Source organism: Neisseria basseii, assembly GCF_962707005.1.
Classification (GTDB): domain Bacteria; phylum Pseudomonadota; class Gammaproteobacteria; order Burkholderiales; family Neisseriaceae; genus Neisseria; species Neisseria bergeri.
This window is the reverse complement of record NZ_CAUIXH010000006.1, coordinates 1-57671: the sequence shown is the minus strand read 5'-3', so window position 1 is coordinate 57671 and position 57671 is coordinate 1. Positions and strand designations below refer to the sequence as shown.

The window sequence follows — 57671 nt, the reverse complement described above, 5'->3', positions numbered from 1 at the left end:
TAAGGCGCGTTGAGGTTTGGAAAGACGTTCAAATCCCGCACACCCGATATTTTGGTTAAAAGATAAATTGGTAAGACCAATTATTATGCGTTTGCACACTTTACGTAATCTTATGTAATCGGTCAAGCATTTTATCGATAATGGCTATTAATGCGGGTTAAGGATGGTGATGATGCGGCGGAGGGAGTGTGGGAAAGGGGCGTGTAAAAAAAAGCCGCCCGAAAGGCTTCAGACGGCATTTTCAGCATTTTTCCAGCGGCACGAATACCGCGCCGTCCCCGTCCACGCGGAGGATTGAAGCATAGTCGTTATGCCAGTCGCCCAAAACGATGCGGGTAAAGCCGTTTTCGTGATGGATATGCTCGCGGTGGGTGTGCCCGTGTATCAGCCTTTCCGCGTTAAAGGCGCGAACCTGCCGCGTGGTAAAGGCGGCATTGACATCCATAATATCGGCGGGCTTGACCTGTTTTTCCATTTTGCTGACACGCCTGATTTTGGCGGCAAGGCGTGTGCGCCACTTCAGAGGCAGCATCAGGAACAGTTTTTGCAGCCGCTTCCGATGCACGATTTTGCGGAAACGTTGGTATGCCCTGTCATCCGTACACAGAGTGTCGCCGTGGCAGATGAGGGTTTTGCAGCCGAACAAGTCCAAAACCGAGTAATCCGGCAGTAGCGTCATGCCCGCACGCCGGCAAAAATCCTGACCGATTAGGAAGTCGCGGTTACCCCTGACAAAGAACACGGCAACGCCTTTGTCGGACAATTTCCTGATTTCACGCGCAACCGAAGTATTCAACTCGGAAACTTCGTCATCGCCCACCCAGAAATCAAACAAATCGCCCAAAATATAAACCGCCCGCGCCTGTCCGGCGGCGGAAGAACGTAAAAAACGCAGCAACAGCGCGGTCAGTTCGGGATGCTTTTCGCTCAAATGCAGGTCGGAAATGAAATAGGAGGGTCGCATAGGCAGGTTTCCAATCGGGCGGATGTCGTGGCGGATTATAACGCGCCCGGCGGCGGGGCAATACGGCAAATGCCGCGCCAAGCATCGGGCGTTGGCGGAACCGGGGTTCGGGCGCGTTAAAAATGCCGTCTGAAGGCTTCAGACGGCATCGCGCGGGGCGGATGCGGTAAGGTTTTGCCGGAAAGATATGGGGTGGTGTGGCGGGATTTCCGTTAAAATACGCTTCTTTTTTATTTTTTCCGACCATTATGCGCCTGACCCACATCAAACTTTCCGGCTTCAAATCTTTTACCGACCCGACCACGATTCATGTGCCGGGGCAGCTTGTTGCGGTTATCGGGCCCAACGGCTGCGGCAAGTCGAATGTGATTGACGCGGTGCGCTGGGTGTTGGGCGAGGCTTCGGCGAAGCAGCTTCGCGGCGAGAGTATGCAGGACGTGATTTTTAACGGTGCGGCAACGCGCCGTCCTGCACCGAGGGCTTCGGTGGAGCTGGTGTTTGACAACAGCGACCACAGTTTGCAGGGTGCGTGGGGGCAGTATGCCGAGGTGAGCATCAAGCGGCAGCTGATGCGGCAGGGCGAATCGACTTATTTCATCAACAATCAGACCGTGCGCCGCCGCGATATTACCGATTTGTTCTTGGGTACGGGCGTGGGCGCGCGCGGTTATGCCGTTATCGAGCAGGGGATGATTTCGCGCATCATCGAAGCGCGGCCGGAGGAGTTGCGCGCCTATATCGAAGAGGCGGCGGGCGTGTCCAAATATAAGGAACGCCGCAAGGAGACGGAAGGCCGTCTGAAAGATACGCGCGAGCATTTGCAGCGTTTGGGCGATTTGCAGAACGAGTTGGCGCGTCAGGTGGAAAAGCTGGAGAAACAGGCGGAAACCGCCGAACGCTACAAATCTCTGACCGCGCAGTTGAACCGGCAACAGGATTTGCTCGATTACGCCCAATGGCAGCAATCGCTTGCCGCCGCCGATAAGGCGACCGCGCAGCATCAGTCTTTGCAGGCGCAGCAGGACGAAACCGCCGCGCAGGTTCAGGCGTTAAACGACGAAGTACACGCCTTGCAGGCCGCCGAACAGGCGCAGCAGCAGGCGGTACACGAATTGGGCAACAAACGCGGCGTGTTGCGCGAGCAGATTGCCCGTTTGGAAGAACAAATCCGCCACCGGCAAAACCTGCACCAACGCATCGAACGCGACAAGCAGGCGGCGCAGGCGCAGATGCAGCGCATCCATCAGGAGCAGCAGCAAATCCGTGTGCAGCTTGAAGAAAACGAGTTGCAGGTCGAAGAAAAGCAAACCGAGTTGGCGGAATGGGCGATGCAGGTTGCCGAACACGAGGAGCGTCTGCCCGAATTGGAAGAAGCCCAAGCCACGCTCAACGCCGCCTTCCAAACCCGGCAGGACGAGGCAAACCGCATCCGCCGCGAACTGGCGTTGAAGCAGCAGCAGCTTGCCCATACCGGACAAACGATTGCCAAGCACGAAGAGCGCAAAGGCCGTCTGAAACAGGAAAACCAAGCCCTGAACCTGCCCGATGAGGCCGAAACCGCCGCCGCGCAGGAAGCCGCTGCCTTGTTGCAAGGCCGGCAAGAGCATTACGAAGAACAAATCATCGCCGCCGAAGAAGCCTTGCACGCCGCACGCGAGGTGTTTCAGACGGCATCAAACCGCTTCCAAAGCCTGAAGCAGCAACACATCACCTTGCAGGCGCAGCAGCAGGCGTTGTCGCAAATCCTGTCGCAACAGCAGGAAGCCGCCGACTTCTGGCAGGCAACCGACCACGCCGCCGCGCCGCAACTGTGGCAACACATCACCGCGCCCGCCGAGTGGCAGCACGCCTTGTCCGTCATCCTTGCCGAACGCCTGCACGCCCGCAGCGTGCCGTCTGGTTTCGTTCCGCCCGCGCCGTTGCCGCAGGGGCAGGCGGCATGGCTTTCAGACGGCCTCTCCGGCGGCATCAAAAAATCTCTGCCCGTACAGGCATTACTGAACCAAATCCAAGCGCAGCCGCCGTTTCAGACGGCATTGCACCACTGGCTCGACGGCGTATTGTGCGCGCCCGATTTGAGCTACGCCCTCGCGCATCAAAACGATTTGGGCGCGCATCAAATCTGGCTCACGCCCGAAGGCCATCAGGTCGACAAAGTCAGCGTCCTGCTCTATGCCAAACCCGCGCAGGAAAGCCTGATTGCCCAAAAAGCACGCCTCGACGGCATTGCTTCCGAACTGGAAAACCTCGCCCCCGAACTCTCCGCCGCCGAAGCCGCGTTCAAACAGGCGGAGGCTGCTGTGCGCTCGTCTGAAACGCAGCACAAAAACCTGATGCAGCAGCAACAACAGCACACGCGCCAATACAGCCAAGCGCAGCAACGTGCCGCCGAACTTCTGGCACGCACCAACCAAGGGCAAATCCGCCGCGAACACATCGAGCGCGAACTGGCGCAGTTGGCGGAAGAACAGACCGTGTTGCAACACACGTCCGACGGGCTTTCAGACGACATCGCTACTTTGCAGGAAGCCGCCGCCGAACTCGAACACCAACAGCAAACCACCGCACACAACCGCCAAGAACAGCAAGGCCGTCTGAAACAGGCTCAGCTTGCCTTGTTGGAAGCCAACCGCCAATACGGGTTGGCCGAAGTCGCCGTCCACAAACTCAACCAGCAAAAACAAAACTACCAGCAGCAAATCGCCCGGCTCGAACAGCAAACCCTAGACTGGCAGGAACGCCAGCAAGAGCTTGCCCTCGCCTATGAGACCGAGTTCCAAAACGACGAGCAGCACATCAAGCTTGAAGAATTAAGCGAAGCCGTACAGACTTTGGACGAAGAATATATCGTCGTACAAGAAAAACTCGCGCAGATTCAGGAGCAGGGCAGGGAGCAATACGCTAAAGTGCAAACCCTGCAAACCAAGCTGCCGCAGCTTCAGGCAGCCACCCAAACCGCCCTGTTGCAACAACAGGAAGCCCTAATCAACGCCAAACGCTACCATCAAAACCTGACCGAACGTGCCGCCGATTTGGACGCGCTCGAAGCGTTGGCGAAAGAATCGCCGAAAGTATTGAACAGCAGCATCGGCAGCCTTTCGCAACAAATCGAAGCCCTCGGCGCGGTCAACCTCGCCGCCCTGCAAGAACTCGAAGAAGCGCGCGAACGCGACGGCTACTACCGCAGCCAGAGCGAAGACGTGCAGGCAGCCATTACTCTTTTGGAAGAAGCCATCGCCCAAATCGACGACAAAACCAAAGCGCGTTTCAAAGAAACCTTCGATGCCGTCAACAGCAAAGTCCAAACCTTCTTCCCGACCCTGTTCGGCGGCGGCGAAGCCACCCTCAAAATGATAGGCGACGACCTCCTGACCGCCGGCGTGTCCATCATGGCGCGTCCGCCCGGCAAGAAAAACAGCACCATCCACCTCCTTTCCGGCGGCGAAAAAGCCCTTACCGCCATGAGCCTCGTGTTCGCCCTGTTCAGCCTCAACCCCGCCCCCTTCTGCCTTTTGGACGAGGTCGACGCCCCGCTGGACGACGCCAACACCTCGCGTTTCTGCAACCTGGTCAAAGAAATGTCGGCGCAAACCCAGTTCCTCTACATCTCCCACAACCGCCTGACCATGGAAATGGCAGAGCAGCTCGTCGGCGTAACCATGCAGGAAAAAGGCGTATCGCGCGTTGTAGCCGTGGACATCAAACAGGCGTTGGAAATGGCGGAAGCTGTTTAAACGGGTTGCAGAACGGCTGAATCTTGCCGTTTTTAATGATGTGTTGCGGTACGGGTTTTCAGACGGTATAGTGAATTAAATTTAAACCGGTACTGCGTTGGCTCGCCTTAGCTCAAAGAGAACGATTCTCTAAGGTGCTGAAGCACCAAGTGAATCGGTTCCGTACTATCTGTACTGTCTGCGGCTCGCCGCCTTGTTCTGATTTTTGTTAATTCACTATATTTCAAACAGAACGGATTAAAATCAAATCCAAATCCATAAAAAATGCCGTCTGAACAGCGTTCAGACGGCATTTCGATGTGTACCGCCACGTCAAATCAGTGGTGATGGCCGCAGCCACATTCTTTTTTCATATCGATTACCATACGGCCGGTGATTTTGCCTTCGCGCATTTCTTGGAAAATGGCGGGAGCTTCATCCAAAGCACGCAGTTGGACTTTGGGTACAACCAAACCTTCCGCGCCGAATTGGAAGGCTTCTTCCAAATCTTTGCGCGTGCCGACCAGCGAGCCGACCACTTCGATGCCGTCCAAAACCAAACGCGGGATGGACAAATCCATCGATTCCGGCGGCAGACCGACGGCAACCACACGTCCGCCCGCACGGACGCAATCCACGGCAGAGTTGAATGCGGCAGCAGATACGGCGGTTACGACCGCAGCGTGTGCGCCGCCGGTTTTTTCCTGAATCACTTTGGCAGCGTCTTCTTTGGCAGCGTTGACAACCAAATCCGCGCCGGTTTCTTTGGCAAACGCCAGCTTGTCGTCGTTGATGTCGATGGCGACAACGTGCGCGCCGAATACTTTTTTCGCGTATTGGACACCCAAGTTGCCCAAACCGCCCGCGCCGTAGATGGCAATCCACTGTCCCGGACGCACGCCGGACACTTTCACGGCTTTGTAGCAGGTAACGCCGGCACAGGTAATGCTGGACGCTTGGGCGGGGTCGAGTCCGTCGGGGACTTTGACCGCATAATCCGCATTGACGATGCAGTGGGTCGCCATACCGCCGTCGGCGGTGTAGCCCGCGTTCAATACGGAACGGCACAGGGTTTCGCGGCCGGTGTTGCAGTATTCGCACGAGCCGCAGCTTTGGAACAGCCAGGCGATGCTGACGCGGTCGCCGACTTTCAGATTTTTCACACCGTCGGCAACTTCTTTAACCAAACCGATGCCTTCGTGTCCCAATACGCGGCCCGGTTTGTCGCCGTAGTCGCCTGCCGCAACGTGCAGGTCGGTGTGGCACACGCCGCAATATTCGACTTCGACCAACGCCTCGCCGTATTCCAACGGGCGAACCTCGCGTTCGACTACTTCCACATCGCCTGCTACATTTTTATTCACAACAACTGCCTGCATTTTCATGATTGCGCTCCTTAGTTACGGTAAAAAAACCTGTAAACGGAATGTTGTCCGATATAAGGGTAAGCATACGCTTCCGCATCTTGCGGGTCAAATAGTATGTTGTTGAAAAATATAGATTATATGTTATATTATAACAGCTCGGAAAGGCGCAGCATCGGGGGCGGTTGCCGGATGCGGGGGCGGCAGGTTTCAAGTTTGAAAAACCGGATGGGCAAACCCGCAAAAATGCCGTCTGAACACAGCTTCAGACGGCATTTTTGCGGGTTTGCGGGTTCGGCGGAGGATTAGTCGAAGTCCGGGCAGTCCTGCCCGCTGCCGGCGGCGGAAAGCGTGCCGCCGTCGTTGAGCGTAACGATGCAGGTTTCGCCTTCGTTGGTCGCCGGATCGGGGACGGCCTGAAGGGTGAAGTGGTCGGGGTTGACTTTGCTTAAGGTAATGTTGAAATATTTGTTTTGTTTCAGTTTTTTTGGGTCATAGTTGTCAAACGTCCCTTTTTGGCGGTAGTAACGCTCCAAGTTTTGCGCGTTCATCAGCAGGGTGGATTTGACTTCCGACAGGCGGATGCGCCGGGTGTAGGCTTTATAAGAAGGGTAGGCGATGAGCGTCAGGATGCTGAGGATGGCGACGGCAATCAGCAGCTCGAGCAGCGTGAAGCCTTTTTGAACGTTTTTCATAGCAATGTGTTTCCATTTGTTTATCGGTCGGCGGCATTATAACGCCGTATCGGAAATGGCGGAATATGTAAACGGATTGAAATTTTCGGGAAAGCAGATTGTATAAACCATTTAAAACAAATGGTTATTTTTATTGTCGGCAGTTTGCCTCCTTGGATGGGGCAGGGACTTGCGGTAGAATCCGCTTCCGATTTATGGGATTGGCGCATACAGAGAATTGAAAATATGGCAAAAATGATGAAATGGGCGGCTGTTGCGGCAGTCGCGGCGGCAGCGGTTTGGGGCGGATGGTCTTATCTGAAGCCCGAACCGCAGGCTTCTTATATTACGGAAACGGTCAGGCGCGGCGACATCATCCGGACGGTTTCTGCGACAGGTGAGATTTCGCCGTCGAATCTGGTGTCGGTCGGCGCGCAGGCATCGGGGCAGATTAAGAAACTTTATGTCCGGCTCGGACAACAGGTCAAAAAGGGCGATTTGATTGCGGAAATCAATTCGACCACGCAGACCAACACGCTCAATATGGAAAAATCCAAATTGGAAACGTATCAGGCGAAGCTGGCATCGGCACAGATTGCATTGGGCAGCGCGGAGAAGAAATATAAGCGTCAGGCGGCGTTGTGGAAGGATGATGCGACCTCTAAAGAAGATTTGGAAAGCGCGCAGGATGCGCTTGCCGCCGCCAAAGCCAATGTTGCCGAGCTGAAGGCTTTAATCAGACAGAGCAAAATTTCCATCAATACCGCCGAGTCGGAATTGGGCTACACGCGCATTACCGCGACGATGGACGGCACGGTGGTGGCGATTCCCGTGGAAGAAGGGCAAACCGTGAACGCGGCGCAGTCTACGCCGACGATTGTCCAATTGGCGAATCTGGATATGATGTTGAACAAAATGCAGATTGCCGAGGGCGATATTACCAAGGTGAAGGCGGGGCAGGATATTTCGTTTACGATTTTGTCCGAACCGGATACGCCGATTAAGGCGAAGCTCGACAGCGTCGACCCCGGGCTGACCACGATGTCGTCGGGCGGCTACAACAGCAGTACGGATACGGCTTCCAATGCAGTCTATTATTATGCCCGTTCGTTTGTGCCCAATCCGGACGGCAAACTCGCCACGGGGATGACGACGCAGAATACGGTTGAAATCGACGGCGTGAAAAATGTGCTGATTATTCCGTCGCTGACCGTGAAAAATCGTGGCGGCAAGGCGTTTGTGCGCGTGTTGGGTGCAGACGGCAAAGCAGTGGAGCGCGAAATCCGAACCGGTATGAAAGACAGTATGAATACCGAAGTGAAAAGCGGTTTGAAAGAGGGGGACAAAGTGGTCATCTCCGAAATGACGGCGGACGAACAGCAGGAAAGCAGCGTGCGCGTGATGGGCGGCCCGCCGCGCTGATAAACGAATATGCCGTCTGAACACGGAAACGGTTTCAGACGGCATTTATCATACTGATTGACGGAACATTATGAGCTTGATCGAATGTAGAAACATCAACCGCTATTTCGGCAGCGGCGAGAACCGCGTCCATATTTTGAAAGACATCAGCCTGTCGATAGAGAAGGGCGATTTTGTCGCCATCATCGGGCAGTCCGGTTCGGGCAAGTCCACGCTGATGAACATACTCGGTTGTTTGGATACCGCCGGTTCCGGTTCGTACCGAATCGACGGCATCGAAACTGCCAAAATGCAGCCTGACGAACTGGCGGCATTGCGCCGCGAACGCTTCGGTTTCATCTTCCAACGCTACAACCTCTTAAGCTCGCTGACCGCAAGGGACAACGTCGCGCTGCCAGCCGTGTATATGGGTATGGGCGGCAAAGAGCGTTCCGCGCGGGCGGAGAAGTTGTTGCAGGATTTGGGTTTGGCAAGCAAAGAGGGCAACAAGCCCGGCGAACTCTCGGGCGGACAGCAGCAGCGCGTCTCCATCGCCCGCGCCCTGATGAACGGCGGAGAAATCATCTTCGCCGACGAGCCGACCGGCGCGCTCGATACCGCCAGCGGCAAAAACGTGATGGAAATCATCCATAAGCTGCACGAAGCCGGGCATACCGTCATTATGGTCACGCACGACCCCGGCATCGCCGCCAACGCCAACCGCGTCATCGAAATCCGGGACGGCGAAATCATTTCCGACACCTCGAAAAATCCCGAAATCCCCACAAGCAAGGTCGGGAGGATTCAGGAAAAAGCCTCGTGGTCGTTTTATTACGACCAGTTTGTCGAAGCCTTCAGAATGTCGGTGCAAGCAGTATTGGCGCACAAAATGCGTTCGCTTCTGACCATGCTCGGCATCATCATCGGTATCGCTTCGGTTGTCTCCGTCGTCGCATTGGGCAACGGTTCGCAGAAAAAAATCCTTGAAGACATCAGTTCGATGGGGACGAACACCGTCAGCATCTTCCCCGGGCGCGGTTTCGGCGACAGGCGCAGCGGCAAAATCAAAACCCTGACCATAGACGACGCGAAAATCATCGGCAAACAAAGCTATGTTGCTTCCGCCACGCCCATGACTTCGAGCGGCGGCACGCTGACTTACCGCAATACCGACCTGACCGCCTCGCTTTACGGCGTGGGCGAACAATATTTCGACGTGCGCGGGCTGAAGCTGGAAACGGGGCGGCTGTTTGACGAAAACGATGTGAAAGAAGACGCGCAGGTCGTCGTTATCGACCAAAATGTCAAAGACAAACTCTTTGCGGATTCGGATCCGTTGGGTAAAACCATTTTGTTCAGGAAACGCCCCTTGACCGTCATCGGTGTGATGAAAAAAGACGAAAACGCTTTCGGCAATTCCGACGTATTGATGCTGTGGTCGCCCTATACGACGGTGATGCACCAAATCACAGGCGAGAGCCACACCAACTCCATCACCGTCAAAATCAAAGACGATGCCAACACACAGGTTGCCGAAAAAGGGCTGACCGAGCTACTCAAAGCACGGCACGGCACGGAAGATTTCTTTATGAACAACAGCGACAGCATCAGGCAGATGGTTGAAAGCACCACCGGTACGATGAAGCTGCTGATTTCCTCCATCGCCCTGATTTCATTGGTAGTCGGCGGCATCGGCGTGATGAACATTATGCTGGTGTCCGTTACCGAGCGCACCAAAGAAATCGGCATACGGATGGCAATCGGTGCGCGGCGCGGCAATATCTTGCAGCAGTTTTTGATTGAGGCGGTGTTAATCTGCATCATCGGAGGCTTGGTCGGCGTAGGTTTGTCCGCCGCCGTCAGCCTCGTGTTCAATCATTTTGTAACCGATTTCCCGATGGACATTTCGGCGGCATCCGTTATCGGGGCGGTCGCCTGTTCGACCGGAATCGGCATCGCGTTCGGCTTTATGCCCGCCAACAAGGCGGCCAAACTCAATCCGATAGACGCATTGGCGCAGGATTGAGGTTGGCACAAAGATGCCGTCTGAAGCTGCCGCAACAGGCTTCAGACGGCATTTGAAAAAGGCTTGGAACACGGGTCCAAGCCTTTTGTTTTGCGGATGGGTTATTGATTTTTGCGGATGATTTCCTCCAGTTGGGGCATCGGGCTGTAGCCGCTTTGGGTGCGCCCGTTGGGGAAGACGAGGGTTGGTGTGCCGTTGAAGCCGAACTGTTCGCCCAAGGAAGTGGTTTCCGCGACGGGGTTGTCGCAGATGCTGCCGCCGGCCGGGAATTTGCCCTTACGCATCCATTCCGTCCACGCTTTGGCGCGGTCGGGCTGGCACCATAAGATTTGCGCCTTGCGTGCGGCATCGGGGTGCAGGCCGGCAATGGGCATCATAAAGCTGTAAACCGTCACGTCGGTCATTTTTTCAAACTCGTGTTCCAAGCGTTTGCAGAACGGACAGTCCGGGTCGGAGAAGACGGCGACTTTCAGCTTGCCGTTGCCGCGTACTTCTTTGATGGCTTTGTCCAAAGGCAGGGAAGCGAAGTCGATTTTGTTCAAATCTGCCATACGCTGTTCGGTGAGGTTTTTCCGGTTGTTGATGTCAAGAAGTTCGCCGGAAAATAGATAATCGGCGTTTGCATCGGTGTAGATAATCTGCCTTCCGCTGATGACGACTTCGTAAATGCCTCTGACCGGTGTTTCGCTGACGCTGATGACTTTCAGGTCTTGGGATTCGTAAATTTTTTCGAGGCGTGCTTTCAAGGCTTCGCCGACTTTTCCTTGTACGGGGGCGGCGGACTCGGCTTTGACGGCGGGTTCGGCGTTGGCGTTGGAAACTGGCGTTTGCCCGCAAGCCAGCAGCGGGAGGACGGTAAAGGGGGTTAAGATTTTGATTAACTTGGTTTTCATATAAAGATGATTGCGCGTGTTGGAAAAGAGGGCATTGTATCAAACCTCTGTTGCGCCTGCATTGCGCCGAGGCTCAATTTATCGTCTGAAAATAGCTTCCGGCTGTTAAAATACGCAAAAAAATGATTTGCCTGCTTGTATAATCTACCACCGCATCGCTGTAAACAGATGGCTGAGCGGACTTTAGTGCTGCTTGAGGTCGTCTGAAAGATTTGCTGCGGGCAACTGAAAGATTTTACCGACACTTTGAGAAAAATGATGAACCAACAAGAATACGCTGAATATCTGTTTAAGCTGCTGGGCGAAGAGCCGCAGGCAGCAGATAAATATAATGGCTGGGAAGATTATTTCTACGGTTTGTTTCAAGGTTTTATGCCCGACGGAGAAGGCGTGGCTGCGGTGTTTGAACCTTTGGAAAAGGGACAGGAATTGCTGGCGCGCATCATGCCTGTGTATCAAAACACTGCCGAACACAACCAAGAAATCCTCGACGGCGGCTATATTTCCGGCTATTTCTGCCCGCCTGTGCAAGATGAGGCAGAAGTGAGAGAGACGGGTGAGCGTTTGTTGGAAGGGTTGCGCGAATTTGCCCGCTTTGTTGAAGACGAAGAGCTGATTGCAGCCTTGGCAGCGATTAAACAGATACGTTTGGGTGAGCCTGCGGAAGAGTTTGACGATACTCGGGATTTGTTGGGAGAGGTATTTGGCGAATGGCAGACGGGTAATACAGATGACAACAGTCCCGAACAAGTGTTGGACGAAGCCTATTATTCTATAAATTGCGATTATTACCTGTCCGCCTATCTGCAATATCCGCTTTACCGTAACAAGCCTGACAGTGATTTTCTCCGCCCTTATTTCGATTTGTGGAAACAGGGTTATGGCTTTACTTTAGGTAAAGACTGTTTGTATTTGTGCAAATAGCTTCCGTTTTTTCAGACGACCTCAAACATTTTTTACACACCATGATCTACCACCGTATCGCCGTAAACGTGCCGCTTTCAGACGGCCTTTTGACTTATTCGTATTCCGAGCCGCTTCCTCCGGGAACGCGGGTGCTTGTGCCTTTTCGCAATAAAACTGTTGTCGGGATGGTGTGGGAAACGGATATCGCGCCCGATATGGATACGGCGCGGATTTTGAGCGTTCAGACGGCCTTTTCGGACGAACCACCGCTGCCTGAAAGCTGGCGTGATTTGCTCTCGTTTACGTCGCGTTATTACCACTATCCGACGGGGCAGGCGGTGTTTGCCGCGCTGCCGCAGGGTTTGAAGGAAACGCGCGCGGTGGAAATGCCGCAGCCGCCCTTGTTTTATGCGTTGAACGAAGCGGGCAGGGCGCAAACGCCGCCGCCGGCACGGTTCAACAAAAAAGCGGCTTTGTGGGACGCGCTGCTGTCGGGCGGAATGATGATGGCGGCGTTGAAGCAGGTGAACGCGCAGGCGGCGAAATTGATTGAGGATTGGGCTGAACAAGGCTGGATTGAAACGACGGAAGCGGCGAAACCTGTATTGAGGTCGTACCACGGGCAGGCTTCGCACTCTGAATTTGTGTTGAATGCCGACCAACGGCAGGCTTCCGATGCCATTCAGACGGCATTGGGACGCTTCCGGCCGTTTCTGCTGTACGGCATCACTGGTAGCGGCAAGACCGAAGTGTATTTTGATGCGATGGCGAAAGTGTTGGCGCAGGGGCGGCAGGTGTTGTTTCTGTTGCCCGAAATCAACCTCACGCCGCAGCTTTTGAAGCGGGTGGAAAACCGTTTTGCCGACGTACCGACTGCCGTGTTGCACAGCCGGATGGCGGCAGGCAGGCGCACGCAGGATTATCTGCGCGCGATGTCGGGGCAGGCGAAGCTGGTCATCGGCACGCGGCTGGCGGTGTTCACGCCGATGGATGATGTCGGGCTGATTGTGGTCGATGAGGAACACGACGGCTCGTTCAAACAAGACAACGAATTGCGCTACCACGCCCGCGATTTGGCGGTGTGGCGGGCGAAGCAGGGCGGCTGCCCCGTCGTGTTGGGCAGTGCTACGCCCAGTTTGGAGAGTTGGCACAAGGCGCAAAGCGGCGCGTACCGCCTGCTGCAACTGACCGAACGCGCCCATACCGCCGCGCAACTGCCGCAAGTGGACATTCTCAACGTAGGCCGTCTGAAACTCGACAACGGTTTCTCGCCGCAAGCCTTGCAGCTTTTGAAACAGAACTTTGAAGCGGGCGGTATGTCGCTGGTGTACCTCAACCGTCGCGGTTTCGCGCCCGCGCTGTTTTGCGGCGACTGCGGCCATACCTTCGGCTGCCCGAACTGCTCCGCCAAAATGGTGCTGCACCAACGCGCCCACCAACTGCGCTGCCACCACTGCGACCACCGCGAACCCGTCCCGTTCAAATGCCCCGACTGCGGCAACCAAGATCTGACCGCCGTCGGACACGGCACGCAGCGCGTCGAAGAAACCCTGCGCGCCTTCCTGCCCAAGGCAGCCGTCGTCCGCGTCGACAGGGACAGCACCGCGCATAAAAACGACTGGGTGGATTTGTACCGCCGCATCGCCGACAACGAAATCGACATTCTGGTCGGTACGCAGATGCTCGCCAAAGGCCATGATTTTGCGCGGCTCAACCTCGTTATCGTATTGAACGCCGACGGCAGCCTGTACAGCGCGGATTTCCGCGCACCGGAAAGGCTGTTTGCCGAGCTGATGCAGGTGTCAGGCAGGGCGGGGCGCGCCGACAAACCCGGCAAGGTGTTGATACAGACCCAACTGCCCGAACATCCTGTCTTCGCCGCCGTCAAAGCGCAAGACTATGCCGTGTTTGCCGAAAACGAATTAAACGAACGGCAAATGTTCGCCATGCCGCCCTTTGGTTTCCAGATCGCCATCCGCGCCGACGCGCCGCGTGTTGCCGATGCGATGGAATTTCTCAATGCAGCCAAAGAAACCCTCGCCCCGCTTTTGCCAGAAAGCGTCTCCCAGTTCGGCGCCGCCCCTATGCTGATGGTGCGCCTCGCCGAACGCGAACGCGCGCAAATCTTCCTCGAATCCCCATCCCGACAGGATTTGCACCGCGCCGTGAGTTTGTGGGTGCAGGTGTTGCAGCAAAACCGCGACGGCAAAATCAGATGGTCGGTGGATGTCGATCCGCAGGAGGCTTGATTATTGGCAATCCGATGCCGTCTGAAATTTTCAGACGGCCTTTTGTTTTATTCCGGATCATCCGTAAACGCATTTGCCCGAAAGATTGGTACGAATGTCAGCAGGTAAAGCACAAACACGGCGACGGTCAGAATCGCGGGGACAGTGATAAAGAATATCGGATTTACGTTCATTAAAACAGCGCGCGAGACGGCGGCGGCGAAAAGGATGGGGACGGCAATGCGGCAGAGCTTAGGGTAGTCGAGCTTGGTAAAGCCGCTGTGCCACAGTCCGGCGGTCAGCCACACCATCATCACGCCGCCCATCATGCCGCCGAGGGTAATCAGGTGCAGAGGCGCGGAGGCGGGCAGGTTTTGCAGTTTCGCCGCGCCTGTCCACAGATAGCCTGCGGCGGCAAAGAGTTGGAGCAGGTAATAAGTGCGGACGTAGTGTTTGCGCAGGAGTTCGTGATGGTGCAGTTCGCGCAGCTTGGCAAGCAGGATGAAGCCGACGGCGAGCGCGGTAAAACCGGCGGTTTGCGCGGGCAGCCAAAGTTCGGCGGCGGCGTGCAGCAACAGGAAGGTGATGGCGATGTTTTTATAGACAACGTTGGGGATGAATACAGGGTCTTTCAGACGGCATTTTTTGAGGGCTTCCGCGCCCAAAAGGACGCTGACGCGCACGGATACGAACATGACCGCTGCCATGTTCAAATGCACTTGCGCGCGCAACAGGTTTAAATCGCCGGTTGCAGCGTATGCCGTCTGAAAAACGGTAAATGCGGCAAGCAACGTCAAAAGAGCGAAGTTGTCAGTGTTGCGGTCGAGCCAAATCAGCCAGGCGCAGAACAGCAGCAACACCAGCCAATAGGCGGCAACGAAAAATGCGGCAAGTTGCGGTAAAAATGGCAATAAAACAGCCGTAACAAGCAACAACACCGCCATCAAAGTAGCGGCAGGTTTCAGGTTGCCCGAAAAACCCGTCCAGTCCAACAAAGCGGCAGTCAAAAAACCGCCGTATGCCGCCGGCAGCATAAGTTCCAAGAAAATTTGGCGGTGCAGGACGATGGCACCGGGGTTGATGAAAAACACCAACGCACCGAGTATGGCAAGTACCGCCGCACCGACGAAAAACGGCCGCATGGGGTGGGTGAAAAATTTATTCATAATAATGAATCCCCTGAAACTCCATTACCACCACGGCTTCTTCAAAAGCCGAATTGCGTTCGGACAGCGGCGTGGGCAGGGTTATCACGTTTTGCACGTTCATGCCCTTAGCGGAAAGCAGCATAATTTCATGGCTCAGGCGCGCGGCTTCGAAGCGGTCGTGCGTTACCAGCATACACGCCATGCCCTGCCGCTCGATTTTTTCCACCAGCATGGCGACCAAAATATCGCGCAAATCGCGGTCCAAACCGACAAATGGCTCGTCCAGCAAGGCAAGGTCGCAGCCACACAGCAGCAGGCGTAAAAATGCCACCCGTTTCGCCATGCCGCCGGACAACTCGGTCGGATATTTGTTCAAATCACCCGAAGTCAGCCCGACTTTCGTCGCCAGTGCGATGATTTCTCCTTCATCGGGTTTGTCCATAAAAATCGCGATATTCTGCATCGCGGTCAGGTTTTCAGGCAGGCGGTTTTCCTGAAACAGAAAACCCGTTTTGCGGAAAGTATTGCGTATCGTGCCCGATTTCGGCGTTTCCAAGCCCGCAATCAGCCGCAAAGCCGTCGTCTTGCCGCAGCCGCTCGGCCCGAACAAGGCCTTCACTTCGCCATGTTGCAGGTTCAAACTGAAATCGCGCACGATGGGGTCGCGGAGAATTTCAAAACGCACGTTTTCAAGACAGAGCATCACCTTCTCCACGGCATAAACAAAATTTCCAAAGGCTTGGTAATCAAGTATTCAAACAGCGACACAAACACGATAACCAACACCACATAAGCCATCACCGTCGAAGTCTCCAGCATCGCCCTCGCATCCGCAATCCGCGCGCCCACGCCTTCGCTCGCGCCCAAGAGTTCCGCCATAATCACCACCTTCACACCCATCGCCACCGCTACGCCGACGCTGGAAATCACATAGCCCGTCAGATGCGGGATATACAGATAACGGATTTTTTTCAGACGGCCTAATTTATAAGCGTCAAACAACTCCTCATGCTGCTTGTTCACGCTCGCCATCCCGACCGCCGCACTCGCAAACGTCAGCGGCGCAACCAACACAATGATGGTAAACAACACGCTCGGATTGCCGAAACCGAACCAAAACAACGCCATCACCACCCAAATAATCGGCGGCATCGCCAACAAAATTGTAATCACAGGCTTGAGCAACGCCATCGCCGTTTTAAAACTGCCCGCCACCAGCCCCGCTGCCAATCCCGCTACCAAAGCAATCGAAATGCCCACCACCGACCGCCACAGCGAAATCCCGATTTCGTTTTCCTGAAAATATTTCAATAAATTCAAGGACTTTTGAAAAACCTCCACCGGAGCAGGCAGCATAAACTCACCGAACACGGCGCTGCCCCACGCCCACAACGCCACCACCACCATCGCCACGCCCAGACCGGCAAAGCCGCTCCAAAGGTAGTCGATGATGTAAAACAGCGCAGGCTGCGGTTTGCGGATTTTGTCGGTTTTAATCATGGTTTGGGTGTTGGTTCATAGTGATGGTTTGGAGATGATAGGCTGTCTGAAAAGTTGGGTGGACAATCGGACAAACACCATAAGTTCTTTTCAGACGACTTTCTTATGCTCCTGCTCCTTATGCAGATAACTACCTTTGGTGGTGATATAGAACGTGTTTTGCAGTTTGCGTATGGGGAAATTCTTTAGGTTTTAATTTAAACACACTGTATTTACAGTTAAACCAATTCATCTATACCGATAGATTTTAAGTATTGATATGTCCCATCATAAAACTCTTTTTGACGCGTGTTATCACTTTCACTGCCTTTGGGAATCCAGATTACCATGCCCTGCCTCGCTCTGGTCAATAAAACTCGATAAGCATTTTTAGTAAACTGTTTATCCTCTTCTTTATTGATATTTTGCCATTTGTACCCTTTAAAGTATTGGTAGCACCACTGGTTATCCTGATAATAGAAATTTTCTCCCCAAGCTAGACATACCCAATCAAACTCAAGTCCTTGAACGTCAAACTCTGTTGCCACATCTTCTAAAAAATAAGAGGAACGCACATCATCTTTGGGATTTAAAAACCAATTGGCCACGTCGATTTCATTTTTGACATGCACTCCTAATGCTTTCAGACGACGCGCCCCAGATGAAGCCACCAAGCCATAACGCTCACTTCCTTTGGCTTGTGCCTTTACCCATGCTTTAGCCTTTTGCAAATCTCTTGTAAGTACAATAGGATAATTGCTTTTAATTTCTCTCCAAAGTGACTTGGCTTGTTCATCCATGTCTAATAACGCGTGTACCCATGCCGAAACTTTTTCTGACCGAAACGAACGCACTGAAGTAGCCAGATGTAACTGGTTTTGCTCAACGCCTGTCGTAGATAACCAGTTTTTTATTGCAGCATCTTGTAAATAATTGTCTTGATTGACAATTAAATTAGAATAATGCACCTGCCAATCTGTGTAAGAAGATTTCAAAGCTTGCATCCAGGCAACAAGACCTGCTTCCCCTGTGTTGATTTCTTGACCTCCTCCAATCAAGCAAACTATCACACACCAATCTTGATGGCGATTCATTACCTCAATCAAAAATTCTGGTTCAGACTGATTAAAATCTGGCCGTCCGCGTTTTTGACGCATAAATTTACAAGTTTGATGTTTATTCCACGCTCGTTGTGCTTCATCAAATACCACAACTTTTTCAGTTGGTGCCTGTGAATTTTTCAAATATTCATCTCTAAAATGATGAATATTTTGAATGAATGCTTTGATTGCCTTTAATGCATTTTCTTTTTTGATTTTATTTTTAATGACACTATCTCTTGCTAAAGCCTCTTGCAAAACTTGTACCAACGGGCCATTTCCTGATAAGAAAACAGCGTGCTCATCTTCTGCTACTTTTAAACGCTGATTAGCAATATTGAGCCCAGCCAATGTCTTCCCTGCACCTGGAACACCAGTAACAAAACAAATAGCTTTTTTACTCCCTTGTTTGGCTTGCTCAATAATGTTACTAATGCAATTAGCCGTAGCTGATAAATTTTTTGCACCAGCATCTGAACGCGTGATTTCTGCAACATCATGATTTTGATAAAGTGCTTGTGCTGCTTCAATAATGGTAGGCGTTGGTTTGTATGGAGATTGCTCCCAAGCTAAAACATCCATCAGACTACTTGAATCATGAGGTTTTAAAAACTCATTTAAATTCTGCGCATTCAATAAAATTGCCTGATCTAGATTTTGTGCTGTCTGAAAATTATTTTCAAAAATTGGCGCTTTCTCTGCAATCAATATAGGAATTAAATTTACATAATGACTACCTTCATGAAAATTTCGTAAATCAAGTGCATAGTCAATCACTTGGTCAATGGCATGCTTATCATATTGTTCGCTGCCAATTTTAAACTCTAGCAAAAAAATCTTATCTCCAAGAATTACAATATTATCAACACGCTTCCCCATTCTTGGAATTGAAAATTCAAAATAAATATAACCAGTTAGTTCTGCTAATTGTGACTTTAAAATGGTAATTTGCCGTTCCCATGCATTTTGTTGCGATTTTTCTAGTGTTTGATAGCCATGATGTTTAGCTAATGTACCAAGAATATTTAAATCATCTTCCTGGATAAAATCAGCAATACTTTTACCATAATAAGCTCTTAACATAATTTATCTACCTAATATTAATTGTGTTTCTTATAAAAATAGTTCTTCAATATAATGCTTCTACCTATCCCGTTTTCCCAATAACTCTGGCTGGTAAATTTCCACCAGCGAGCAGGCTTTGCAGCGTTTGCCGTAGTTGGACGGCGGGGTTTGGCTGCTATTTTAGAAGTTCGCGCACGGCAGCGATGGTGGCGTGTGTTTGGGTGTGTAGGCCGTCTGAAAAAAGTAGGTCGGATACTCGTATCCGACAGCCCTTTTAGCCGAAATGCCGGATTCAAGAATCCGACCTACGCTGCTGATAATGTCCTGATAGTCCGTCTGAAAATGATAAGGCAGATTTCATGGCCACTCCATTATTTTCAGACGGCCTTTCTCCCATTTTAAGCCAAGAAGAACCCGTTATCCGGCAGCTTGCCGCCCAAGAGTTTCGGGTTGAACTGCATCAGGATTTCGTAAAATTTCAAAATCTCGTTCTTCACTTCGCTGCCTTTGGTTACCGTCAGCCGCGCGCCGTCCAAGCCCATGACTAGGGCGGGTTCGGGGGCGGGGAGGTAGTTTTTGCCGATTTTTGCCGCGCTTTGGCGGTTGGCCAGTATCCAGTTGAGCGCGTTTTTCAAATCCTGATGGAAGATGTCGAACTGCGCCTTGTGCGCATGGAAATATTCTTCGTTGGCGATGATGCCCGCCATCGGAATCAGCGGTTTGGTGTCAAACGCCTGCCCCCATGCTTTCACCAAATCAAAACCGCGCACGACGTTCACACCCATAGTTTTGCCTTTGAGCATACCCGCGCTCGCCATCGGTTCGGGCAGGATGGCAGCGTGGTAGTCCTTGCTCAAAAACAGTCCCACCGCTTCGGGTGGCGTGGCGGTGTAGGTGATGCCGACTTTGTGCGCGTCGATTTTCAGTTTTTTCAACAAGGCTTGCAGCACGATGTCGGGCATGTCGTTTTTAAACGGCACAAGGATTTTTTTGCCGACCAAATCCTGCGGCGAGGCAATCGCGCTGCCTTTGCAGACCAACTGCGTGATGCCGTTGGTCAAAATATTCACCATGCCGACTTTCTGCCCTTGGTTGCGCAGGTTTACGCCGACATTGCTCGGACTCATCATCACTTTAAATTGCCCGCTCGCCACGCCCGCGCGAAGCTGGTCGGGCGAACGCCAAACCTTGAGCGACACATCCGCCTGCTTCGCCAGCTTGCCTTGCAACGCTGCTACGGCAATGGTTACGCTGGGCATTGCCGGTGCGCCGTACACGGTAAATTGTTCTTTACCGGCTGCCAACAATGAAGGCGAAACGCCTGCGGCTGCCAGCGCGGCGGTCATTTTTAAGAAATCGCGTCTTTTCAGTTCCATTTTTTATCTCCTAATTCTTAATAAGCCAATGCAGGCATTCTTTCAGACGGCCTGATTTTAAAAAGCCGCGTGTAAACTCAACCAATATGTCCTGCCCGGTGCATACACGACACCGGGGGATAGGGCGAGGACGTGGTCGCCGCTGATGTGTTCGGTGTATTTTTTGTTGAACACGTTGTTTACGCCCAGGCGCAAGCCGTATTTGTCTTTGAAGTTTACGCCTGCGTACACATCGGCAACGGTAAAGCCTTTGGCGGCTTCGCGTTTGTCTATGCCCAGACCGCTTGCCGCGTCAAAATCGCCGCGCGTTTGTTTGGCGACAAAGCGTGTTGCCGCGCCGATGTTGTAGCTGCCGTGGACAAAGTAGTTTTTGTAGTCGGCTTGGACGGCGGCTTCAAACGGACGGATTTGATAGAGCGGCCTGCCATCGGTTTCATTGTGCCCGTAGTTGTAGGCGGCTTTGATGCCTGCCGCCCAATGTGGATTGAAGTTGTAACGCGCGTAGGCCTGCGCGGTGAACAATCGTGCGTCCACGTTGCGTGTGATGATACCGCTGCCTTTGGAAGCCGTGCCGCTTTGTCCGCGTGCGCGGTCAAAAATAATCAGGTCTTTGACTTTGTCCGCCACAAGAGTGCCGCCCACGTTCCAGCCAGCACCTGCCAACGAGTTCATGTAGCCGTTGTAGTAGTCGTTGCGGCTGTCGGCGGTGAGCTTGATGCGGTTGTGTTTTTCGGTTTTCAGCAGGGGATTGCCTGCGATGGCGGCGGCTGGATTTTGGTTCATCAGTGCGCCGTTCATGCGGTTTTGCACGATGGCGGCAAGCGAGTTGAAGCGTTCGGTGTTGTCGCCGATGCGTTCTAAGTGAGCAAGGGAAACGCTGTATTTTTGCGTTTCAGACGGCGTGAAATCGTATTTGAGTTCACCGGAGAAGGCATGACGGCGAACTTTGCCGTTGAAGTCGTAACCGTAATGGGTTTCCCAGATTTGCTGCGCCGAGGCGAAGGCGAGATTGCGGTTCATCGGATGGGCGGGCTGCGCCGTATTTTTGCGTACGTCCGCTTCATTGAGCTCGTAGCTTAAGCCCAAGCCCAGTTTGTGTCGGTCGTCAAACTTGTAAGACAAGGTATTGGCAATGCGCCAGCGGTCAATGTGTACATCGGCGAAACGGTAGCCGTTGAGGAAATCACGCATGGCGGTGTGGGCGTTGCGCTCGCCGTTTTGACTGTCGTTGCGGTAGCTGACGGCTGCCGTGTTGTGGAACTTGCCGAAATCCGCATCGTGTTTGAGCGAGAAGTCGTACACTTTGCGGTCAAGTTCTACAAACATTTGTTGCGGCGTGTTGTTTGGACGCAGTGAGTAATTGTCGGCATGGCGTTTGAGTTTGATGACGCCTGCTTCCGCGCTTACCGTATTGCTCAAATCGGCATTGCCCCAACGCGCGTTGAGTTTGGCGATGTGGCGTTCGGTGTCCAATGCGTCGTTGACGAACTGCGGCTGGCGGTCGTTGTTGATGTCGTCGTGTAGGTAGGTGAGGCGGTATTCTTGATTTTCAGACGGCACGAAACCGAGTACCAAAGCTTGATTAAAACGGCTGTATTTCCAATCGGTGTCGCGCCCACCGCCATCTTTGTAGCCGTTTGCCTTGGTGTGATTGAGGTTGGCTACGCCATACACCTTCGCCCCGCGTGCTTGCGCGGTAACGGAGTTGTAAAAGCTTTTGCCGTAGAAGCCGCTGTTTGCCTTCAGCGGACGGAAGGCTTGGTCTATGTTTTCGGTAACAAAGTAATGATCGCTGCGGTCGGTGCGGTCGAATTGGTTTTCGGGGAAATAGCCTTGTGCGGCGGTCGGTGCAATCGGTTTGGGCGGGGAGAAGGTTTTGACGGATTGTATTTCTTCAGTATTTGCCGGTTGTTCCGCCCAAGATGGCGCAACGGAAAAAACGGTCATTAAGACCCATAGGAGCGGATTCGGTTTCATTTTCCAGCCTTTTTGATAATAATTATTATTTATTATCCTATTAAAAATATTTTAAGTAAACAAGAAAATGATATAAAAACGCCTAGAGCGTGATACATCGGTCGAAACTTGATTTTTGGAGCGTTGCGGCAGATTGATTTGGAACTGTTGCCATACTGTCGTTTTTGCGGCGGCTGATAAAAAAGGCTGTATTTTAATAATCCGTTGATTACAACTACTTGTCAGGGAAAAGAAAATTATTTTCCCGGTTGGGTAGAAACCTATCCTATTAAATACCTTGAAGCCGAGTATGCCTGTCGGCACTATATTAAAACACAGCCTAAAAAAGCGCGAACCAAACGGTTCGCGCTTTTTTCAGACGGCATCAATTATTTTTTGTCGTCTTTAACTTCTTCAAAGTCAGCATCTACGACATCATCGTCTTTCTTTGCAGAAGCATTGGCTTGTGCACTTTCACCTGCTTGGGCTTCAGCTTGCGCTTGAGCGTAAACCATTTCACCCAGTTTTTGGCTGGCTGCACCCAAAGCTTCAGCTTTGGCATCGATAGCTGCTTTGTCGTCGCCTTTCACGGCTTCTTCGGCTTCTTTCAGCGCGGCTTCGATTTTTTCTTTCTCGGCTGCGTCAAGTTTGTCGCCGTAGTCCGCCAAAGATTTTTTCACGGAGTGAATCAGGGCTTCGGCTTGGTTGCGGGAAGCGACCAATTCAGTCAGTTTTTTATCTTCCTCGGCATTGGCTTCGGCATCTTTTACCATGCGTTCGATTTCTTCTTCGCTCAAACCTGAAGAACCTTGGATGGTGATGTTGGCGGCTTTGCCTGTACCTTTGTCTTTGGCGGAAACGTGCAGGATACCGTTGGCGTCAATGTCGAAGGTTACTTCGATTTGCGGCATGCCGCGCGGTGCAGGTGCGATGTCACCCAAGTTGAATTGACCCAAAGATTTGTTGGCGGAGGCGCGTTCGCGTTCGCCTTGCAGTACGTGGATGGTTACTGCGCTTTGGTTGTCTTCGGCAGTAGAGAACACTTGAGACGCTTTAGTCGGAATAGTCGTGTTCTTTTGAATCAGCTTGGTCATCACGCCGCCCATGGTTTCGATACCCAAGGACAGAGGGGTTACGTCCAGCAGCAATACATCGCTGCGGCCGCCGCTCAATACTTCGCCTTGAATCGCCGCGCCTACGGCAACGGCTTCGTCAGGGTTCACGTCTTTGCGCGGTTCTTTGTCGAAGAAGTCTCTAACGGCTTCTTGTACTTTCGGCATACGGGACTGACCGCCGACCAAAATCACGTCGTCGATGTCGCCGGTGCTCAAGCCGGCATCTTTCAATGCGATTTTGCAAGGTTCGATAGAGCGGGCAATCAGGTCTTCAACCAGGCTCTCGAATTTGGCGCGGGTAATTTTCATTGCCAAGTGTTTCGGACCGGTTGCGTCCATGGTGATGTACGGCAGGTTGATTTCGGTTTGCTGACCGCTGGACAATTCGATTTTGGCTTTCTCGGCAGCTTCTTTCAGGCGTTGCAGAGCCATGACGTCTTGTTTCAAATCAATGCCTTGTTCTTTTTTGAACTCGTCAATGATGTAGTCGATCAAGCGTTGGTCGAAGTCTTCACCGCCCAAGAAGGTGTCGCCGTTGGTTGCCAATACTTCGAATTGTTTGTCGCCGTCGATGTTGGCAATTTCGATGATGGAGATATCGAAAGTACCGCCGCCCAAGTCATATACGGCTACTTTGCGGTCTTTGTTGTCGCCTTTGTCCATACCGAATGCCAAAGCGGCTGCGGTCGGTTCGTTGATGATGCGTTTTACGTCCAAACCGGCGATGCGGCCTGCGTCTTTAGTCGCTTGACGTTGGCTGTCGTTGAAGTAGGCCGGAACGGTAATCACGGCTTCGGTTACTTTTTCGCCCAAGTAAGCTTCGGCGGCTTCTTTCATTTTACGCAGGACTTCTGCGGAAATTTGGGGAGGAGACAGCTCTTTGCCTTGTGCTTTCACCCACGCATCGCCGTTGTTGGCTTTGATGATTTCAAAAGGCATAGATTCGATGTCGCGTTGGACTTCTTTGTCTTCAAATTTGTGACCAATCAAACGTTTGGCGGCGTAAATAGTGTTTTTAGCGTTGGTTACCGCTTGGCGTTTTGCCGGTGCGCCGACGAGGATTTCACCACCGTCCAAATAAGCGATAACGGACGGCGTAGTGCGTGCGCCTTCTGCGTTTTCGATAACTTTGGTTTGACCGTTTTCGGAAATGGCCAAACAAGAGTTGGTTGTACCTAAGTCGATACCGATTACTTTTGCCATGTGGATACTCCTATTTGATTTTGCTTATTTTGAGAAATATGTTGGAACATTTTGTCCCGATGGGCTGTAAATAGGGCGGGCGGCGGGCTGTTTCAAGCCACAGTACGGGTATAAGTATGTAACTTTATGAATATATTGGTTTTATATTTGATTTAATACATTTGGCTCCAATGCATTCCAGTATAATATTTCAAATGGCAGGCAGGTTTATTCATAGACGATGCCGGCGAGCATTTCCTGTTCGTTCAAGTTGCCGTACTCTTTTTCCCAGTCGTGTGAAGACTCGATGATGTCGCATTCTTTGGAAAGGGAGACTTGTTCTGCATCCATATCTTTGGCGTTCAGCATATTGAATTGTTCGCACAGGGATGCGGATAAAGTGATGTCGGGCTGTTTGGCTTCAGAACGGTTTTCTTGGAAGGCAAAGCAGAATGCGGTAAATGCCGCAGTATAGATAAGATATTTGCCGGTTTTCTTCATTTTTTTATCCTTTTTCTGTCAATTCAGGATCAAATCTATGGAAAATCTGAAAAATTATGCGTTAAGTAAGGAAAATCATAACTTAAATTTAGTTTATCATAGTTATTCCGTTTTTTGGATAGCTAAGGTAAAATATATTTTATGTTTACTTTAAATGATTGAATGAAGGGGAGCGGAAAGATATTTATGGAAACCTTTAAAGACAGACTGGTTTTTTTATGGAAAAGCGAAGCGAAGCAGGCAAAAATCGCATCCGATATTGAAATGACGATTGCGGGCTTTAGTAGGATATGGAATGAAGGCGGCCTGCCGAAGTCTGAAACATTGAAAAAAATCAAGCAGTTGAAGGGGTGTAGTATCGATTGGCTGCTGACGGGGGAGGGTGATCCGTTTCCGGATGAAGCCCCAAAAAAATCCCTTGCTTACGATACCTTGGGCAATGAAGTCGATACGGACGAGTTTGTCTTCGTGCCGAGATATGATATTCGGGCGGCTGCGGGATACGGGCAGTTTGTCGATCATGAGGAACCGGTATTTACAATGGCGTTCAGACGGCATTGGATTGAGAATTATGTTACCCGTGATGTGAAAAACCTGTCTGTAATTTCCGTCAAGGGGGATTCGATGGAGGGGGTTTTGAATGACGGGGATTCGATTTTGGTCAACCATAGCGAGAATACGCCGAAGGACGGACTGTATGTGTTGCGGATTAATGAAAACCTGTTGGTCAAACGCCTGCAAATCGTCCCCGGCGGGATTATCAATGTCATTTCCGCCAACGAGGCTTACCCTGCTTTTGAAATCAATTTGAACGACTTGACCGATGATGTGGAGATTATCGGGCGTGTCGAGTGGTTCGGCAGGACGATTTGAGTTTGGGGCTTGAAATTGCAGGCGGTCAAACTTATCTATTGGAACAATTCCTTTTTCAAAGGCGAAGCCTGCTTGCCTTTGAAGGGGGTTTGAGAGAGAATGCAGAAAATACTATATTAAGGAATAACACCATGTCGGATGAAAGCCCCATTATTTTTACTGACAGCTGCTGTGCCAAAGTTGCCGATTTGATTGCCGAAGAAAACAACCCCGATTTGAAATTGCGGGTTTTTGTCAACGGCGGCGGTTGCTCCGGTTTCCAGTACGGATTTACTTTTGACGAAATCAAAAACGACGACGATTTTGAAATTGAGAAAAACGGTTTGGTCTTTTTGGTCGATCCGATGAGCTATCAATATCTGGTCGGTGCGGAAATCGACTATACGGAAAGTTTGCAGGGTTCGCAATTCGTCATCCGCAATCCGAATGCGGAAACGACCTGCGGTTGCGGATCGTCGTTTTCCGTATGACTGCTTGGTTCGTGTGATGCCGTCTGAACGTTCAGACGGCATTTTTACTTTTGGAAAATATATTATCGGGATGAATTCACATATAATCCGATTGTTTGAAGATGAATCGGGTTTCCCGAAAGGAACGGGCGGAACGGTATCAGGCGTATTTGTTCCCTATATGATTGAGATGAGTAAAGATTACCGAAACGATTTGTACGATGTATATGTTTCCTACCCGCCCCAAGTGGATCGCGGGCTTATCCGGGAGTGCCTTAAGGAGAATCTCGGCGAAGAAAAGGCGGAAGGATTGATCGAGTCGCTCGATTCCAAACCGCAAGTGCTGGTTGAGGAAAAATGCACTTGGGCGAAACGGGAAGAGTTGCACGATTATTTCAGCTATTTGGGTTTGGATATTATTACCCGGAGATATATGGAGTTGGAAACGGTTGTGCCTCCAGAGGAAGGGGAGGGCGAAGGAGAAGGCGCGAATGGGGAAATGCCCGAATATCTTGAACTTCACGGCGGGCGGGAAGATGATATTCCCACACCTTCGCAACCCGAACCGCCGCCCCGCAATATCAAACCGCTGGTTTTCGGGTTGCTGATTGCCTTTTGGGGCTATCTGCTCGGTAAGATTTTTTGATTGTCCGATAAATGCTGTATTCGGGATTTTATATATGAAATGGTTGAAACGCCTGACGGTCATTGTCGGGACTCTTTACCGCTATCGGCTGGCAGGTCTGTGTGCTTCGCTGATGGGTAGCGGTTGGATATGCGCTCTGCTGAAAATGATGCCGCAGTCGTCTAAATTGAAAAACGAATTGCCTGCCGTCCGTCTGCGCCTTGCCTTGGAAAGCCTGGGGCCGATTTTCATCAAATTCGGACAGGTTTTGTCCACACGCCCCGATTTGATTCCGCACGATTACGCCGTCGAACTGGCAAAGTTGCAAGACAAAGTGCCGCCTTTTGACGCGCGGCTTTCGCGTGAACAAATCGAAAAATCGCTGGGCCAGCCCATCGAAAAGCTGTATGCGGAATTTGAAACCGAGCCCGTCGCCAGCGCATCCATCGCCCAAGTACACAAAGCCCGCCTGCATTCGGGCGAACGAGTGGCTGTCAAAGTTTTGCGCCCCAACCTTTTGCCCCTTATCGAACAGGACTTGTCGCTGATGCGCTTCGGCGCGGCTTGGGTCGAACGCTTGTTTTCAGACGGCAGGCGTCTGAAGCCGCGCGAAGTGGTGGCGGAGTTCGACAAATACCTGCACGACGAGTTGGATTTGATGCGCGAAGCCGCCAATGCCGGACAGCTCGGACGTAATTTCCAAAACAGCAATATGCTGATTGTGCCCAAGGTGTTTTACGACTACTGCACAAGCGATGTGCTGACAATCGAATGGATGGACGGCACGCCGGTTGCCGACATCGCCAAACTCAAAGCAGACGGCATCGATTTGCACAAACTCGCCGATTACGGCGTAGAAATCTTTTTCACGCAGGTCTTCCGCGACGGTTTTTTCCACGCGGATATGCATCCCGGCAATATTTTGGTTGCCGCCGACAACCGCTACATCGCCCTCGATTTCGGCATCGTCGGCACGCTGACCGATTACGACAAACGTTATCTCGCCATCAATTTCCTCGCCTTTTTCAACCGCGATTACCGGCGCGTCGCCACCGCCCACATCGAATCGGGCTGGGTGCCTGCCGACACGCGTGCGGAAGAATTGGAAGCCGCCGTCCGCGCCGTGTGCGAACCGGTGTTCAACAAACCGATTTCGCAGATTTCCTTCGGCTTGGTGCTGATGCGCCTGTTTGAAGTCAGCCGCCGCTTCAATGTCGAAATCCAGCCGCAGCTGGTATTGCTGCAAAAAACGCTGCTCAACATCGAAGGCTTGGGCCGCCAACTCGATCCCGATTTGGACTTGTGGAAAACCGCCAAACCGTTTTTGGTGAAATGGATGAACGGGCAGGTCGGCCCCAAAGCCCTTTGGCGCAACCTCAAAAACGAAGCCCCCGACTGGGCGCAAATCATTCCTTCATTGCCGCGTAAAATCAGTGCGTTGATTGATGAAAACCGTCAGCAGGAAATGCGTGATGCCTATATTCATTTGGTCAAAGTGCAGCAGCGGCAAAGCCTGTGGCTGGCGGCAATCGCGTTTGTTTTGCTACTGATTCTGCTTTTGAAATAGGCTTTGTTTGAATCATTGCCCGATGCCGTCCGTTTATAAGGAAACCGGTTATTTCCGGTTGTGTGGGAATCGGGTGTATCGAATAAAAGGCATTTTGTCCGACTGACAAGTGCCGGTATCGGCGGCATATCAAGGTGCGGGCTTGAAGCGGGCAATGCCGTCTGGAGCCCGTTTGGCGTTTCAGACGGCATTGGTGCGGATATTCAAATCATAAAGTCGATTTCGGCAAACTGGATATTTTGATCCATATCCGCCGACGGGGTTTTGAGCGATCGCGCCACGGGTTTTGCGGGTACGCCGACAACCGTGATGGACGGCGGCACGTCTGAAACCACGACGCTGCCCGCGCCGATTTTGGCATTGCTGCCGATGCGGATATTGCCCAATATCGAGGCGTTTGCGCCGATCATTACGCCGTCGCCGATTTTGGGGTGGCGGTCGCCGCCTTCTTTGCCCGAACCGCCTAAGGTTACGCCGTGCAAAATCGAAATATTGTTGCCCAACACGGCGGTTTCTCCGGCAACAAAGCCGGTGGCGTGGTCGAGCATCAGCCCGTATCCGAAACGGGCGGCGGGATGGATGTCCACGCCGAATACTTCGGACATACGGTTTTGCAGGAAATACGCCAGCGTTTTGCGCCCGTCGAGATACAGCCGGTGGTTGATGCGGTGTGCCTGAATCGCGTGGAAGCCTTTGAAATATAAAAGCGGCAGCGAATATTCGTCGCAGGCGGGATCGCGTTCGTAGATGGCTTTTAAGTCTGCTTCGACGCATTTGCCGATTTGGGTGTCGCTGCCCAACGCCTGCTGGTAGATTTCAAACAGCGCGCGCACGTCCATAATCGGGCTGCCGAGTTTGCTGGAAAGGTGGTAGGCAAGGACGGAGCCGAGGGACTCGTGGCGCAACACGGTTTGGTGCAAAAAACTTGCCAGCATCGGTTCGGCGGCGGCAGCGGCCGCGGTTTCTTCGCGGATGGTGTGCCAGAGGTCGAAACCGGTTGTGTTCAAATGGTTTTTTTTCATAATGGATGCCGTCTGAAAAGCATAAGGTCGGCGGTATCTTACCGTTTATATGGTTTTTGCGGTAGGGTATTCGGCGGCGGATGTGAAATTTCCTGCCTTTGCTTGAAGTTTCTTGAAAATGTCCTTATCTTGCGTGGGTAATAACCGGATTTTGATTTCCAATTTGTTTTAAGGGATATGATATGAGCGAACAGACACAGCAGCAAAACAGTGAAGAAGCGGTTGAAAATGTGGAGGCGGTGGAAACCGTCGAGACAGTAGGAAATGCGGACGGTGTGCAGGAACAGGCTGCCGCCGAGCCGGCTTATGAGGATTTGCAGGCGCGGATTGCCGAGCTGGAAGCGCAGTTGAAAGACGAGCAGCTGCGTGCTTTGGCAAACGAGCAAAACCTGCGCCGCCGCCATCAGCAGGAAATTGCCGATACGCACAAGTTCGCCGGACAGAAGTTTGCCGTGGAAATGCTGCCGGTCAAGGATTATCTGGAAATGGCGCTTTTGGATCAGAGCGGCAATTTCGATGCGCTGAAAATGGGCGTGCAGATGACTTTGAACGAGTTGCAGAAAGCATTTGATGCCACGCAAATCAAGGAAATCAACCCTAAAGCGGGCGACAAGCTCAATCCGAATATCCATCAGGCGATGCAGGCGGTGGCCAGTGAGCAGGAACCCAATACCGTGGTCGGCGTGATGAAGAAGGGTTATACGCTGTCCGACCGCGTGTTGCGCCCAGCTATGGTTACGGTGGCACAGAAGGAAGCCTGAAGGCGTCTGGGGAATAATCTGATTTATTTCCTGAAGCGCGTTTTGCGTATGAACCGATTGAAGTAAAACGGCAATGCCGTCTGAACCCGCCTGTCGGGCTTCAGACGGCATTTTATAGTGGGTTAACAAAAATCAGGACAAGGCGACGAAGCCGCAGACAGTACAAATAGTACGACAAGGCGAGGCAACGCTGTACTGGTTTAAATTTAATCCACTATATTTCGGCGTTAACGGTCAACCCGTATGCCGCCTGCCTGTTTTTCTTTATCCAGTTTCTTTTGCAGGGTGTCGCAAGGCGTGTCGCAGTCGCACATTTTTTTCATACCCAAGGCGGTAATGCCGCCGCAACTGCCTTTGATGGTGCGTTTGGAGAAAATATAGCCGACCGCCATACCGATGATGACGGTCAGGAAGATGCCGAAGGTGAGGAGCAGGGTTTTCATAGTGTTTCCCAATCGGTGTGTGTTTAACGGAGCAGTTTTTCAAATTCGGAAGACATGGCGGTACGGTAGCCGTCCTTATCCCTGACAATCAGGAAAACGGCGAGTTTTTCTTGTTCTGCCAGCTTTAAGGCTTCGGTTTCGCCTAAAACAAATAATCCTGTGGATAAGCCGTCCGCCGTCATTGCACTGTCTGCGACAACACTGATGGAGGCGAGGTTGTGGCTGATGGGTCGTTTGTTGTTGGGATTGATGATGTGGGAGAGGCGTTTACCGCTTTTATCGACATGGAAAATACGGTAATCGCCGGAAGTGGCAAGCGAACGGTTGTTCAGCGGGACGATGATTTGCGTATTGCCGCCTTGGACGATATTGGGTTGCTCGATGCCGATGCGCCACGGTTCGCCGTGCGCGTTTTTGCCTTTGCCGTGCAACTCGCCGCCGATTTCGACCAGATAATTTTGAATGCCGTATTTTTCCAGTTCGCCCGCAACTTTATCGACACCGAAGCCTTTGGCAATCGAAGATAAATCCAAATAGGCCTTGGGGTGGGTTTTGCTCAAGGAGGCGGAATCTTTGTCTTGTTGCAAAATGATTTTGTCTATGCCCGTATAAGATGCTGCTTGTTTGATTTGTTCCGGTGTCGGTTCCCGGGTAACGGATTTGTCGGGACCGAATCCCCAAAGGTTAACTAAAGGGCCGACGGTTACGTCCAGTGCGCCGTGCGTCAGGCGGTTCAGGCGGATGGCTTCGGCGGTAACGTGTGCGAAGTCGCTTGAAATGCGGAGGGGTTTGTCGGCTGTGTATTGGTTGAACCGGCTGATTTCGGAATCAGGCTGATAGGTGGACATTTGCCGATTAACTTCTTTAAGCGCGTCATCAATGCGCTTTTGTATTTCGGTAGGGGAGGGGAGTTTATCGTGGTCGTCTGAAAGATATTTGACGGTATAGGTCGTGCCCATGGTCTCGCCTTGCAGGGTAACGGTTTGCACGGTTTGTTCCGAACAGGCGTTCAGGAAGATAAAACTCAGGGCAAATATCAAGGCGCGGATAAAGTTCGGCAGGCGTGTTTCAGACGGCATAGTGTTTGATGGTTTGGGCAAATGGCTTGAATTATATCTCAAAACGGCCGGTATGTTTCTATGCCGATGCCGTCTGAAGGGTGTTCAGACGGCATTAGCATAGAAAAAGGAAGAAACCGAAGTTTCTTCCTTTTGTATTTGAAGCCGAATACTCAACCGCCGAAATCGTCCAAGAGGATGTTTTCGTCTTCCACGCCTAAGTCTTTGAGCATTTTGATGACGGACTGGTTCATGATCGGCGGACCGCACATATAAAATTCGCAGTCTTCCGGTGCTTCGTGGTTTTTCAGGTGGTTTTCGTAAACCACGTTGTGGATGAAGCCTGTGTAGCCGTCCCAGTTGTCTTCCGGCAACGGGTCGGACAAGGCGACGTGCCATGTGAAGTTCGGGAATTCTGCTGCGAGTTGGTCGAAGTCTTCAACATAGAACATTTCGCGTTTGGAACGTGCGCCGTACCAGAAGGTGATTTTGCGTTTGGAGTTCAAACGTTTCAGCTGGTCGAAAATGTGGGAACGCATCGGAGCCATACCCGCACCACCGCCGATAAATACCATTTCGGCATCGGTGTCTTTGGCAAAGAACTCACCGAACGGACCGGAAATTGTTACTTTATCACCGGGTTTCAGCGACCAGATGTAAGAAGACATTTGTCCAGGAGGCGCATCAGGTACGCGCGGGGGCGGCGTGGCGATACGCACGTTCAGCATAATGATGCCTTTTTCTTCAGGGTATGAAGCCATGGAGTAGGCACGCAAAATCGGCTCGTCCACTTTGGAAACGTATTGCCACAGATTGTATTTGTCCCAGTCTTCGTGATATTCCTTGGGAATGTCGAAGTCTTTGTAGGCAACGGTGTGCGGCGGGGCTTCGATTTGGATGTAGCCGCCGGCGCGGAAGGGAACTTCTTCGCCTTCGGGAATGGTAAGCTTGAGTTCTTTAATGAACGTTGCTTTGTTGTCGTTGGAAATGACGGTGCATTCCCATTTTTTCACGCCGAACACTTCTTCCGGTACTTCGATGTCCATGTCGGTTTTGACGTTGACCTGACAAGACAGACGGCAGCCTTCGCGCGCTTCGCGTTTGCTGATGTGGGACAACTCGGTCGGCAGAATGTCGCCGCCGCCGCTTTTCACGACAACGCGGCATTGTCCGCACGAACCGCCGCCACCGCAGGCGGAGGGAACAAAGATGCCTTGGCTGGCAAGCGCGCCCAAGAGTTTGCCGCCGGCGGGCATAGTCAGTTCTTTTTCATCATTGACTTTGATGGTGATGTCGCCTTCGCTCACCAACTTGGATTTGGCAAACAGAATCATCAGTGCCAAAGCTAAGACGATGACGGTAAACATCACAATACCTAAAATAATCTCCATACCGGTCCCTTTCTTATAACTGGATGCCGGAGAACGACATAAACGCCATCGCCATCAGGCCAGCGGCGATAAAGGTAATGCCCAAGCCTTTGAGGCCTTTGGGAGCGTCCGAATATTTCATTTTTTCGGTAATGCCCGCCAAAGCGACAATCGCCAACATCCAGCCCAAGCCCGCGCCGAAGCCGTACACGACGGATTCGCCGAAGTTGTATTCGCGCTGCGCCATAAACGATACGGCACCGAAAATCGCGCAGTTCACGGTAATCAGCGGCAGGTAGATGCCCAGCGCGTTATAGAGGGCGGGGACGAATTTGTCCAAGAACATTTCCAAAATCTGCACCAAAGCGGCAATCACGCCGATGAAGGTGATGAATTTCAAAAAGGTCAAATCCACGCCTTCGACAATCGCGCCGTCTTTGAGCAGCGAGTAAACGAGTTGGTTGGCAGGGACGGACAGCCCGAGTACGAAAATTACCGCCACACCCAAACCGAATGCGGTGGATACTTTTTTGGATACCGCCAAAAACGTGCACATACCCAAAAAGAAGGATAACGCCATATTTTCAATGAAGACGGATTTGATGAAGAGGCTCAAATAGTGTTCCATAGCTTATTCCTCCACCTGTTCGGGTTTCCAGGTACGCAGTCCCCAAATCAAAAAGCCGATGATGAAGAACGCGCTGGGGGCGAGCAGGAACAAGCCGTTGGTCTGATACCAGCCGCCGTCCTGTACGGTTTGGAAAACGGTGTAGCCCAAGAGCTTGCCTGAACCGATCAGTTCGCGGACGGTGGCGACGACAAGCAGCATCATCCCGTAGCCCGCGCCGTTGCCGATGCCGTCGATCAGGCTTTCCAGCGGCGGCTCTTTCATCGCAAAGGCTTCGGCACGGCCCATCACGATGCAGTTGGTAATAATCAGACCGACGAATACGGAAAGCTGTTTGGACAATTCGTAGGCAAATGCCTGAAGCAGTTGGTCAACCAGCGTAACCAGCGACGCGATAATCGCCATTTGCACGATGATGCGGATGCTGTTGGGGATGTAGTTGCGTACCAGCGAAATGAAGAAGCTGGAAAAACCGGTTACCAAACTGACGGAAATACCCATTACGATGGCCGTCTGAAGTTTGGTGGTAACCGCCAAAGCCGAACAAATACCCAAAACCTGCAAGGCAATCGGGTTGTTGTCGATAAAGGGTGAAAACATTAAGTGTTTCAAGCGTTTCATATCAGCCATTATTGCGCTCCTGCTGATTTCAATTTGTTCAGGTAGGGGATATAGCCGTTTTCGCCGAACCAGTAGGCGAACGAACCTTGCACGCCTTTGGAAGTCAGCGACGCGCCGGAGAGGGCATCTACGCCGTGTTCTTTGTCCGAACCCGCGCCTTTGCCGACGTGCAGGGCGAGTTTGCCTTGTCCGTCAAACAGTTTTTTGCCGACGAATTTTTGCTGCCACAACGGATTGCCGATTTCGCCGCCCAAGCCTGGGGTTTCACCTTGCTCGTAGTAGGTAATGCCGTTGATGGTGTTGCCGTCGGGCTGGATGGCGACAAAGCCGTACATGACCGACCACAAACCGTTGCCGTGCATCGGTAGGATGATTTGCCCGATTTTGCCGTCTTCGCCTTTAACCAAATAAACCTCGGTGTATTTGGCACGGCTTTTGATGCCTGCCAAATCGTCTTCGGGTTTGATGCGGATGCTTTGCGCAGGGTCTTTGGCGGCAACGCGCGCGCTGAAGTCTTTTGGCGCGTCTTTCACATATTCGCCAGTCGCCAAATCGACCACACGTTGCTCGATACGCTCGGCAAAGGTTTTGCCGATGTCGGTGTTTTTATCCATCAAACCGGCCACGCTCAAAATATAGCCTTGTTTGTCTTGGAGTTTTTGTTTTTCTTGGATGGGTTTCAAGCCGACGACCGCACCGGCAACGATGACCGAGCAAATCAGGCTGACCGCCAACACGACAATCAGCGTGCCGCTGAAGCTGTCTTTATCGAATTTCTTAGCCATTGCTGCGCGCCTTTCTGCGTTTGATGTTCGCTTGTGCGACGAAATAGTCGAAAATCGGGGCAAACAGGTTGGCAAACAGGATCGCCAACATCATGCCTTCGGGGTAAGCAGGGTTGACCACGCGGATTAACACGCACATCACACCAATCAGCGCGCCGTACCACCATTTGCCGACATTGGTAAAGGAAGCGGAAACAGGGTCGGTCGCCATAAACAGCATACCGATGGCAAAGCCGCCGACGACCAGATGCCAATACCAAGGCATGCTGAACATCGGGTTGGTGTCCGAACCGATGAAGTTAAACAGCGAAGACATGGCAATCATACCGATCATCACGCCGGCAATAATGCGCCAAGAAGCGATGCGGGCAAACACGATAAACGCGCCGCCGATTAAAAGCGCCAAAGTGGATACTTCGCCGATAGAGCCGGGCAGATTACCGATAAACGCATCCATCCAAGTGATGGTTTGACCGGTAACGGCATTTTGCAGGCCGTCTGCACCGTGTGCCGCCCATTGAGCGAGCGCGGTTGCGCCGGAATAGCCGTCAACCGCCGTCCAAACGGTGTCGCCGGTAATATTGGCAGGGTAGGCGAAGAACAAGAAGGCACGGCCTGCCAGCGCAGGGTTCATAAAGTTTTTACCCGTACCGCCGAACACTTCTTTCGCAACCACCACGCCGAAGGTAATACCCAAGGCGGCCTGCCACAGCGGCAGCGTAGGCGGAACGATTAAGGCAAACAGAATCGAAGTCACGAAGAAACCTTCGTTGATTTCGTGTTTGCGCACGGTGGCGAACAAGACTTCCCAGAAACCGCCGACGATAAATACGGTCGCGTAAATCGGCAGGAAGTAAATCGCGCCGAACAGCATTTTGCCCAGCACGCCCGCTTCAGACGACATATTGATGCCCAAAGCGTTGGCAAGGGCGTAATGCCAGTCGTTGGCGATGTTTTGTTGCAACAAATCGGGCGTTAACGCACCGAATGCCTGTATGCCGACGTTGTACATACCGTAGAACATGGCAGGGAACAAAGCCAGCCACACCAAAATCATCATGCGCTTGGAGTCGAGCGCGTCGCGGACGTGTGCCGCTTTGCGCGTTACCGCGCCGGATGTATAGAAAATCGTCGCCGCAGCTTCGTAGAGGGCATACCATTTTTCATGTTTGCCGCCCGGCAGGAAGTGCGGTTCGATTTTTTCAAGAAAATGTTTCAAGCCCATAATCAGCCTTCCTTCTCAATGGTTTCCAGCACCTTGCGCAACAGCGGGCCGTATTCGTATTTGCCCGGGCAGACGAAGCTGCACAAAGCGAGGTCTTCTTCGTCCAATTCCAAGCAACCCAAAGCCTGCGCGCTGTCGGTATCGCCGACGATTAAATCGCGCAAAAGCAGAGTGGGCAGGATGTCCAGCGGCATCACACGCTCGTAAGTGCCGATGGGGACCATGGCGCGGTCGCCGCCGTTGACGGCTGTCGTGAACTTGAAGAGTTTGTTTTTCAGGAAATGGCCGAGGGTCGTCCGCGTGATGGAGTATTTGTCCGGCTGCGGCGCAACCCAGCCGAACAGCTCTTTGCTGCGGCCTTCTTCGATAACGGAAATCTGATTGTGGTAGCGGCCGAGGTAATCGTGCGCGCCTTGTGCAATCGCGCCGTTCAATACTGAGCCGGAAATCACGCGGTTGTCTGCATCAACCAATTCGCCGGCGGTAATTTGCGACACCTTCGCACCCAAAACGGTACGCAAGAGGCGCGGTTTGTTGACTTGCGGGCCGCCCAAGGCAATCACGCGTTCGGTGTTCAGACGGCCTGTTACGAACAAACGCCCGATGGCAATCACGTCTTGATAATTGATGGTCCAAACGGTTTTATTCGCGCCGACTGGCTCGATGAAATGAATGTGCGTACCGCTCAAACCGGCAGGATGCGGGCCACCGAATTCGTGTGTTTCAATGTTGGCAGCGTTTTCAGACGGCACGTCCGCACCGGCTGCTTTACACACATGGATTTTACGTTCGGTCAGGCGGCTCAATACCAACAGGCCGTGTTTGAAGTCTTCGGCGGCTTCTTTGATGATAACCGTAGGATCGGCGGCCAGCGGATTGGTGTCCATCGCATTGACGAAAACGGCGAACGGCTCGGCATCGACGGCAGGGATTTTGCTGAACGGACGGGTGCGCAGCGCAGTCCACAAACCGGATTGAATCAGATTGCGGCGCACTTCTTCGCTGCTCAATTTTGCCAACGCATCGGGCGCGTAGCGTTCGAACTCGATTTCGTCGTTGCCTTCAACGGCAATTACGACTGACTGAAGTACGCGCTTTTCACCACGATGGATGGCGGCGATTTTGCCTGAAGTCGGCGTGGTAAACACCACGCCCGGATTTTTCTTGTCTTCAAATAGCACTTGGCCTTTTTTGACGGCTTCGCCTTCCTTGACTTTCATCGAGGGGCGCATACCGGCATATTCTTCGCCAAGCAACGCGACTTCGGTAATGGCCGGCCCGTCATAAATGACTTGCTCCGGTCTGCCCGCGATGGGCAGGTTTAGACCTTTTTTGATTTTAATCATAGATTTGCATTACTTGTGATGAGTTAAACAGAATAAAATGTTCCAACTTTTCAGACGACGTTTGAAATGGCAAAGCATGGGGAAGGTCGTCTGAAAGTAAAGCCTTACTTACGGAAAACAACAATTAAATGAAAACTGTAAAACATTTGATTTTAGCAGGAACAGTCCGCCTTATGTCAGATTTACGAAGATTTTTTCCAGCTTCCTGCCCTGAATCCCACGCAAAGCAGCCCTCCAATAAAATTACAAGATATTGATGCCCCAAATTAATCCCTGGCAGAATGCAAAAAGGTCGCCTGAAAACCGAATCAATAAGAATCAGGTTCTCAGACGACCTTTTGAAGTTTAGGAATCAGAACAACTGCCAAACGAAGAAAATCAGCGTGTGCAGTATAAACAGCGGAATCAACACCCCCACCGACCACATCATATAACCGAAGAAAGTCGGCATCGGGATACCGCGCTGCTCGGCAATCGCTTTAACCATGAAGTTTGGCGCATTACCGATATAAGTGAGCGCACCCATAAACACCGAACCCATGGATATGGCCAACAGCGAATGGAACAGATGCCCCGTCATCAGAGCCTGAGCATCGCCGCCCGCCATATTGAAGAACACCAAATAAGTCGGAGCATTATCCAAAAATGCGGACAACAAACCGCTCATCCAGAAATACATCGTATTAATCGGATTGCCCGAAGCATCATGCACCAATGATACCACCGAACCCAGCGCACCCGCTTCGCCCGCCTTCAAAATCGCCAAAACAGGGGAAATCGTAATGAAAATACCCAAAAACAGTTTGCCCACTTCGGCAATCGGGTCGAAATTGAATTCATTGCCCGCCCTGACCTGTTTGGGCGTAATCAGCAACGAAACAACGGTCAGCACCAGCAAAATTACATCACGCACCAAGTTTTGCAACGCATAGTGGCTGCCTAAAATCTCAAACCCCGGATGATCGGGCTTCCACAAGCCGGACAGCAAAACCGCACCGACCACGCCCGCCAGCAGCAGAAAATTCCATTTGCCGGCAATACGCAAATCTTCATCGGCCTCCTCTTCCTGCCGAATCTGTTCCACATTGGCTTCACGCGCGTGATAACGGCTGTCGATAATATAAAACACCAGCAACAGCACCACCGTACTGATCAATACGGGCATCAACATGTGTTTCACCGTCCACATGAAATCCACGCCCTTCAAGAAGCCCAAAAACAGCGGAGGATCGCCCAACGGCGTCAGGCCGCCGCCGATATTTGCCACCAAAAAAATAAAGAATATAACGACATGCACCTTATTCTTGCGGTAATGGTTTGCCTTAAGCAGCGGACGAATCATCAGCATTGCCGCACCGGTCGTCCCCATAAAGGAAGCCATCACCGTCCCCGCTGCCAGCAGCCCGGTATTCAGCGCAGGCGTACCATTGAGCTTACCCCAAACCAAAATCCCGCCCGAAATCGTATATAAAGCCAAAAGCAGAAGGATAAACGGGATATATTCCTCAACCAGCGCATGGGCAACCGTATGCACACCGGCGGACGCGCCAAAAACCAAACTGAACGGGATGAGGAAGAGCAATGTCCAAACGGCAGTGATTTTGCCGTAATGGTGATGCCAGGTATGCGAAAAAAACAAGGGACCCAATGCGATAGACAGCAAAATCAGGGCAAAGGGCAGACCCCACAGCAGGTTTAGGTTTGCGCCGTCCAAATCTGCGGCGTAAACCGATGCCGGGAAAAGCATTAGTGAAAACAGGGGTAGGTGGCGCATCGTGTTTCCTCGATTCAAGCACTGCCTTGCGCGGCGCGCGGGAGTGATACAGGCTTCGTGCCGCCCGGACATAGGCGGACTGTGCTGCCTGTTTGTTTTTGAAAAAAGTTTTCCGATTGATTGTAAAGTAAATAATCAGGATAAACCAGTTTCCCAAACCGGAAGGCGGCGGGAAGGGGGATTGGCCGTGCTTGGGAATATATGTTCTTTTTAATAAATAATTTTATTTAAAACAAAGAAATATATATCTTTAATAAATAATCTATCAAAAACGGAAAATGAATTTATTTTAACATATATTTGCAATGAAGCAGGTTTGCCCCGTCCGTTTGTTTGCCCTTATCCCTTTCAGACGGCATTCAAGATTCGGGCCTGCGCCACATCCATATGGCGACAAGGGAACAGAAAACCGATGAAATTGCGCCTACCCACCAGCGTTGGGGGAACTGCCAAAACATCATCAGGCAGGATGCGGTCATCATGCTGATGGCGAAAATCTTGGCTTTGCGCGGTACTGCGCCGTTTTGTTCCCAGTTATGAACCATCGGGCCGAAATAGCGGTGGCGGTGCAGCCAGCGGTGAAAACGCGGGGATGCCTTTGCCCAGCAGGCGGCGGAGAGCAGTACGAACGGCGTGGTCGGCAACAGTGGCAAAAAAATGCCGATTATCCCCAGCAGCAGGGAAATGCAGCCGCAGGCAATCAACAGGTAGCGTATCATTTTTCACCCTGCTGTTTATTGCGGGTAAACGGACATTGCGAAATCCCCAGTTTTTCCCAACCTTCATGCCCCATTTTTTCCAGCAGGGCGATATTGCGTTCGAATATTGCCGAAGCGTCGGGAAAGGCTTGCGCAGCTTTGGCAATGCTGTCTTCGCGGATAAGGTGCAGCGTCGGGTAGGGAGAACGGTTGGTGTAGTTGCCGATGTCGTCGGGTTCGGTATTCTGAAAGCGGAATTGGGGATGGAACGGTGCGATTTGGACGATGCCTTCCAAGCCGTTTTCGACAACGGCGGCATCGGCAATGTCGAGCATATCGTTGAATACGTCGAAATCGGGGAATAGGGTCGGGTGAACCAGCAGGGTGGTTTCCAGTTCGGTGGCGGGCGTATTGCCCAGTCGCTGCAGTTCTTCGTCCAAGTCTTCCAAAAAACCGTCAAGGTGTTTGGCTTCGCTGATTGCGATGCGGACAAGGTTTTTAACGTGGGGGGCTTTGGCAAAGGGACACAGGTTCAGACCGATGACGGCTTTTTCCAACCATTGTCCGGTGTGTTCGGCAACAGCATCTTTATTTTCGGAAGTATTGATATTCATTATTGTCATGTAAATGTGTTTGCAGATTGCATGTGCGGGAAAGGAAGGACATTATTCCTTCAGCAGGTGGTTGAGCGGCAGGGATGTGGTGTGTTTGATTTCTTTTAAAACAAAGCTCGATTGCGCATCCTGTACGCCGTGGTGGGACAGGAGCGTATCCAAAACAAAATGGGAAAACGCGTTCATATCGGTAAAAAATGCCTGAAGCAGGTAGTCGGTTTCCCCTGTCAGGGCGAAGCAGCTCAAGACTTCCGGCCATTTTCGAACCGATGCGGCAAAGTCTTCCCGCGCATCTTTTGCTTTGCTGATGGAAACGCGGATAAATGCCTGAAGCCCCAGATTAACGGATTCCGGAGACAGCAGCGCGGCATATTGGCGGACAATGCCGGCATCTTCCAACTGCTTCAGACGGCGCAGGCACGGAGAAGGCGAAAGTGCGACACGTTCGGACAGTTCGACATTGGTGAGCCTGCCGTTTTCCTGGAGAACCTGTAAGATTTTAATATCGGTTTTGTCTAAAGTGAGTTGGGGCATATTTGCGTTCCGTTTTAAGGAATCCGGATTGTCTGTCCGTATGTTTGCGGCAATCCGCACAGATGGAGACCATATTAACATATAAAAAGTTATACCGTCATCCGGGACAAATTTTGTTTTCGGAAAATCATGTGGAAACAGAGGCGGTCGGTTTGCATCTCTTTAAGACGGCTTGCCCAAACTGCCTTTTCAAGCCATAATCGCGCCATGTGCAGGAGAGAGCTACATCAGGTTACGCGTAGCCGCCGAAGGCGCAGATGCCCTTAAATCGCTCAGGCAACAGGGACTGCACATTGAAATAAAACATCTGGAGAGCGGTGCAATCGCACCCACCGAAGGGGAGAAGGCCGTCTGAACCACCATTCAGACAACCGCGCAAAGCAGTGAGCAGACTGGTTTGCCATCAAGCGGGTATGCCGAAAATCTCAGGTTCAAGGACAGATAGGGTCTTCCGCGCTGCTTATGTGCGGACGGCATCTGAACAATAAATCTGGAGAAGCTGAGAATGACTGCCCTGAAAACCACCCCGTTTCACCAAGCCCATCAAGATGCATGCGCAAAGCTGGTCGATTTTGCCGGCTGGGAGCTGCCCATCCATTATGGTTCACAAATCGCCGAACACGAAGCCGTGCGCACCGATGCAGGTATGTTCGATGTATCACACATGCTTGTTACCGACGTAGTAGGCGCAAATGCCAAAGCCTTTTTCCGCAAACTGATTGCCAACGACGTTGCCAAACTCGCCTTCGTCGGCAAAGCCCTTTATTCCGCGCTGCTCAACGACAACGGCGGCGTGATTGACGACTTGATCGTTTACCGCACCAATGAAGCTGAAACCCAATACCGCATCGTGTCCAACGGCGCGACACGTGAAAAAGATACGGTGCAATTCCACAAAGTTGGACAAGAGTTCGGCGTTGTCTTTAATCCGCGCTACGACCTCGGCATGCTTGCCATACAAGGCCCGAAAGCCATCGAAAAACTCCTGACCGTCAAACCTGAATGGGCGGATGTCGTCCATAATCTCAAACCGTTCCAAGGCGCGGATTTGGGCAACGACTGGTTTGTCGCCCGCACCGGCTACACCGGCGAAGACGGCGTCGAAGTCATCCTGCCCGGCACCGAAGCCGTCGCATTCTTCAAAGCCCTGCAACAAGCCGGCGTACAGCCTTGCGGCCTCGGCGCACGCGACACCCTGCGCATGGAAGCCGGCATGAACCTCTACGGCAACGATATGGACGACGACACCAGCCCGCTCGAAGCAGGCATGGGCTGGACGGTTGATTTGAAAGACGAAAGCCGCGATTTCGTCGGCAAAGCCGCCTTGCTGGCATTGAAAGAAAAAGGCGTTGCCGTCAAACAAGTCGGTTTGCTGCTCGACAAAGGCGGCATCCTGCGCGCGCATATGGAAGTGTTGACCGGCAAAGGCAAAGGCGAAACCACCAGCGGAGTATTCTCGCCCAGCCTGAAACAATCCATCGCCATCGCCCGCGTGCCGAAAGATTTTGACGGCGATACCGCCAAAGTGCTGATGCGCGGCAAGGAAGTGGACGTGCGCGTACTGAAGCTGCCGTTTGTACGCAACGGACAGAAACAGTTTGATTGATGCGGTTTCAGACGGCATTTTCATTTCATATGCCGTCTGAAAGCAGGTTTTAATTGTTGTCCGATACGGACGTTTGTAGAAAGCCTTGAACAAGGTATCTGTGGATATTGATTCATATAGATGCCGTCTGAAAATAACCCCCTACCAATGGAGAATCAAACCATGAGCAACAACATCCCGGCAGAACTGAAATACGTTGCCAGTCATGAATGGCTGCGCCTTGAAGAAGACGGTACCATCACCGTCGGCATTACCCACCACGCGCAAGAGCTGTTGGGCGACATCGTGTTCGTCGAGCTGCCTGAAGTCGGCGCAAACCTTGCCGCTGAAGAGCAAGCCGGTGTGGTTGAGTCTGTAAAAGCCGCATCTGACGTGTACGCGCCGATTGCGGGCGAAGTCGTTGCCGTCAACGATGACTTGCCCAGCGCACCGGAAACTGCCAACAGCGACCCTTACGGCGCAGGCTGGTTCTTCAAAATCAAACCTGCCAATCCTGCCGATTACGACGGTCTGCTGACTGCCGAACAATACGCGGGCGAAGTGGATTAAATTCCTATCCTGATAATAGGATGCCTTATTTAAGGAACTGCACTTTCAGACGGCAAGGATGCGTTTGGAAGTGCAGTTTTTGTCTGTGTCTTCAAGGTCAGTTAGGCTATAATAACGGCCTATATTCATCTTTACCGATTTTTTCATGCAACTTACCGCTGTCGGACTCAATCATCAAACCGCACCTTTAAGCATACGGGAAAAGCTGGCGTTTGCCGCTGCCTGCCTGCCCGAAGCCGTCCGCAATCTTGCCCGAAGCAATGCGGCAACGGAGGCGGTAATCCTTTCTACCTGCAACCGCACCGAGCTTTACTGTGTCGGCGATTCGGAAGAAATCATCCGTTGGCTCGCAGACTACCACAGCCTTCCCATAGAAGAAATCAGCCCCTACCTTTATACTTTGGGGATGCAGGAGACTGTGCGCCATGCTTTCCGCGTCGCCTGCGGCTTGGATTCGATGGTGTTGGGCGAGCCGCAGATTTTAGGACAGATTAAGGATGCGGTCAGGGTTGCTCAAGAGCAGGAAAGTATGGGTAAGAAACTCAATGCCCTGTTCCAAAAAACCTTTTCTGTTGCTAAAGAGGTCCGTACCGATACTGCCGTCGGCGAAAACTCGGTTTCCATGGCTTCCGCTTCCGTCAAGTTGGCAGAGCAGATTTTTCCCGACATCGGCGATTTGAATGTCTTGTTTATCGGTGCGGGTGAGATGATTGAGTTGGTTGCTACTTATTTTGCTGCTAAAAACCCCAGATTGATGACGGTTGCCAACCGGACGTTGGCGCGTGCCCAGGAGTTGTGCGACAAGCTCGGTGTCAACGCCGAACCGTGCCTGCTGTCCGATCTGCCTGCCATTCTGCACGATTACGACGTGGTGGTTTCTTCGACGGCGAGCCAGTTGCCCATTGTCGGCAAAGGCATGGTGGAGCGTGCATTGAAACAAAGGCAGAGTATGCCGTTGTTCATGCTTGATTTGGCAGTGCCGCGCGACATTGAGGCGGAAGTCGGCGATTTGAATGATGCCTATCTTTATACTGTGGACGATATGGTCAATATCGTCCAAAGCGGCAAGGAGGCAAGGCAGAAGGCCGCCGCCGCCGCCGAAACGCTGGTGTCCGAGAAAGTTGCCGAATTTGTCCGGCAGCAGCAGGGCAGGCAGAGTGTCCCCTTGATTAAGGCGTTGCGGGACGAGGGCGAGAAAGCGCGCAAGCAGGTGTTGGAAAATGCGATGAAACAGCTTGCCAAAGGCGCAACGGCAGAAGAGGTTTTGGAACGGCTGTCCGTCCAACTGACCAACAAGCTGCTGCATTCGCCGACCCAAACCTTGAATAAGGCGGGGGAAGAAGATAAAGATTTGGTTCATGCCGTCGCGCAGATTTATCATTTGGACAAATAACGGTGCGCCGGAAAAGGATGCCGTCTGAAGGGGTTTCAGACGGCATATTTTTGTGCTGTCTGACAACATCGTGAAATCCCACATTATAGTGGATTAACAAAAACCAGTACGGCGTTGCCTCGCCTTAGCTCAAAGAGAACGATTCTCTAAGGTACTGAAGCACTAAGTGAATCGGTTCCGTACTATTTGTACTGTCTGCGGCTTCGTCGCCTTGTCCTGATTTTTGTTAATCCACTATATATCGATGTAATTACAAAGTATTATCCCGTATGCAGATTGGTTTTAAGATTTGTAAATTTGATTTGCATCAAAAAATCGCCGATAGATGATTCATATAATATCAATATTAAAGAGTATCGGTATATCGGGGATAGCTATGTCCTGTTTTTCAATCCGGCGTATGTCTGCGTTTCGGGCGCGGATAACGGCGTTTTTTGCCGCCTTTGTCTTTTTGACGGCGGCACTGCCCGCTTATGCGGAGCGTCTGCCTGATTTTCTGGCGAAAATACAGCCTTCGGAAATTTTTCCGGGTGCGGACCGTTACGGCAAACCGGAAGGTAAGCCCATGGTCGCCCGCGTTTACAAAGGCGACGAGCAGCTCGGTCTGGTCTATATCACGACCGATGTGGTCAATACGCGCGGTTATTCGAGCAAACCGATCGATACGCTGATGGCTTTGGCAAACGACGGCACGATAGCCGGGGCAAAACTGGTCGATCATCACGAACCGATTATGCTGATCGGTATCCCGCAGTCGCGTGTCGATAAATTCATCGACAAATATATCGGTCTGAACTTTATTAAAAATCCGCCGACTCCGGGCGTGGCGCCGGGCGACATTATCAGCGGTGCGACTGTTACGCTGATGGTGATTAACGACAGCATCCAGCGTTCGTACAAGGTCATTGCCAACCAATACCGTCTGGGTTCGGACAAGGCCCTTCAGACGGCATCCGCTTCCGATGTTCAGGAAGCCGCGCCTGCGGCAGAAACCCGTCCGCGCCGTATGGCAAATCCCGACAAGCAGGATATTTTGTCTTGGGATGAACTTTTGAAACAAAAGGCCGTCGGTCATCTGCATATCACGCTCGATCAAATCAACAAACTGTTTGAGAAAGGCGGCAAGGCCGGCGTGGCCGATCACGCCGAACAGGGCGATCCTGACGATACCTTTATCGATTTATATGTTGCTTTGGTCAGCCAGCCCTCCATCGGTAAAAGCCTGCTGGGAGAGGACGGCTGGGCGCATCTGCAAAAACGGCTGAAACCCGGGCAGCAGGCGGTTTTGGTTGCCGGGGAGGGTCGTTATTCTTGGAAAGGTTCGGGTTATGTGCGCGGCGGTATTTTCGACCGTATCGAGATGATTCAGGGAGAGAACAGCTTCCGTTTTACCGATGCCCAACACGAACGCGTCGTCGCGCTGTCCGCCGCCGGTGCGCCGCGCTTTAAAGAAGTTTCTTGGTTTACCATCCCTGAAGGCGTAGAGTTTGACGGTGCGGAGCCGTGGCGGCTGCAATTGATGGTTCAGCGCGTATTGAGCGTGAACGATAAAGCCTTCGTTACCGCCGATTTGGATTACGAACTGCCCCAAGCTTATTACGTCGACGATCCCAAAGCGCCGCCCGTAGAAATCAGCGCGCCTGTCGAAGCCGTACCTGCCGCGGCATCCGATACCGCTTCAGACGGCATTGCCGAAGATGCGTCAGCTGAAAACGGTGTATCCAATCAATTATGGAAACAGATTTGGAAAGCGAAACAGGGGCAGATTATCGTTGTCGGCATTGCACTGACCATATTGTTACTGGTGTTTTTGTTCCAAGACTGGATTGTGCGTTACGAAAAATGGTACGACCGCTTCCGCCTCGCCTTTTTGACCTTCACGCTCTTCTATATCGGCTGGTATGCACAGGCGCAGCTTTCGGTTGTCAATACGTTGACGCTGTTTTCCGCCATCCTTACCGAATTTCATTGGGAATTCTTCCTGATGGATCCGATTGTGTTCATCCTTTGGCTGTTCACGGCTGCAACCATGCTGCTGTGGAACAGGGGAACGTTTTGCGGTTGGCTGTGTCCGTTCGGCTCATTACAGGAATTGACTAACCGGATTGCCAAAAAACTGGGTGTGAAACAGATTACCGTGCCGCATATGCTGCATACCCGTTTGAGTGTTATCAAGTACCTGATTTTCTTCGGGCTTTTGGCAATCTCTCTGTATGATTTGGGTACGGCGGAAAAATTTGCAGAAGTCGAACCCTTCAAAACCGCGATTATCTTGAAATTTATGCGCGATTGGTGGTTTGTCGCCTTTGCCGTCGCCCTTTTGATTGCGGGGCTGTTTATCGAACGCTTCTTCTGCCGTTATCTGTGTCCTTTGGGTGCGGGTATCGCGCTGCCGGGCAGATTCCGCGTGTTTGATTGGTTGAGACGTTATAAAATGTGCGGTAATCCCTGCCAAATTTGTACACATGAATGCCCTGTACAAGCGATTGCCCCGGAGGGAGATATCCATCCGAACGAATGTATCCAGTGTCTGCATTGCCAAGTGATGTACCACCACGATACGCGCTGTCCGCAAGTTGTGGCAGTGAATAAGAAAAAACAAAAACAGGCTGCTGCAAAATCAGGGGAATTGGAGAGTGTCTCCAAGCAGCCGCAGGAACAGGTTGTCCATTTTGTCAAACCCGAAACGGTGCAATCTGAAAAATAAGCATCCGGGGGAAGCCTGAAGCCAAAGTGTCAGGTAGGCAAGGTTTCCCCGGAAGGATAATAAAATTTTTTCCCATCGGCTTGCCGTCTGAAAACCGGTTTGCCGTATTTTATCCAAGGAGTGTTGTATGTCAGACGAAAAATTAGAACAAAACGGCTTGAGCCGTCGTTCATTCTTAGGTACGGCCGCTGCTTCCGGTGCAGGTATTGCCGGTGCGGGCCTGTTGGGTTTGGCGGGTTGCTCTAAAGACGGCGAACAGGCTGCCGCTTCTGGTGCCGCCCCTGCCGCCAAGGAGCATGGTGAAGCCAAACCAGGTCAACTGTCTTCCGAAGTCGGTCCGGGCGAGCTTGATCAATATTACGGTTTCCTTTCCGGCGGTCAGTCCGGCGAGATGCGCCTGATTGGTCTGCCTTCCATGCGCGAACTGATGCGTATTCCCGTGTTCAATATGGACAGCGCGACCGGTTGGGGACGTACCAATGAGAGCTTGAAAGTCCTCAACGGCAATATTACCGAAGAAACCCGTAAATTCTTAAAAGACAGTGGCCTGCGCTGCTATCCCAACGGCGACCTTCACCACCCGCACTTGTCGTTTACCGATCAAACTTATGACGGCCGCTATGCCTATGCCAACGACAAGGCAAACAACCGCGTCTGCCGTGTGCGTCTGGATGTGATGAAGGCCGACAAAATCATCGACATCCCTAATGCTTCAGGTATTCACGGTCTGCGTCCGCAACGTTATCCGAAAACCGGTTATGTCTTTGCCAACGGCGAACACATCACCCCCGTCAGCGGCGTAGGCAAACTGGATGATGCGAAAACTTGGAATGCCGTGTACACCGCCATCGACGGCGAAACCATGGAAATCGCATGGCAAGTATTGGTTGACGGCAACTTGGACAACGGCGATGCCGACTACCAAGGCAAATATTCTTTCTCCACCTGCTACAACTCCGAGCGCGCGCTGACAGTACAAGGTGCGTCTTCCAACGAGCAGGACTGGTGCGTCGTTTTCGACCTGAAGGCTATTGAAGAAGGTATTAAAGCAGGCGACTTCAAAGAAGTGAACGGTGTGAAAATGCTGGACGGCCGAGCTGAAGCCAAATCCAAATACACGCGCTATATCCCCGTGCCGAACTCTCCTCACGGCTGTAACGCAAGCCCTGACGGTAAATACATCATGCTCAACGGTAAGCTTTCTCCAACCGTTACCGTATTGGATGTCAGCAAACTGGACGATTTGTTTGCAGGCAAAATCAAAGAGCGCGATGTGGTCGTAGCCGAACCGCAACTGGGTCTCGGCCCCTTACACACCGCATTTGACGGTCGCGGCAATGCTTATACGACATTGTTTATCGACAGCCAAATGGTGAAATGGAATATTGACGATGCGATCAAAGCCTACAAAGGCGAGAAAATCGATCCGATCAAACAAAAACTTGACGTTCACTATCAACCGGGCCATAACCATACGACCATGGGCGAAACCAAAGAAGCCGACGGTCAATGGCTGGTGTCTTTGAACAAGTTCTCTAAAGACCGCTTCTTGAATGCCGGCCCGTTGAAACCCGAGTGCGACCAATTGATCGACATCTCCGGCGACGAAATGCGTCTGGTACACGACAACCCGACTTTTGCTGAACCGCACGACTTGTGTTTGGTTGCCGCGTCCAAACTGAACCCGGGCAAAACTTGGGACCGTAAAGACCCTTGGTTCTGGCAGGATGCTTTGGAACAGGCGAAAAAAGACGGTGTCGAGCTGGAAAAAGCCGCCAAAGTCGTACGCGAAGGCAACAAAGTACGCGTGTACATGACTGCCGTTGCGCCTGCATTCAGCATTCCGCAGTTTGAAGTGAACCAAGGCGACGAAGTAACCGTTTATGTTACCAACGTCGAAACCATCGAGGACCTGACCCACGGCTTCACTTTGGAAGGCTACGGCATCGCTATGGAAATCGGCCCGCAAGCCACTTCTTCCGTAACCTTCAAAGCCGTCCGTCCGGGCGTGCACTGGTACTACTGCCAATGGTTCTGCCACGCATTGCATATGGAAATGTCCGGTCAGATGATTGTTCATCCCAAATAATGCGGTCTGACGGCTGAATATTGAGAATGCCGTCTGAAGGCAACAGGTCTTCAGACGGCATTTATAGCCAAACCGCTTGCCGTACCGTTTCAGGCGGTTTCGCTATAAAAACAGGCACATTTGAATGATGCTTTATTTTGTTCGGCCATACCGAACGAAACAGAGGGACACTATGCACACATCCGCGCTCCGTATATGGCTGAAGGCCGTGCTGATACTTGCCGCCGGCAGTATTTTTCAGACGGCATCGGCAGCCGTCGTCCACGTTTCCCCGCAAGACAACCTTGCCGAAATTTTTGCCCGCGCCCGGGCGGGCGATACGCTTAAACTGGCTTCCGGTGTATATCAAACCAAACTTTATATCGACAAACCGATTACGATTGAAGGGCCTGCCGACCGTTCCGCAACCGTGGAAGGGGACAGGAGCGGCCGCACCATAGCCGTACATGCGCCGGACGTAACGCTCCGCAACCTGACCGTTACCCGTTCCGGTATGAGCCTGCCTGCAATGGACGCCGGCATCTATCTCGAAGAAACTGCCCCGCGCGCCCTGATTGAACACAACAATATTTTCGATAATTCGGTCGGCGTATATCTGCACGGTTCTGCCGATGCGATGGTACGCGAGAACAAAATTGTCGGCGACGCGACTTTGCGCGTGAACGAGCGCGGCAACGGCGTTACCGTTTGGAACGCGCCCGGCGCGCAAGTCGTCGGCAACGACATTTCCAAAGGGCGGGACGGCATTTTTTCCAATACCAGCACGCACAACACCTATAAAAACAACCGCTTCAGCGATTTGCGTTTCGCCGTCCACTATATGTACACCAACGACAGCGAAGTCAGCGGCAATATTTCCGTGGGCAACAATATGGGCTATGTGCTGATGTTTTCCGAGCGGCTCAAAGTGTTTGACAATATCGCCGTCGGCAGCCGCGACCAGGGCATTATGCTCAACTATGTCAACTATTCCGATATTCACGACAACATTATCAACAAAGCGGGCAAGTGCGTTTTTGCCTACAATGCCAACTACGATAAACTGTCCGCCAATCATTTTGAAAACTGCCAAATCGGCATACACTTTACCGCCGCCATCGAAGGCACGTCCCTGCATGACAATTCCTTTATCAACAACGAAAGCCAGGTCAAATATGTCAGCACGCGCTTTCTCGACTGGAGCGAGGGCGGACACGGCAACTATTGGAGCGACAACAGCGCGTTCGATTTGAACGGCGACGGCTTCGGCGACAGCGCGTACCGCCCCAACGGCATCATCGACCAAATCATCTGGCGCGCGCCCGTATCGCGCCTCTTGATGAACAGCCCTGCAATCAGCATCGTCAAATGGGCGCAGGCGCAGTTTCCCGCCGTTCTGCCCGGCGGCGTGGTGGACAGCAAACCGCTGATGAAGCCTTATGCCCCCAAAATTCAAACCCGTTATCAGGCGATGAAGGACGAACTGCTCAAAGAAGCCGAAACGCGGCAGTCGGAATGGGGCAAGGCGGAAAACGGTTCTTTGAACTAGTCTGCTTCAGACGGCATCCGGATTCAAATGCCGTCTGAAAACACAAAAGGAACAACCATGACCACACATCATGTCGAATTGAGGAAGGTAACCAAACGCTTCGGGGCACAAAAAGCCGTCAACCAAGTCGATTTGGTTTTGAAGGCAGGAGAAAGCGTCGGGCTTGCCGGGCACAACGGCGCGGGCAAGTCCACCATTATGAAGCTGATACTCGGGCTGATTACCCCGACCGAAGGCGAAGTGATGCTTTTGGGCGAACGTACCGGCAGCAAAGCGGGGGCGCGGCTTCGCAGCCAAATCGGCTACCTGCCCGAAACCGTTGCGCTGCACCCTTCGCTGACCGGCATCGAAACGCTGGATTTTTATGCCAAACTTAAAAAACAGCCGCTCACCCAGAACCGTAAGCTGCTTGAGCGTGTCGGCATTTCCCAGGCGGCACACCGCCGCGTCGGCACTTATTCTAAAGGGATGCGCCAACGCCTTGCCTTGGCACAAGCCCTGCTGGGCGAACCCAAAGTCCTGCTGTTTGACGAACCGACAACCGGCCTTGACCCTGCATCACGACAAATGTTTTACGAAGTCGTGCGCGAACTCAACGGGCGCGGCGCGACCGTATTGCTCAGTACCCACGCCCTTGCCGAGTTGGACGGGCACGCCGACCGCATTATCGTGATGAAAAACGGCGTTAAGGTTGCCGACGGCAGTATGGACGAATTGCACGTTCAAAGCGGACTGCCGCTGACCGTCAATATCCGCCTCAATGCACCGCGCACCTTGAGCAGCCGCTGGCAGCCGCTTTCAGACGGCATTTCCTATCGGGCGCAATGTCAGGCGGAAGAACGTATGGAACTGTTGGGCGAGCTGGGCAGCCTGTCCGACCTTGCCTATCTCGACATCCACACGCCGACGCTTGACGAAATGTATGCACAGTTCTTAAAAAGGGAGGACGTATGAACCCCGTTTGGATTATTACCGGCAAAGAAGTCCGCGACAGCCTGCGCAACCGCTGGGTGCTTGCCGCCGCCCTCCTGCTTGCCGCACTCGCCCTTTCTTTAGGTTTTCTCGGCAGCTCGCCCACCGGTTCGGTCAAGGTCGATCCGCTGACCGTTACCGTTGTTAGCCTGTCGAGCCTGTCTATTTTCCTGATTCCGCTGATTGCGATGCTGCTTTCCTATGACGCACTGATCGGCGAAATCGAACGCGGTACGATGGCGTTGCTGTTGAGTTATCCCATTTCGCGCAACCAAATCCTTGCCGGCAAGTTTGTCGGACACCTCATCATCCTCGCCCTCGCCACCACGGCAGGTTACGGATTGGCAGGCATTACGCTGCAACTTGCCAACGGCAGTTTCGACATCGTCGCTTGGAAACCCTTTGCGCTGTTGATTGCTGCCAGCGTCATCCTCGGTGCGGCTTTTCTGTCTATGGGCTACTTAATCAGTGCGAAAGTCAAAGAGCGGGGGACGGCGGCCGGTATTTCCATCGGTGTGTGGTTGTTTTTCGTCGTCATCTTCGATATGGCACTACTGGGTATTCTGGTTGCCGACTCGCAGCAGGTTATTACCGCGCCTGTTGTTGAAACAGTGCTGCTGTTTAATCCTACCGACATCTACCGCCTGCTCAACCTGACCGGTTACGAAAATACGGCTATGTATGCGGGTATGGCGGGTTTGAGCGGACAAATCAGCCTGACCGTCCCCGTTTTGCTGACCGCGCAGGTTTTATGGGTTATCATTCCGCTTGTTTTGGCAGCCGGAATTTTTAGAAAGCGACAAATATGAAGAAAACCCTGTTGGCAATTGTTGCCGTTTTCGCCTTAAGTGCCTGCCGGCAGGCGGAAGAGGCACCGCCGCCTTTACCCCAGCAGATTAGCGATCGTTCGGTCGGACACTATTGCAGTATGAATCTGACCGAACACAACGGCCCCAAAGCCCAGATTTTCTTGAACGGCAAACCTGACCAGCCAGTTTGGTTCTCCACCATCAAGCAGATGTTCGGCTATACCAAGCTGCCCGAAGAGCCTAAAGGCATCCGCGTGATTTACGTTACCGATATGGGCAATGTTACCGATTGGACAAATCCCAATGCCGACACGGAGTGGATAGATGCGAAAAAAGCCTTTTATGTCATCGACAGCGGCTTTATCGGCGGTATGGGTGCGGAAGACGCGCTGCCGTTCGGCAACAAGGAACAGGCTGAAAAATTTGCAAAGGATAAAGGCGGTAAGGTTGTCGGTTTCGACGATATGCCTGATACCTATATTTTCAAATAAATCCAAACAAAAATGCCGTCTGAACGTTGAAGCCAAGGTTCAGACGGCATTTTTTGTCATGGGTTCAAACGGGGCAGGTTTGAACAACTGCCCCATTCCTTATTCCTGACCGGGCGTAACGGCGGAATAAGGTTTACATCCCGCCGTAATTTGGCCCGCTCGCGCCTTCGGGGCAAATCCAAGTGATGTTTTGCGTCGGGTCTTTGATGTCGCAGGTTTTGCAGTGCACGCAGTTTGCCGCGTTGATTTGCAGGCGCGGACTGCCGTTTTCTTCAACAATTTCATACACGCCCGCCGGACAATAACGCGTTTCGGGCGAGGCGTATTCTTTATAGTTCACGTCTATCATCGTTTGCGGATTGTTCAGCACCAAATGGTCGGGCTGGTTTTCTTCGTGCGCGAGGTTGGCGAGGAAGACGCTGCTTAAGCGGTCAAAAGTCAACACGCCGTCGGGTTTCGGATAATCAATCGGTTTGCACGCGGCGGCTTTTTTGAGCTGCTCGTTGTCTTTGCCGTGATGTTTCAAGGTCCACGGGGCCTTGCCTCTGAAAATCATCTGGTCGATACCGGTATAGATTGAACCGAGGTAAACGCCCCATTTGAATGACGGACGGACATTGCGCGCGGCATAAAGCTCTTGATGCAGCCAGCTTTGTTCAAAACGTTGCTGATAATCCGCCGCCTCTTTGCCGCTGTCGAAACCCTCTGTTTCTTCAAGATTTTCCAACAAGGGGAACACGGCTTCGGCGGCAATCATAGCGGACTTCATCGCGGTATGGATGCCTTTGATGCGCGGCATATTGAGGAAACCCGCCGCATCGCCGATTAAAACGCCGCCTTTGAACGAGAGTTTCGGCAGGCTTTGCAAACCTCCTTCAATCAGCGAACGCGCGCCGTAAGCGATGCGGCGGCCGCCTTCAAAGGTTTTGCGGATTTCGGGATGGGTTTTGAAACGTTGGAACTCTTCAAACGGCGACAGATACGGGTTTTGATAGTCCAAACCGACCACGAAGCCGACGGCGACTTTGTTGTCGTCGAAATGGTAAACAAACGCGCCACCATAGGTTTTGCTGTCCAGCGGCCAGCCTGCGCTGTGCACCACCAAACCGGGCTGATGCTGTTCAGACGGCACTTCCCAAACTTCTTTAATGCCCAAGCCGTAAGTTTGCGGCTGGCTGTTTTGGTCGAGTTGGAAACGTTCGATGACTTGTTTGGAAAGCGAACCGCGACAACCCTCGGCAAACAGGGTTTGCTGCGCCCAAAGTTCCATACCGGGCTGGAATGAATCGGTCGGCTCGCCGTCTTTGCCCACGCCCATATTGCCGGTCGCAATGCCTTTGACCGAACCGTCTTCGTGATACAGCACTTCGGCGGCGGCAAAGCCCGGATAGATTTCCACGCCCATATTTTCCGCCTGCTCCGCCAGCCAGCGCACGACTTCGCCCAAGCTGACGATGTAGTTGCCATGATTGTCGAAATTGGGGGTAACGGGCAGGTTGAACGCTTTTTTCTCGGTCAAGAACAATACTTTGTCCTGCGTTACCGTGCGCGTCAGCGGCGCGCCTTTTTCTTTCCAGTCGGGAATCAGCTCATTCAGCGCAATCGGATCGATAACCGCACCCGCCAGCGAATGCGCCCCCGCTTCAGAACCTTTCTCTACCACGCAAACGCTGATTTCGCACCCGTTTTTTTCGGCAAGCTGCTTGAGTTTGATGGCGGCGGACAAACCCGACGGGCCTGCGCCGACAATCACGACATCGTATTGCATACTGTCGCGGGTGATGGATTCTGTCATAGCGGTTCCTATTGTTTATTATCGATTCTAAAACGGGCGATTATACAACGCAGACAGTCGCTTACCAAATAAAACAATGCCGTCTGAAATAGCTTCTCAGGCATTCAGACGGCATTTGCCCCCATATGGTCAGAGATATTTTTTATCCGGCAGTTGAGCAAAGAGGCGGTCATATTCTTTCTTCAGTTCAGGGATATTTTTGACAATTCTGCCAATTTTATCGAATTCAATCAGTAGGATTTGACGGACAGTTTCTGCGTATCTTGAATCGGTCTGCCTTTCCATCAGCGGTACGAGGTAGGTAAGCAGATTGTGAAGGTAATCGGTCAGCCTGTGGTCGGGTAGGGCGGTTGTCAGACTTCCTTCTCTGCGGTGGTAAATAAAAAAGGGAATATCAACCTCCAAGACTTTTCCGCCTGCAATCAGAAATTCAGAGATGAAAACCATATCTTCCCCAAAACGCATACCGTTGCGATAGGTAACACCCGTAGCGACAAGGTGGCGATGGTCAATCATAAAGCACATATTGTGTAGAGGCCAGTGATGAGGCAGACTCTGCATCAATATCCCCTGCATAGATGAGATTTTTCCATTGTGCTGTTCTTTAAATTGAAAAACGGGCTTACACCTCAACATATTTTTCCCCTCTTCATAAGGAGGACGGAGATATACGCCTTTAATCGCTTGAAGTCCGTTATCTTGAGCAAGTCTTGCCCACAAACCGAAATCTATGGGGTAAAGTTCGTCATCGGGGTCTAAGAACATAATGAAATCCCCCGTTGCAAGTTTTAATCCGGCATTGCGTGCCGCCGCCACGCCCCTGTTTTGGCTGCTGACAACGGTAATGAAGGGATATTGGTGCATATATTTCGCCAGGATTTCCGCACTGCCATCTGTCGAACCGTCATCTATCAGAATAATTTCTTTGCGAACCGTTTGACGCAATATGCTTTCGAGCGCGCGGGGGATATAGGGTGCAACATTATAGACGGGCAGGATGAAGCTGATACTGGGTAGATTATCGGAGGTTGCTTTATCGTTGGAGTACATCTGAATCCTTAATTTGTTGTATAGTGGATTAACAAAAATCAGGACAAGGCGACGAAGCCGCAGACAGTACAAATAGTACGGAACCGATTCACTTGGTGCTTCAGCACCTTAGAGAATCGTTCTCTTTGAGCTAAGGCAAGGCAACGCTGTACTGGTTTAAATTTAATCCACTATAAAAGGCGAAGTATGCAGATGGGCAACTTTAGGATATGGCCTGCATACAAAATCCAAAATGCCGCACCTGTCTGCAAGTGCGGCATTTTTACTATAGGCTGTGTTCCAATAGGTATTGATGGCGGAAGATCACCATTGATAGCCGACAGCCGCTCCAAATAACGGTTTTTTGGTATTGTTGCCGGAGAAATTGAACGAAGCACCTGCCTTCAGGATTACTTTACCGTTATCTGAGAGGCTGGAGTAACCGATTGCAAGAGCCTGTTCGCCGTTGTAGTGTGCCGTAGAAGCGGATACCATCGAGTGTCCCGCATAAGTCGGTTGAGGAAGGAGTGCGATCGCTCCTGCTTTGGCGATACCGCCGTTCATTGATTTATCCAACTTGTCGACTTTTTGCTCTATAGAGGAAATCCGTTCAGAGGAGGACATATTGTTGATTTTCTCTTTCCCATTTTCGGAAAGGGTTAGAGTTAGTTTGTTATTTGAATATTCAATTTTAACGTCTGATTCAGACTCAACTCTATTAGGTAAATCTTGAATAAATTCCTCAAGCTTTTTATCAATCTTTTCAGGTACGTAGTGATACAGTTGATACAGTTGTTCTCCGGTAACCGCATCAGTCGATCCCGCATCAATCTTACCCGTTGAAATGTTGGTAATCAAGGTGCCATTGCCGTCATAGCCGATGGTGACCCTTTCAGATCTAGACGGATCGGAAATAATATCGTAAACATTGTAAACATCTGTTTTATTTTCATCATCAGTTATTGGGTTTTCTATCATCAGCTTTCTGACCGGCGTTGGCCCATTGCTGTCAGCCTGAGCGTATGGCACGGCGGATATGCCGATTCCTGTGGCTGCTGTTGTGAGGATGAGTTTGGATATTGCCGTATGTTTTTTGTCGGTGCGGGTCATAATTGTATCGATTAGAGTAAAGTTAACGTAATCCTCCGATTATATATTCAGACCCTTACTCTGTAAATAATACGTTGTATTATTTTATCCATTTTTTTTTTTTTTTTTA

At 51.9% G+C, this 57671-nt stretch carries 48 protein-coding genes, 1 pseudogene and 1 riboswitch; of the genes and pseudogenes, 19 read left to right on the top strand and 30 right to left on the bottom strand.

All coding sequences use genetic code 11. The features are described from left to right. Window positions 1-241: 241 nt before the first annotated feature. Window positions 242-964 (bottom strand): UDP-2,3-diacylglucosamine diphosphatase, encoded by a 723-nt coding sequence (gene lpxH / locus Q9I99_RS04915; RefSeq protein ID WP_301667058.1) that lies wholly within the window; start codon window positions 962-964, stop codon window positions 242-244. A 248-nt stretch (window positions 965-1212) separates the two neighbouring features. Between lpxH and smc the strand changes: the two genes are divergently transcribed. Next, the gene (gene smc, locus Q9I99_RS04910; protein WP_301667057.1) at window positions 1213-4698 is read left to right on the top strand and encodes a chromosome segregation protein SMC; all 3486 of its coding nucleotides are present in this window, start codon (window positions 1213-1215) and stop codon (window positions 4696-4698) included. Between the two features lie 107 nt (window positions 4699-4805). On the opposite strand, the gene Q9I99_RS04905 is transcribed toward smc, so the two are convergent. The 3 genes from Q9I99_RS04905 to Q9I99_RS04895 all read right to left on the bottom strand — a co-directional run bounded on the left by Q9I99_RS04905 (window position 4806) and on the right by Q9I99_RS04895 (window position 6736). Further along, on the bottom strand, window positions 4806-4991 hold the full coding sequence (locus tag Q9I99_RS04905; RefSeq protein WP_192879270.1) for a hypothetical protein: 186 nt from the start codon (window positions 4989-4991) through the stop codon (window positions 4806-4808). A gap of 24 nt (window positions 4992-5015) precedes the next feature. Next, complete coding sequence (gene adhP / locus Q9I99_RS04900; RefSeq protein WP_301667056.1) at window positions 5016-6062, bottom strand: alcohol dehydrogenase AdhP; 1047 nt, start codon at window positions 6060-6062, stop codon at window positions 5016-5018. 284 nt (window positions 6063-6346) lie between these two features. Continuing rightward, window positions 6347-6736 (bottom strand): type IV pilin protein, encoded by a 390-nt coding sequence (locus Q9I99_RS04895; RefSeq protein ID WP_118997721.1) that lies wholly within the window; start codon window positions 6734-6736, stop codon window positions 6347-6349. A 225-nt stretch (window positions 6737-6961) separates the two neighbouring features. On the opposite strand from Q9I99_RS04895, the gene Q9I99_RS04890 reads away from it, so the two are divergent. Beyond that, window positions 6962-8137 carry a MacA family efflux pump subunit gene (locus Q9I99_RS04890; RefSeq protein ID WP_301667055.1) on the top strand — a complete coding sequence of 392 codons (1176 nt, stop codon included), beginning with the start codon at window positions 6962-6964 and terminating at the stop codon, window positions 8135-8137. A 70-nt stretch (window positions 8138-8207) separates the two neighbouring features. Continuing rightward, window positions 8208-10142, top strand: a complete 1935-nt coding sequence (locus tag Q9I99_RS04885; RefSeq protein ID WP_301667054.1) for a MacB family efflux pump subunit — start codon at window positions 8208-8210, stop codon at window positions 10140-10142. A 101-nt stretch (window positions 10143-10243) separates the two neighbouring features. Here Q9I99_RS04885 and Q9I99_RS04880 read toward each other — a convergent pair whose 3' ends face one another. Then, entirely contained in the window at window positions 10244-11035 is a 792-nt protein-coding gene (locus Q9I99_RS04880) for a DsbC family protein (RefSeq protein WP_301667053.1), read from the bottom strand. A gap of 255 nt (window positions 11036-11290) precedes the next feature. Here Q9I99_RS04880 and Q9I99_RS04875 point away from each other — a divergent pair, with 255 nt between their 5' ends. Then, window positions 11291-11959 carry a hypothetical protein gene (locus Q9I99_RS04875; protein ID WP_301667052.1) on the top strand — a complete coding sequence of 223 codons (669 nt, stop codon included), beginning with the start codon at window positions 11291-11293 and terminating at the stop codon, window positions 11957-11959. 41 nt (window positions 11960-12000) lie between these two features. Then, window positions 12001-14190 carry a primosomal protein N' gene (locus tag Q9I99_RS04870; RefSeq protein WP_301667117.1) on the top strand — a complete coding sequence of 730 codons (2190 nt, stop codon included), beginning with the start codon at window positions 12001-12003 and terminating at the stop codon, window positions 14188-14190. Between the two features lie 47 nt (window positions 14191-14237). On the opposite strand, the gene Q9I99_RS04865 is transcribed toward Q9I99_RS04870, so the two are convergent. From Q9I99_RS04865 to Q9I99_RS04825, 9 genes and pseudogenes are all read right to left on the bottom strand, one after another. Beyond that, window positions 14238-15335 carry an NnrS family protein gene (locus Q9I99_RS04865; RefSeq protein ID WP_301667051.1) on the bottom strand — a complete coding sequence of 366 codons (1098 nt, stop codon included), beginning with the start codon at window positions 15333-15335 and terminating at the stop codon, window positions 14238-14240. Beyond that, window positions 15328-16020, bottom strand: a complete 693-nt coding sequence (locus tag Q9I99_RS04860) for an ATP-binding cassette domain-containing protein (protein WP_301667050.1) — start codon at window positions 16018-16020, stop codon at window positions 15328-15330. Before Q9I99_RS04860 ends, Q9I99_RS04865 begins: the two co-directional genes overlap by 8 nt. Beyond that, window positions 16020-16817, bottom strand: a complete 798-nt coding sequence (locus Q9I99_RS04855) for an ABC transporter permease (RefSeq protein ID WP_301667049.1) — start codon at window positions 16815-16817, stop codon at window positions 16020-16022. The genes Q9I99_RS04860 and Q9I99_RS04855 overlap by 1 nt, the downstream gene beginning before the upstream one ends. Before the next feature lie 218 nt (window positions 16818-17035). Further along, a complete protein-coding gene (locus Q9I99_RS04850; protein WP_301667048.1) occupies window positions 17036-18979 on the bottom strand; it encodes a DUF2075 domain-containing protein in 1944 nt (647 codons plus the stop codon). Between the two features lie 60 nt (window positions 18980-19039). Continuing rightward, window positions 19040-19208, bottom strand: a pseudogene (locus tag Q9I99_RS04845) (CRISPR-associated protein Cas4); the annotation flags it as partial. A 151-nt stretch (window positions 19209-19359) separates the two neighbouring features. Beyond that, entirely contained in the window at window positions 19360-20337 is a 978-nt protein-coding gene (locus Q9I99_RS04840; RefSeq protein ID WP_204827722.1) for an ABC transporter substrate-binding protein, read from the bottom strand. Between the two features lie 57 nt (window positions 20338-20394). Beyond that, complete coding sequence (locus tag Q9I99_RS04835; RefSeq protein WP_301667047.1) at window positions 20395-22314, bottom strand: TonB-dependent receptor; 1920 nt, start codon at window positions 22312-22314, stop codon at window positions 20395-20397. Window positions 22315-22682: 368 nt separating this feature from the next. Then, window positions 22683-24611, bottom strand: coding sequence for a molecular chaperone DnaK (gene dnaK / locus Q9I99_RS04830; RefSeq protein WP_301667046.1), 1929 nt, complete (start codon window positions 24609-24611; stop codon window positions 22683-22685). A gap of 207 nt (window positions 24612-24818) precedes the next feature. Further along, a complete protein-coding gene (locus Q9I99_RS04825) occupies window positions 24819-25091 on the bottom strand; it encodes a hypothetical protein (RefSeq protein ID WP_003709535.1) in 273 nt (90 codons plus the stop codon). Between the two features lie 186 nt (window positions 25092-25277). Here Q9I99_RS04825 and Q9I99_RS04820 point away from each other — a divergent pair, with 186 nt between their 5' ends. The 4 genes from Q9I99_RS04820 to ubiB all read left to right on the top strand — a co-directional run bounded on the left by Q9I99_RS04820 (window position 25278) and on the right by ubiB (window position 28605). Then, window positions 25278-25964 carry a S24 family peptidase gene (locus tag Q9I99_RS04820; RefSeq protein ID WP_301667045.1) on the top strand — a complete coding sequence of 229 codons (687 nt, stop codon included), beginning with the start codon at window positions 25278-25280 and terminating at the stop codon, window positions 25962-25964. A gap of 131 nt (window positions 25965-26095) precedes the next feature. Further along, complete coding sequence (erpA, locus tag Q9I99_RS04815; RefSeq protein ID WP_002219692.1) at window positions 26096-26434, top strand: iron-sulfur cluster insertion protein ErpA; 339 nt, start codon at window positions 26096-26098, stop codon at window positions 26432-26434. A gap of 160 nt (window positions 26435-26594) precedes the next feature. Beyond that, complete coding sequence (locus Q9I99_RS04810) at window positions 26595-27059, top strand: peptidase (RefSeq protein WP_301667116.1); 465 nt, start codon at window positions 26595-26597, stop codon at window positions 27057-27059. A 34-nt stretch (window positions 27060-27093) separates the two neighbouring features. Further along, a complete protein-coding gene (gene ubiB / locus Q9I99_RS04805) occupies window positions 27094-28605 on the top strand; it encodes a ubiquinone biosynthesis regulatory protein kinase UbiB (RefSeq protein WP_301667038.1) in 1512 nt (503 codons plus the stop codon). 203 nt (window positions 28606-28808) lie between these two features. Here ubiB and cysE read toward each other — a convergent pair whose 3' ends face one another. After that, entirely contained in the window at window positions 28809-29627 is an 819-nt protein-coding gene (gene cysE / locus Q9I99_RS04800; RefSeq protein ID WP_025457874.1) for a serine O-acetyltransferase, read from the bottom strand. A gap of 182 nt (window positions 29628-29809) precedes the next feature. Between cysE and grpE the strand changes: the two genes are divergently transcribed. Further along, a complete protein-coding gene (gene grpE / locus Q9I99_RS04795) occupies window positions 29810-30388 on the top strand; it encodes a nucleotide exchange factor GrpE (RefSeq protein WP_025457875.1) in 579 nt (192 codons plus the stop codon). Window positions 30389-30615: 227 nt separating this feature from the next. On the opposite strand, the gene nqrM is transcribed toward grpE, so the two are convergent. From nqrM to Q9I99_RS04730, 12 genes are all read right to left on the bottom strand, one after another. After that, window positions 30616-30831 carry a (Na+)-NQR maturation NqrM gene (nqrM, locus tag Q9I99_RS04785; protein ID WP_025457876.1) on the bottom strand — a complete coding sequence of 72 codons (216 nt, stop codon included), beginning with the start codon at window positions 30829-30831 and terminating at the stop codon, window positions 30616-30618. 23 nt (window positions 30832-30854) lie between these two features. Continuing rightward, window positions 30855-31910, bottom strand: a complete 1056-nt coding sequence (locus Q9I99_RS04780; protein WP_301667037.1) for an FAD:protein FMN transferase — start codon at window positions 31908-31910, stop codon at window positions 30855-30857. Window positions 31911-32062: 152 nt separating this feature from the next. Then, window positions 32063-33280, bottom strand: a complete 1218-nt coding sequence (gene nqrF / locus Q9I99_RS04775) for an NADH:ubiquinone reductase (Na(+)-transporting) subunit F (protein ID WP_301667036.1) — start codon at window positions 33278-33280, stop codon at window positions 32063-32065. 13 nt (window positions 33281-33293) lie between these two features. Further along, a complete protein-coding gene (nqrE, locus tag Q9I99_RS04770; protein ID WP_002223986.1) occupies window positions 33294-33887 on the bottom strand; it encodes an NADH:ubiquinone reductase (Na(+)-transporting) subunit E in 594 nt (197 codons plus the stop codon). 3 nt (window positions 33888-33890) lie between these two features. Beyond that, window positions 33891-34517: an NADH:ubiquinone reductase (Na(+)-transporting) subunit D gene (locus Q9I99_RS04765; protein ID WP_301667033.1), complete on the bottom strand. Its 627-nt coding sequence runs from the start codon at window positions 34515-34517 to the stop codon at window positions 33891-33893. Next, window positions 34517-35293 (bottom strand): Na(+)-translocating NADH-quinone reductase subunit C, encoded by a 777-nt coding sequence (locus Q9I99_RS04760; protein WP_301667032.1) that lies wholly within the window; start codon window positions 35291-35293, stop codon window positions 34517-34519. The genes Q9I99_RS04765 and Q9I99_RS04760 overlap by 1 nt, the downstream gene beginning before the upstream one ends. Then, entirely contained in the window at window positions 35286-36518 is a 1233-nt protein-coding gene (locus Q9I99_RS04755; protein ID WP_301667031.1) for an NADH:ubiquinone reductase (Na(+)-transporting) subunit B, read from the bottom strand. The genes Q9I99_RS04760 and Q9I99_RS04755 overlap by 8 nt, the downstream gene beginning before the upstream one ends. 2 nt (window positions 36519-36520) lie before the next feature. Further along, entirely contained in the window at window positions 36521-37864 is a 1344-nt protein-coding gene (locus Q9I99_RS04750) for a Na(+)-translocating NADH-quinone reductase subunit A (protein WP_301667030.1), read from the bottom strand. A 352-nt stretch (window positions 37865-38216) separates the two neighbouring features. Continuing rightward, window positions 38217-39638, bottom strand: coding sequence for a sodium:proton antiporter (locus Q9I99_RS04745; RefSeq protein ID WP_301667029.1), 1422 nt, complete (start codon window positions 39636-39638; stop codon window positions 38217-38219). 359 nt (window positions 39639-39997) lie between these two features. Further along, window positions 39998-40357 carry a YbaN family protein gene (locus Q9I99_RS04740; RefSeq protein ID WP_107818517.1) on the bottom strand — a complete coding sequence of 120 codons (360 nt, stop codon included), beginning with the start codon at window positions 40355-40357 and terminating at the stop codon, window positions 39998-40000. After that, window positions 40354-40959, bottom strand: a complete 606-nt coding sequence (locus Q9I99_RS04735) for a DUF1415 domain-containing protein (protein ID WP_107818518.1) — start codon at window positions 40957-40959, stop codon at window positions 40354-40356. The genes Q9I99_RS04740 and Q9I99_RS04735 overlap by 4 nt, the downstream gene beginning before the upstream one ends. Before the next feature lie 42 nt (window positions 40960-41001). Then, complete coding sequence (locus tag Q9I99_RS04730; RefSeq protein ID WP_107818519.1) at window positions 41002-41484, bottom strand: Lrp/AsnC family transcriptional regulator; 483 nt, start codon at window positions 41482-41484, stop codon at window positions 41002-41004. 202 nt (window positions 41485-41686) lie between these two features. Beyond that, window positions 41687-41783: riboswitch (glycine riboswitch) on the top strand. A 206-nt stretch (window positions 41784-41989) separates the two neighbouring features. Between Q9I99_RS04730 and gcvT the strand changes: the two genes are divergently transcribed. From gcvT to Q9I99_RS04685, 9 genes are all read left to right on the top strand, one after another. Next, a complete protein-coding gene (gene gcvT, locus Q9I99_RS04725; RefSeq protein WP_301667028.1) occupies window positions 41990-43090 on the top strand; it encodes a glycine cleavage system aminomethyltransferase GcvT in 1101 nt (366 codons plus the stop codon). Between the two features lie 162 nt (window positions 43091-43252). Beyond that, complete coding sequence (gcvH, locus tag Q9I99_RS04720) at window positions 43253-43639, top strand: glycine cleavage system protein GcvH (protein ID WP_002236767.1); 387 nt, start codon at window positions 43253-43255, stop codon at window positions 43637-43639. 145 nt (window positions 43640-43784) lie between these two features. Then, window positions 43785-45032: a glutamyl-tRNA reductase gene (gene hemA, locus Q9I99_RS04715; protein WP_002241216.1), complete on the top strand. Its 1248-nt coding sequence runs from the start codon at window positions 43785-43787 to the stop codon at window positions 45030-45032. Window positions 45033-45432: 400 nt separating this feature from the next. Beyond that, window positions 45433-47739, top strand: a complete 2307-nt coding sequence (locus Q9I99_RS04710; RefSeq protein ID WP_301667027.1) for a NosR/NirI family protein — start codon at window positions 45433-45435, stop codon at window positions 47737-47739. A gap of 127 nt (window positions 47740-47866) precedes the next feature. Then, window positions 47867-49828 carry a TAT-dependent nitrous-oxide reductase gene (gene nosZ / locus Q9I99_RS04705; RefSeq protein WP_025457889.1) on the top strand — a complete coding sequence of 654 codons (1962 nt, stop codon included), beginning with the start codon at window positions 47867-47869 and terminating at the stop codon, window positions 49826-49828. Window positions 49829-50000: 172 nt separating this feature from the next. After that, window positions 50001-51356 (top strand): nitrous oxide reductase family maturation protein NosD, encoded by a 1356-nt coding sequence (locus Q9I99_RS04700; protein ID WP_301667026.1) that lies wholly within the window; start codon window positions 50001-50003, stop codon window positions 51354-51356. Between the two features lie 57 nt (window positions 51357-51413). Continuing rightward, complete coding sequence (locus Q9I99_RS04695) at window positions 51414-52310, top strand: ABC transporter ATP-binding protein (protein WP_301667025.1); 897 nt, start codon at window positions 51414-51416, stop codon at window positions 52308-52310. Beyond that, a complete protein-coding gene (locus Q9I99_RS04690) occupies window positions 52307-53137 on the top strand; it encodes an ABC transporter permease (protein ID WP_301667024.1) in 831 nt (276 codons plus the stop codon). Before Q9I99_RS04695 ends, Q9I99_RS04690 begins: the two co-directional genes overlap by 4 nt. After that, the gene (locus Q9I99_RS04685; protein ID WP_115177622.1) at window positions 53134-53628 is read left to right on the top strand and encodes a nitrous oxide reductase accessory protein NosL; all 495 of its coding nucleotides are present in this window, start codon (window positions 53134-53136) and stop codon (window positions 53626-53628) included. The genes Q9I99_RS04690 and Q9I99_RS04685 overlap by 4 nt, the downstream gene beginning before the upstream one ends. 133 nt (window positions 53629-53761) lie before the next feature. Here the strand turns inward: Q9I99_RS04685 and Q9I99_RS04680 are convergent, their stop codons facing one another. The 3 genes from Q9I99_RS04680 to Q9I99_RS04670 all read right to left on the bottom strand — a co-directional run bounded on the left by Q9I99_RS04680 (window position 53762) and on the right by Q9I99_RS04670 (window position 57562). Next, a complete protein-coding gene (locus Q9I99_RS04680; protein ID WP_301667023.1) occupies window positions 53762-55423 on the bottom strand; it encodes an electron transfer flavoprotein-ubiquinone oxidoreductase in 1662 nt (553 codons plus the stop codon). Window positions 55424-55552: 129 nt separating this feature from the next. Beyond that, window positions 55553-56473, bottom strand: coding sequence for a glycosyltransferase family 2 protein (locus Q9I99_RS04675; protein ID WP_118813970.1), 921 nt, complete (start codon window positions 56471-56473; stop codon window positions 55553-55555). Window positions 56474-56776: 303 nt separating this feature from the next. After that, window positions 56777-57562 carry a YadA-like family protein gene (locus tag Q9I99_RS04670; protein ID WP_301667022.1) on the bottom strand — a complete coding sequence of 262 codons (786 nt, stop codon included), beginning with the start codon at window positions 57560-57562 and terminating at the stop codon, window positions 56777-56779. Window positions 57563-57671: the final 109 nt, after the last annotated feature.

Excerpts from the sequence above, each read along its gene's own strand:
- lpxH (WP_301667058.1), bottom strand. The coding sequence starts at position 964 with ATGCGACCCTCCTATTTCATTTCCGACCTGCATTTGAGCGAAAAGCAT.
- smc (WP_301667057.1), top strand. The coding sequence starts at position 1,213 with ATGCGCCTGACCCACATCAAACTTTCCGGCTTCAAATCTTTTACCGAC.
- Q9I99_RS04905 (WP_192879270.1), bottom strand. The coding sequence starts at position 4,991 with ATGCCGTCTGAACGCTGTTCAGACGGCATTTTTTATGGATTTGGATTT.
- adhP (WP_301667056.1), bottom strand. The coding sequence starts at position 6,062 with ATGAAAATGCAGGCAGTTGTTGTGAATAAAAATGTAGCAGGCGATGTG.
- Q9I99_RS04895 (WP_118997721.1), bottom strand. The coding sequence starts at position 6,736 with ATGAAAAACGTTCAAAAAGGCTTCACGCTGCTCGAGCTGCTGATTGCC.
- Q9I99_RS04890 (WP_301667055.1), top strand. The coding sequence starts at position 6,962 with ATGGCAAAAATGATGAAATGGGCGGCTGTTGCGGCAGTCGCGGCGGCA.
- Q9I99_RS04885 (WP_301667054.1), top strand. The coding sequence starts at position 8,208 with ATGAGCTTGATCGAATGTAGAAACATCAACCGCTATTTCGGCAGCGGC.
- Q9I99_RS04880 (WP_301667053.1), bottom strand. The coding sequence starts at position 11,035 with ATGAAAACCAAGTTAATCAAAATCTTAACCCCCTTTACCGTCCTCCCG.
- Q9I99_RS04875 (WP_301667052.1), top strand. The coding sequence starts at position 11,291 with ATGATGAACCAACAAGAATACGCTGAATATCTGTTTAAGCTGCTGGGC.
- Q9I99_RS04870 (WP_301667117.1), top strand. The coding sequence starts at position 12,001 with ATGATCTACCACCGTATCGCCGTAAACGTGCCGCTTTCAGACGGCCTT.
- Q9I99_RS04865 (WP_301667051.1), bottom strand. The coding sequence starts at position 15,335 with ATGAATAAATTTTTCACCCACCCCATGCGGCCGTTTTTCGTCGGTGCG.
- Q9I99_RS04860 (WP_301667050.1), bottom strand. The coding sequence starts at position 16,020 with ATGCTCTGTCTTGAAAACGTGCGTTTTGAAATTCTCCGCGACCCCATC.
- Q9I99_RS04855 (WP_301667049.1), bottom strand. The coding sequence starts at position 16,817 with ATGATTAAAACCGACAAAATCCGCAAACCGCAGCCTGCGCTGTTTTAC.
- Q9I99_RS04850 (WP_301667048.1), bottom strand. The coding sequence starts at position 18,979 with ATGTTAAGAGCTTATTATGGTAAAAGTATTGCTGATTTTATCCAGGAA.
- Q9I99_RS04840 (WP_204827722.1), bottom strand. The coding sequence starts at position 20,337 with ATGGAACTGAAAAGACGCGATTTCTTAAAAATGACCGCCGCGCTGGCA.
- Q9I99_RS04835 (WP_301667047.1), bottom strand. The coding sequence starts at position 22,314 with ATGAAACCGAATCCGCTCCTATGGGTCTTAATGACCGTTTTTTCCGTT.
- dnaK (WP_301667046.1), bottom strand. The coding sequence starts at position 24,611 with ATGGCAAAAGTAATCGGTATCGACTTAGGTACAACCAACTCTTGTTTG.
- Q9I99_RS04825 (WP_003709535.1), bottom strand. The coding sequence starts at position 25,091 with ATGAAGAAAACCGGCAAATATCTTATCTATACTGCGGCATTTACCGCA.
- Q9I99_RS04820 (WP_301667045.1), top strand. The coding sequence starts at position 25,278 with ATGGAAACCTTTAAAGACAGACTGGTTTTTTTATGGAAAAGCGAAGCG.
- erpA (WP_002219692.1), top strand. The coding sequence starts at position 26,096 with ATGTCGGATGAAAGCCCCATTATTTTTACTGACAGCTGCTGTGCCAAA.
- Q9I99_RS04810 (WP_301667116.1), top strand. The coding sequence starts at position 26,595 with ATGATTGAGATGAGTAAAGATTACCGAAACGATTTGTACGATGTATAT.
- ubiB (WP_301667038.1), top strand. The coding sequence starts at position 27,094 with ATGAAATGGTTGAAACGCCTGACGGTCATTGTCGGGACTCTTTACCGC.
- cysE (WP_025457874.1), bottom strand. The coding sequence starts at position 29,627 with ATGAAAAAAAACCATTTGAACACAACCGGTTTCGACCTCTGGCACACC.
- grpE (WP_025457875.1), top strand. The coding sequence starts at position 29,810 with ATGAGCGAACAGACACAGCAGCAAAACAGTGAAGAAGCGGTTGAAAAT.
- nqrM (WP_025457876.1), bottom strand. The coding sequence starts at position 30,831 with ATGAAAACCCTGCTCCTCACCTTCGGCATCTTCCTGACCGTCATCATC.
- Q9I99_RS04780 (WP_301667037.1), bottom strand. The coding sequence starts at position 31,910 with ATGCCGTCTGAAACACGCCTGCCGAACTTTATCCGCGCCTTGATATTT.
- nqrF (WP_301667036.1), bottom strand. The coding sequence starts at position 33,280 with ATGGAGATTATTTTAGGTATTGTGATGTTTACCGTCATCGTCTTAGCT.
- nqrE (WP_002223986.1), bottom strand. The coding sequence starts at position 33,887 with ATGGAACACTATTTGAGCCTCTTCATCAAATCCGTCTTCATTGAAAAT.
- Q9I99_RS04765 (WP_301667033.1), bottom strand. The coding sequence starts at position 34,517 with ATGGCTGATATGAAACGCTTGAAACACTTAATGTTTTCACCCTTTATC.
- Q9I99_RS04760 (WP_301667032.1), bottom strand. The coding sequence starts at position 35,293 with ATGGCTAAGAAATTCGATAAAGACAGCTTCAGCGGCACGCTGATTGTC.
- Q9I99_RS04755 (WP_301667031.1), bottom strand. The coding sequence starts at position 36,518 with ATGGGCTTGAAACATTTTCTTGAAAAAATCGAACCGCACTTCCTGCCG.
- Q9I99_RS04750 (WP_301667030.1), bottom strand. The coding sequence starts at position 37,864 with ATGATTAAAATCAAAAAAGGTCTAAACCTGCCCATCGCGGGCAGACCG.
- Q9I99_RS04745 (WP_301667029.1), bottom strand. The coding sequence starts at position 39,638 with ATGCGCCACCTACCCCTGTTTTCACTAATGCTTTTCCCGGCATCGGTT.
- Q9I99_RS04740 (WP_107818517.1), bottom strand. The coding sequence starts at position 40,357 with ATGATACGCTACCTGTTGATTGCCTGCGGCTGCATTTCCCTGCTGCTG.
- Q9I99_RS04735 (WP_107818518.1), bottom strand. The coding sequence starts at position 40,959 with ATGACAATAATGAATATCAATACTTCCGAAAATAAAGATGCTGTTGCC.
- Q9I99_RS04730 (WP_107818519.1), bottom strand. The coding sequence starts at position 41,484 with ATGCCCCAACTCACTTTAGACAAAACCGATATTAAAATCTTACAGGTT.
- gcvT (WP_301667028.1), top strand. The coding sequence starts at position 41,990 with ATGACTGCCCTGAAAACCACCCCGTTTCACCAAGCCCATCAAGATGCA.
- gcvH (WP_002236767.1), top strand. The coding sequence starts at position 43,253 with ATGAGCAACAACATCCCGGCAGAACTGAAATACGTTGCCAGTCATGAA.
- hemA (WP_002241216.1), top strand. The coding sequence starts at position 43,785 with ATGCAACTTACCGCTGTCGGACTCAATCATCAAACCGCACCTTTAAGC.
- Q9I99_RS04710 (WP_301667027.1), top strand. The coding sequence starts at position 45,433 with ATGTCTGCGTTTCGGGCGCGGATAACGGCGTTTTTTGCCGCCTTTGTC.
- nosZ (WP_025457889.1), top strand. The coding sequence starts at position 47,867 with ATGTCAGACGAAAAATTAGAACAAAACGGCTTGAGCCGTCGTTCATTC.
- Q9I99_RS04700 (WP_301667026.1), top strand. The coding sequence starts at position 50,001 with ATGCACACATCCGCGCTCCGTATATGGCTGAAGGCCGTGCTGATACTT.
- Q9I99_RS04695 (WP_301667025.1), top strand. The coding sequence starts at position 51,414 with ATGACCACACATCATGTCGAATTGAGGAAGGTAACCAAACGCTTCGGG.
- Q9I99_RS04690 (WP_301667024.1), top strand. The coding sequence starts at position 52,307 with ATGAACCCCGTTTGGATTATTACCGGCAAAGAAGTCCGCGACAGCCTG.
- Q9I99_RS04685 (WP_115177622.1), top strand. The coding sequence starts at position 53,134 with ATGAAGAAAACCCTGTTGGCAATTGTTGCCGTTTTCGCCTTAAGTGCC.
- Q9I99_RS04680 (WP_301667023.1), bottom strand. The coding sequence starts at position 55,423 with ATGACAGAATCCATCACCCGCGACAGTATGCAATACGATGTCGTGATT.
- Q9I99_RS04675 (WP_118813970.1), bottom strand. The coding sequence starts at position 56,473 with ATGTACTCCAACGATAAAGCAACCTCCGATAATCTACCCAGTATCAGC.
- Q9I99_RS04670 (WP_301667022.1), bottom strand. The coding sequence starts at position 57,562 with ATGACCCGCACCGACAAAAAACATACGGCAATATCCAAACTCATCCTC.